Origin of the sequence: Ornatilinea apprima (assembly GCF_001306115.1) — a bacterium.
Taxonomy (GTDB): Bacteria; Chloroflexota; Anaerolineae; order Anaerolineales; family Anaerolineaceae; genus Ornatilinea; species Ornatilinea apprima.
In genome coordinates this window covers 115,343-173,013 of the sequence record NZ_LGCL01000015.1, presented here as the reverse complement: position 1 = coordinate 173,013, position 57,671 = coordinate 115,343, and the positions used below count along the sequence as shown (strand labels likewise).

Below are 57,671 nucleotides of genomic sequence, written 5' to 3'. Positions count from 1 at the left end.
AGACTTCTATGCTTGGCTGCAACGAATGCCAGGTGGGGAAGATGAGTCTGTCATACATTACATACATGACATGGCTGGGGGAAGAAATGGTCATGGTGCCAGACTTTCCGGCATGGGTGTGTGATGTGTGCGGGCGGCGGGAGTATGACCAACTGGCGATGGCGCGTTTGAGCATGCTGCTCAATTCGGAAGCGGGAAAACCGGTGAGCCGTCCGCGAACCATTCACCCGGTAAAAGGGCACAAATCAGCCCGCCCCAATGTAAGCGATTAGTCCAACAGTCATAAAGCCGAGACGCCGCAAACGCGGCGTCTTTTTGATTCGTTACAAGCGGCTGGCATCAAGAGGACGGTTACGGCTGCCAGGCGGGCTGCATATCGGCGGCGGGGTTGTTGGTGAGGTTGGTTTGCAGCAGTCCGGTGGCGGTCATAATATAGATTTCGGCGTTACCGTCGCGTTCGGAGGTGAAGGCGATCCACTGCGAGTCGCGGGACCAGGCGGGCTGCCTGTCGGCGGTGGTGTTTTGGGTAAGCAGGTTGATCTTTTCCCCGCGGGTGCGGTATTCGACCACATACACGCGCGACCGGCTGCCGTCCTGGCGGGTGTAGGCCAGGTAATTACCATCGGGCGACCAGTCAAAGTCACTTACCTGTCCCAGGCGGCCAAAAAATGAGGAGCGGTCGTAGGGTTTGGAGGTGGGCATGGGGGTAGGGTAGGGCTGCTCCTGCCAGTCGCGCAGGTGTAGATAATAGTTGCTGGAGGCGTAAATGATGTTGAGCATGGTGCTCATATCTGGCGCCCAGGCAGGGTCGTATTCGTAATATTCTCCGGAGATGCGGCGCTGCTCGCTGCCGTCGGGGTTCATCAAGACCAGTTGCAGGACGCTAGTGAAAGGGTTCTGGTTGGCAAAGGCGATCCAGCGCCCGTCGGGCGACCAGTCGGGGTAGGTGTCGTCGCCCTTGCGGCGGGTGAGGTTAACCGGCTGCGCGCCGGGCTGACTCAGGTCAAGCATCCATATGTCGAGACCATACTCCTGGGCTTCGGCAGGGTCTTCGGAGGCGGCCACATACAGCAGTTTGCTGCCGTCTGGCGACCAGGCGGGCAGAGTTTTATCGGACGCGCCGCTGGTGAGGGGCTGGGGCTCGCTGGCAAAGAGCTTTCCGGCGTTGTCCATAAATACGTCCATGCCCCAGATTTGCAGGGTCTGGTCCGCGGAACGGTCGCTGACGAAGGCCAGCTTTCTGCCGCTGCCAATCGGGCGCGGCTGGGGCGTTTCGGTGGGGGCGGAGGTGGGAACGGCGGAGGGTTCCTGGGTAACGTCGGGCAGGGCGGCGGCCTGCAGGGTGGGCGCGCCCGGCGAGGCCAGCGCGGCGGATTCGGTGGGGGGCTGGGCGGTGAGGGTAGGCAGGCTGGCGGCCGGGGTGGATTTGCCCAGAATCCGCCAGGCCAGCAGGCTGCCGCCGGTCAGCGCGAAAGCCAGAACCGCGCCAGCGATCCACACGCCGGGGTGGATTTTCTTCTGAACGGGCCGGGCAGGAGGAGCGGCCGGGCGGGCCGCTACCTGGGTGGGCTGGTAGGTAGGGTCGGTGAGGGCGTGGGTGAAGTCCTCGATGCTGGCGAAGCGCTCTTGCGGGCGCACCGACATGGCGCGCTCGATGGCGGCCTGAACGTGGGCGGGGACCTGTTTGTTGAGCAGGTTGAGGGGTGAGAGAACGGCCTGTCCCAGGGCGCGCTGCACGCTGTCAGAGGGGGTGAGACCGCTGAGCAGGGCGTAGAGGGTGGCGGCCAGGGCGTACTGGTCGGAGTAGGGACCGGTGCGCGCGCCGCCGTATTGCTCAGGGGGCGCGTAGCCGGGGGTAAAACCAGCCGCGCCGGCCTCGGTGGCCTGGGCGGCTTCGGATGCCTTGGCGATGCCAAAATCGACCAGGATCGGCTCGCCCTGGTCGTCGAGTTTGATATTGGCGGGCTTGATGTCGCGGTGGATCACCGGCGGGCGCTGGCGGTGCATGTAAGCCAGCGCCGAGCCGAGGGCTTCGGCCCAGCGCAGTACTTTTTCCACGGGCTGCGGGCCTTCTTCCTGCAGAATCTGGCCCAGGTCTTTGCCGGGGATGTAGTCCATCACCAGGTACTGGTTGTTTTCGAGCAGGAAGTAGTCGATCACGCGCGGCAGGTTGGGGTGGCGCAGATTGGCGAGCAGCTGCGCTTCGCGCAGAAACTGGGTGGAACTCTCGTCGGCCGGGCTGTGATTGCTTTTCACGGCTACGCGGCTCTCGAGGGAGGTGTCGTGGGCAAGGTAGACGGCGCCCATGCCGCCCTGGCCGAGTTTTTGAAGGATGCGGTAACGCTGGTGGAGGAGAGTTTCTGGCGCCAGTTCCATGGCAAAGCTCCTGTGAGATGGGGTTGGGTCTTGTTTTTATTATAGTGATTTCTGGGGGAAGGTGAAGAATGAACGACAGCTGCGGGCGCGAGCGGCGCTCTCGCTTAAGGGATTTGCGGATCGGGCGTGGGTTGGGGCCGGGGAGTGTAATTGACCAGAAACAGGCCGATGAAGATGACCAGCATACCGGTTACAAATACCAGGCTGATCTGTTCGCCGAGGAAGAGGACACCCAGACCGGTGGCAATGGGCGGGAGCAGGTAATTCATCTGTGAGGCAGGGCCGGCGCCGAAGGATTGGATGACGTGAAATTCAAGAATGAAAATGACAAAGGTGCCGATGGAGGCGAGGTAGATCAGGCCAAGCAGGTTGCCGCCGTGGAGCAGGGGCTGAAACTGGAAATTGCCGGTGAATATTGCCACGGCGATCAGGATGGGCGCGGCGACCACGGTGCGGATGCCGGTGGCCTGGATGGACTCCATATTGGAGAGGAAACGGCGTGAATAGACCACGCTGCCAGATCCGCTGAGGACGCCCACGGCCGCCCACAGGTAACCGCGCGGGTCGGCCTGCACCAGTCCGCCCAGGCCGGTCTCTCCGCTAAAAAGGATGATGGCTACACCGCCGAAAGCGATCAGGCTGCCGGCAATTTTCAGGAGGGTCAGGCGCTCGTCCTGCAGCAAAAAGTGCGCGAGAATCGCCACCACAACCGGGCTGAGTGTGCCAAAAAGGGAAGTAACACCCGAGGAAAAATAGGTGAGCACATGCATAAAGGCGGTCAGCGGCAGGGCGAACCCGAAAATACCCCATAGCCCGGCCTGCAGCCAGACAGAAAGATCGCGCGGCCAGCGCCAACCCGGGATGAGCGCGAAAGATATCAGGTAGATCAGCGCAGTGAGCGAGACGCGCGCGGCGTTCAACGCGTACGGGGAAACGGACTGCATGGCCGCGCGGGCGATGACGGTGTTGGAACCCAGCAGCACAGCCAGCAGAAAAACAGGGATCATGGCGGTTTTGAATCGTTTCATGGTGCGTTGCGAACTTTCAACGGCTTTGGGCTCTCCTGGCGGCGCTTGAGGGCATAGAAACGCGGGACTGCACGGTATGACTTTGCTGTGCCGCGTCCTGTTTTTGAAATATGACTCTGGAATCTGAAACTCAAATGAACATGGTGCGTATATGAAGTGTAATCGAAAAAACAATCTTGAGGAGACGATTTATGAGTTCAAAATGGAAAATTCTGGCCTCCCTGGGCGCTTTATCACTGGCTTCATTGGCTTGCGGGTTCAGCTTCAACGTGGGAGAAGCGAATGGCGAACTGGTGACGGAGGAACGCGCGGTGAGCGGTTTCGACGAGGTCAGGCTGGAAGGCTCTGGCCGGCTGCAGATCACGCAAGACGGCAGTGAAGGGCTGCGAATTGAGGCCCGGCAGGATGTGCTGGAGAAGATTGAAACGAGAGTGGACGGCGATGAACTGATCATCGGCTTCAAACCCGGGACAACACTGATTGACAGCGGTCCGATCTATTTCTATCTCTCGGTGGATGACCTGGAGCGTGTGCATGTGAGCGGTTCGGGTAATGTGGATATGGAAAGCCTGGAAACGGAAAATCTGGAGGTTGTGGTCAGCGGTTCAGGCAATATGAATCTGCGTGATTTACAGGCCAAAGAGCTGGATCTGAATATCAGCGGGTCGGGCAATTTTGAAGCAGCCGGAGAAGTGGATCAGATGCGGATTGATGTTTCAGGGTCAGGGAACTGTCGCTTAGGTGACCTGCGCAGCCAGACGGCGGTGGTCAAAGTCAGCGGTTCTGGTGATGTGGAAGCCTGGGCTGAAGAGAGCCTGGATATTAACATCTCGGGCAGCGGTGAGGTGCGCTATTATGGCCGCCCGCAGATGAATGAGCGAACGAGCGGATCGGGCCGGGTAACCAGCCTGGGCGAAAAATAGGAGGTGTGTGATGACGGATGAAATGTTGAATCCCGTCGCGGAGGAACCTGAAGCCGCCGCGAGCGGTCAGGAGATCCCCGTGGAAGCGGTGGAAGCTGTGGAAGCGGAACGGGTGGAAGTGGTAGAGGCCAGCCCGGCGGCAGAAGCGCCCAGGGCCGGCCAGGCCGCACGCGCTGGGGCAAGCGGAAAAATGGAACGCCCTGATCTGCTGACCCTTACGGCTGTGTATCACTTTTTATGCGCGCTGCCGGGGCTGTTCTTCGGCTGCCTGCTGCTGGCGCTGCCGGTGCCGGCGATCCTGGCCAGCGACGCGCGCGGAATTGGCTTGTTCGCGGCCTTGATGGGCATGGCGGTGGCCATTTTCTTCACCGGCGGCATTGGCATCATTTACGCCGTGGTGGGTTGGGGACTGCTGAAGATGAAGAGCTGGGCGCGCTGGTCGGCGATTGCTCTGGCGATCTTATTCCTGCCGGCGTTCCCAATCGGCACTGTCGCCGGGGGGCTGCTGCTGGCCTACCTGCTGCAGGATGAGACCAGAAGGTTGTTCCAGTAAACACTGGTGTTGGATGGGCTGCCCAATTTTCGGGCAGCCCTTTTTTCTTTAGAAGATCTTCCCGAAAATGTGGGTGGGTTTTTGCCGCCTAGCCGGGCTGGAGCAGCAGAACCAGGTTGACCAGCGCCAGAGCAAAGCTGTTATTGATGGCATGGATGGCAATGGGCAGCCAAATGGAGTTGTTGTTTTTCTCAAAGGCGACGGCGTTGACCATGCCCATCACAAAGCTGGCGGCAGCCACGCCCAGCGAGTCGAAATGAGCCAGGCCAAAGAGCAGGCCGCTGAGGATCACCGCTGGCCAGAAGGGCAGGCGGTCGCGGAACCAGGAATGGATCAGACCGCGAAAGTACAGTTCTTCAGCCACGGGAATGACCAGCCCTCCCATCAAGAGGGTGAAGGCGAAGTTGCCCCAGGTGAAGGCGCCGCTGGCAGTGAACGCGTCGGCGCGCAGAGAGAGGCTTTCAAAGCCGCCTTCCATCAACAAGCTGGCGACCACGCCCAGAATGCCGCGCACTGGCAGAAACACAGCGGTGAGCAGGGCGGCGGTCAGAATCCAGCCCGGTTTCCAGCGCGCGGGCCAAAAACCGATGGACTGCCAGGAGATTTTTCCGCGCCGCACGCCCAACAGGGCCACGCAGCCGATCAGCGAGAGCGCGTTGAAAATGAAACGCAGGGCGGTGTCGAGGGGGTCGCCGGGGGCGGATACCTGGCTGAGCAGCAAAGAGGCCAGAATCAGCACGCCCAACCCGCCGAGCAGGTACAGCGGCAGGTCAAACCAGCGTGTGGGTTTGAGGGAGGTGGTTAAGGAATCGGTTTGCATAGGTTGTGCCTTTCGATGAGTGCCTGGTTCAATTGTAGCGGGAATTTGCCAGGATGGGGAGAATGTCCTTTCTCGCGCATACATTTGAAACTGGAAAATCACTGCCGCCTGCCGTACAATAATGCTATTCTATTCCATCCAGAAGGGAAGCAGAACCCATGAAACCAGGGCAGACCCGCCATTCAGGAAAGACCTTATTCGCGCTTGGACTCGGATATTTGATTGATCAGGGAGAGGCGCAGGCGATGGGCGTGCTTTCGCCGATTATCCAGAGCCTGTGGGGTGTGAGCTACGGCATGCTGGGATTGATGACCACGCTGCGCAATATCGCGCAGACCGTAAGCGCACCGCTGTGGGGCTACGCGGCAGACCGCTATTCGCGCAAGAAGGTGCTGATTTTCGGCACCGGCATTTGGGGCATCTGGACAATTCTGGTAGGGTTGATGCCCAACTTCACCGGGGTGCTGATCATCCGTGCCATATCGGGGCTGGGGCTGGGCTGCCTGATGCCGGCCACCTTCTCGCTGATTGCCGATCATTTTCCGCAAGAAAGGCGCGGTTTCGCGCTGGGGGTGATTGGTTTTGTGGGATTGATGGGCACCGTAGTGGGGGTGCTGGCGCTGGGGTTTGTGGCCACACCCGAACTATGGCGCTGGGGCTTTGTGGGGTTGGGCGTTTTCAGTATTTTGTCGGGGGTGGTGATCTGGCTGTTCGTAGAAGAGCCGCCGCGCGGGGCAGCTGAGCCGGAGCTGGCCGGGCTGATTGACCATGAGAACGAGCAGCGCTACATGATCAATTGGAAAGATGTCTTTTCTACGCTGCGCATTCCCACCATTTGGGCGGCCATTTTGCAGGGGGTTACCGGCACGATGCCGTGGGTGGTGATGGGCTTCTACTTCATCAATTGGATGGTAACCGATTTAAATTTTTCGAACCAGATCAGTTTTACCGACCCGGCGGGCAGCGCTCCGCTGGTGTTCGCGGTGGTGGTTGTGGGCGCTGCAATCAGCAATTTTATGGGCGGCCTGATCGGCGATTACGCGGAAAAGATCAGTCCCAAATACGGGCGCACAGTCATTGGTCAGTTTTCGGTGCTTTCAGGGGTGCCGCTGATGTATATTCTGCTGACGCGTGCGCAAACGATGACGTTTCCGCAATTGCTTGGGCTGACGATGTTCACGGCGCTGATGATTGGCTGGCCGGGACGCGGCGCAAAGGAGCCGATGATGCAGGCGGTGGTGCCGCCGGAGATCCGTTCGAGCGCGTATTCGGTGGTAAACCTGATCGAAGGCGGGCTGTCTGCCTTCGCGGGCCTCATCGCGGGGGCGCTGGCCGACCGGATTGGGCTGACCTACGCGCTGGTCTGGACGATTCCCTTCCCGTGGCTGATCTGCGGGATCTTCTTCACCCTGTTCTATTTCACTTATCCCAAAGATGCGGCTAAAGTGAAGAATCTGATGGGCCAGCGGCGCGAGGACTTACTGAAACTGAAGCAGGAAACCGGCGCGGTTGCAGGGCTGGAAGCGGCAGAGGCGGAGTAGGACGGGAAGCCTCGCCAAACGGATGAATCAACAGAGGGCTGCGGATTGGGCAGCCCTCTGATTTTGTGAGATTTGATTAGCCAGCACGGAGTTTGTCGATGCGGCGCTGCAGGTAGGGGGAGAAATAGCCGCGGTAGCGTTCTTGCAGTTCGGGAATCTGCCAGTCTTTGCCGGTGATGGTTTTGCGGCAGCGCGGTGAGGCGCACATACATTCAAACTGGTCGTAATCGGAGCTGTCGGACATGGCGTAGTCAAAGCAAACTTCTTCGTCGGGTTGAATATCGCGTATGGCAACCAGTGAAATGGGGCTGGAAAGGCCCGCGTTGGGATCGCAGCAGTGGTTGAAATAATCGGCGGGGTCAAAATGCTCCCAGGGCTGCACCTGATAGAGAAATTCTTCCACCTGGATGGAATGGCTGACGACATCTTCTGGCAGGGTTTGCAGCTGGTCGTGGGTAACGATGCTGCCACCCCACATGCAAACCAGCTCGCCGGCTTGCACGGCTTCGCGGGCAAAAATACCATACCCGCCTTTGTTGGGGAATGCGCGGACTTCGAGTTTGGGGTTGAGGTAAGAATGACAATCGGATTCCATGCGATAAGCTCCTGTGCCTGAGAGAAGAAGGATGGTTTCCCGCGGGAGGAACGCCGTGCGATTGATGCACGATTATACCGCTGTGAGGCACAGTTAAGCGAAAAACCGCCCGGTTGGGGCGAAAAATCGGATGGTGAAATGGCTCATAGATGGGCGGGTCAGGCCGGTTGAGTGTGAACAGAGGGCTCGTCGGGGCGCGGGCAGGGGCCTTCCTGCTCGGGGCGGGGCAGGATCTGCAAGCGGGTAACCAGAACCGCCATGGACATTAAGAGCGCGGCGGCAGCGCCCACCGCCCAGGAGCCGGTGAACTGCATCAGCGCGCCCCCGATGGTTGGCATGAGGATCTGCGCCAGGCTTTGCGTGGCAGAGGCCAGCCCAAGCGTGCCGCCCACGTCTTCACGGTAGACTGATTTGGTGATCTGGCTGGTGATGACGGTATTGAGGATGCCGCCGGAGAGGGAAATGGGAGCCAGGATGATCAACAGCAGCGGAACGGAGCCAACGAAGCCCCAGATGAGGAGCGAAACCGTCATCAAGATGGAGCCGAAAAAGATCAGCGAACGCTCGTAGAAGAGCCCGGTGAGACGGCCGATGGCGAAGGCCTGCACCAAAACAGAAAGCAGACCGACATAGGCCAGAATGTAGCTGGTGGACTGGGCGGATAACCCCAGGCTGTTTTTGGCGAAGAGAGAGAAATTGGTCTGAAAGAGAATGAAAGCCAGGTTGTAAAATAACTGAACGACCAGCAGCGGCCCCACGCACGGCTTTTTGAGCTCTTCGTAGAGCTTGTTGAGGGTGAAGGCGGTGTTGGGGCTGCGGCGCATCGCCTGGCGCTCGGCAGCAGGGAGTGATTCGGGCAGCCAGATGAGCACGGCCAGCAAATTCAGGGCTGCCAGGCATGCTGCCACAAAGGCGGGGACAGCAAACCCGTACTGGCTCAAGATCCCGCCCATAGCCGGGCCGATGATAAAGCCCAGGCCGAAAGCCGCGCCGATCATGCCCAGGCTGCGCGCGCGGGTTTTGGAATCGGTGATGTCGGTGATGTAGGCGCGCGCCAAGGCGATGTTGCCGCCAAATAACCCGTCGACAATGCGGCTGATGAAGAGCATGGCCAGCGATTGGGCAAAGCCGAGCAACAGAAAGGCAACGATGGTGCCTACAATGCTGAAGATCAGCAGCGGGCGGCGTCCGTAACGGTCTGATAGGCGCCCAATTGTTGGCGCTGCAATCAATTGCGCCAGAGCGTTGACGGTTCCCAGCAGGCCCACGGTGGTGAGGCTGGCCGCGAAGGTGTCGGCATAAAAGGGCAACAGGGGCAGGATGAGGCTGTAACCGAGCAAGTCAATGAAGACAAAGCCCAGAATGAGGAGTAATCTGCGGTTGAGGATAGATTTCATAAATACACTCACTGACAAGAATTTTCTACTCACCAGTATAAACCGGAGAGTTTGAATCCACAAATGGCGCGGCGGGTTTGTATAAAGTTAATGGATGGATGGCAGCGCAATGATTTGTGATAAGATTGCAGGCGTGCGGCGCGGGCTCGCGGGGAGTTGCCAGAGCGGCGCAGCCAATTCTATTTTTGATGAGGAAGATATGCAGCCAAACCGGTTGAGTCCCGATTGGGAAACCCCCATGATTTTCGCGCGAAACCGCCTGCCGGCGCACGCGGTTTCTTTGCCGTATGGCAGCATGGAAGCGGCGCTGGCAGGGAATCTACCGCAAGACACCCGCCTGATGCTGAATGGTAACTGGCGCTTTCAATTCGGCGTGGACGCGCAAGCCGCGCTGGATGGGGCGCGGGCCGGCAGCCTGCCCGAAACCTGGGACGAAATTGTCGTGCCGGGGCATTGGATGCTGCAAGGCTATGATCGCCCGATCTACACCAATATTCAGATGCCGTTCCGCGGAGAGCCGCCTTATGTGCCACAGGAGAATCCCACCGGCGTCTACCGCCGCGAATTTGACCTGCCCGCAAGCTGGCGCGGGCGGCGGGTGATCGCCTGCTTTGAGGGCGTGGAATCGGCGTTTTACCTGTTCGTCAACGGGCAGGAAGCCGGTTACAGTCAGGATTCGCGCCTGCCGGCGGAGTTTGATATTACCGGCTGGCTGAAAGAAGGCCGCAATGAACTGACGGCGGTGGTGATGCGCTGGTCGGATGGCAGCTACCTGGAAGACCAGGATCACTGGCGGCTGGCAGGGATTCACCGCGACGTGTACCTTTACGCCGTGCCCGAAGCGCACATCGACGATGTTTTTGCGCAGCCGTGGCTGTCGGACGATTCGCGTTCGGGACGGTTATCCGTGCGCGCGCGGGTGAATGGGATCCGGGCGGCAGAGAAAGGCTGGATGGTGCGCGCGCAGTTGTATGACGCCGCGCAGCAAGCCGTGCTGTCCGGGGAGCTGGCGGCGGAGGTGGTGGTCAGCGACAGCCAGGTAACCGCGGCGCGCCTGGAATCGGCGCAGTTTGGCGTTCTTCCGTGGAGCGCGGAAACGCCAGTGCTGTACACGCTGGTGGTGTGGCTGGAAGACGCGAGCGGCCAGGTGGTGGACGTGCGGCGCGAGCGGATTGGCTTCCGGCGTGTGGAGGTGCGCGGCCGGCAGCTGCTGGTGAACGGCAAGGCCATCTATATCCAGGGGGTGAACCGGCACGAACACGACGGATACACCGGCAAGGTGATCTCGCGGGACTCGATGCTGCAGGATATTCTGCTGCTCAAACAAAACCACTTTAACGCCGTGCGCGCCAGTCACTACCCGAACTGCCGCGAATGGTATGATCTGTGCGATGAGTACGGTCTCTACCTGGTGGGAGAGGCCAACTGCGAATGCCACGCGTTTTACAACCGTCTGCCGCACCAGACGGAATGGACGGCGGCGATGATGGATCGTTTTACGCGCATGGTGGAGCGGGACAAAAATCACGCCAGTGTGATCATCTGGTCATTGGGGAATGAGAGCGGTTACGCCCCGGTGCATGACGCGATGGCGGCCTGGTCGCGCGCCTTTGACCCCTCGCGACCGGTGCATTATGAAGGGGCAGTGGCACCCGATCTGCACGGCGGGCGGGCGGCGACAGATATCGTCTGCCCGATGTACGCTTCAATTGACCAGATTGTAGCCTACGCGCGCGATCCGCGGGCCGACCGGCCGCTGATTTTGTGCGAGTACGCGCACGCCATGGGCAACGGGCCGGGCAGCCTGGCCGATTATTGGCAGGCGATTCGTTCCACGCCGGGGCTGCAGGGCGGGTTTATCTGGGACTGGGTGGATCAGGGCTTGTGGAAGGCCGACTTGCCCAACGGCGGGGGCTGGGCGTATGGCGGCGATTTTGGCGACGAGATCAACGACCGAAATTTCTGTGTGAATGGGATTGTCTTCCCCGACCGCACGCCGCACCCGGCGCTGTTCGAGTGTAAAAAACTGTTTCAGCCCTTTCAGGTTGAAGCGATTGATCTGGAACGAGGCGAGCTGTCACTGCGCAACCTGCGCGACTTCACGCGCCTGGAGGATGTAAGCGGGCGCTGGCTGGTGAGCGTGGACGGTGAGACGGTGCAGGAAGGCAAGTTTGAGATTCCCGCGCTGCTGCCGGGTGAATCATGCCTTGTCCACATGCCGTACCGCCTGCCAGTCTTGGAGGGCGGCCAGGAAGCGCACCTGATGGCGCGGGTGATCCTGAACAAAGACCTGCCCTGGGCTTCGGCCGGGTATGAGTTGGGCTGGGAGCAGTTCGCCCTGCCGGTGAGCGCGTCCGCGCCCGCGCCAGACATGGCGACGGATCTGAGAGTGCTGGCGCGTGGAGAAGAAGCGCTGGAAGTGGAGCACGGCGGGCTGGTGGTGAGGGTCAACGCACGCAGTGGCGCGCTGGAAGAAATTAGCGCGCGGCTGGCGGATGGGGGGGCAGCGGCGCTGCTGCGCCAGGCTCCGCGCCTGAATGTGTGGCGCGCCCCCACCGATAATGACGGCTTCCGCTTTGAACCGCTGATGGCAGGAAAGATGCTCAGGCGCTGGCTGGAAGCCGGTTACAACGAGATGGCGGCTGATCAGCGCCTGGAGCGGCTGGAATGGGACGGCGAGCGGCTGGCGGGTGTGGAAAGTGTCTGCGAGTGGCGAAACACCAGGGGGGCACGGCTGTTCACCGAGCGTCAGCGCGTGTGGGCCAGCGCGGATGGCGATCTGGTGCTGGACGAGCAGATCACCGCCGAGCCGGGTTTGCCGGGGCTGGCGCGCGTGGGGCTGCTGCTGGTGCTGGAAGGCGGCCTGGAGAAAGTGTCCTGGTTTGGGCGCGGGCCGCATGAGAATTACCCCGACCGCCAGGCAGGGGCGGCGCTGGGACGCTACACTGGCACGGTAGACGAGCTGGTGGTGCCTTACCTGCTGCCGCAGGAGAACGGCGCGCGCAATGAAACACGCTGGGTGGAACTGCGCGGCATATCTGGGCGCGGCTTGCGGGTGAGCGGAGACGCGCCGTTTAGCTTCAGCGCGCTGCCTTATTCCGCGGAACAGCTATGGCAGGCGCGCCACGCCTGCGAGCTACAGCGGGAGGAGAAGATTTATCTCTGCGTGGATGCGCGCCAGCGCGGGCTGGGCAGCGCAAGCTGCGGGCCGGATACCCTGCCCCAGTATGAAGTACCAGCCGGAGAGTACCGCTTCAGCGTGCGTCTGCGGGCGGTGTAGGCAGGCACAAAATGAATGTTTTCGGGGCTGCGTGGAAAAGGCGCGGCCCCGGTGCGTTTTAAGGCGGGGTGAAGGGGGGTATTTTGGCGTACAATCAAAGCATGGAAGAGCCGGAATTTGAGGTCAATGGAGATGAAGAGGCGCTGCGCGCTCAGGCGGAGCGGCGGCGGAGGGGAACGGCGTTGGTTCTGCTGCTGATTGTGCTGCTGCCGCTGGTGTTGAATCTGCTGCGCTGGTTGGAGGGGGGAATGGGCGAACCGGTTCCGACACGCGTGCCAACATGGATACCTGAACTTCCGGTGGATATTCATTTTTAATTCAGATTGTTAACGAGAATTTAATATCTTGACAAGCGGATAAAAAACTTATAAGATAATTGATATGGGAGCGCTCCCAAGCATCAATAAAAAACGCGCATTATTACCCACATTGCCGCCGATATGCGGATTTTTGTTGAGAAAAAATTGAGAGCGCTCCCAAAAGGACACCTTATGTCACTCACCCTGGAAGACATCGCCAAAATCAGTGGCTACTCCCGATCAACCGTTTCACGGGTGATTAACGGCGAGGAAAGTGTCAGCGAGCGAGCGCGCGAGCAGGTGATGAACGTGATTCAGAACCTAAATTTTCAGCCCAACCTGGCCGCGCGGGGTCTGGCAGCCGGGCGGACGGGGGTGTTGAGCCTGGTCATTCCGGTGGGGGTGGGCGCAATCTTCACCGATCCGTTCTTCCCCCAATTGATCCAAAATGTCTCTTCGGCCTGCAACGCTCTGGATTACACGGTCATGTTGTGGCTGGCTGAGCCAGAATATGAACGGCGCATGATCAGCAAAATTATGTATAACGGGCTGGTGGATGGGGTGATAGTGTCTTCAATGGTGATGGACGACCCAATTGTCAAGGCGCTGGCGCAAGGAAAGCTGCCATTTGTATTAATTGGGCGGCATCCCAACAATCCCAAAATCAGCTATATCGATGTGGACAACCGGGTGGGCGCGCGCGAAGCCGTGCTGCACCTCATCCGCATGGGCCGCAAACGCATCGCGACCATTACCGGCCCGCAGAATACCATTGTGGGGTATGACCGATATCAAGGGTATCTGGATGCCCTGCAGGAACGCGGCGTTGCGGTGGACCCCAACCTGATTATTGAAAGCGACTTTACCGCAGCGGGATCGTACGCGGCGGCCCTGCGCCTGATTGCGCAGCGCCCCGACGCAGTTTTCGCGGCCAGCGATCCGATGGCGATCAGCGCGCTGCGCGCGTTTCAGGAAGCTGGCTTTTCCGTACCGGGTGATCTGGCCATTATTGGCTTTGATGACATACCGCAGTCTGCTCAAACCAACCCTCCGTTGACCACTGTGCGGCAGCCCACCGCGCGGATGGGACGGATCGCGGTGGAGACTGTGGTGGATATGATCCACAATCCGAGCGAGGAACCACACCGGATTGTCTTACCTGCCGAGCTGGTGATCCGCTCTTCTTGCGGAACCCGAATGGACGGTTAAAGGAGGTCCTATCGAAGAAGCATAGATTATTTTCTGAAGCCCAATGTATAAGCCCAACTGTGTGTTTGATTTTTTCATCTCAATTCTGATCAAGGAGAAGATCGATGCGTAAGCCTATATTTGCTATGTTTGCTTTGATTGTTGTGTTCAGCATGCTGCTGGCGGCTTGCCAGCCCGCGGCCCCGGCTGCTGAACAACCTGCCGAAGCTGCCGCCCCCGCGGAAGCCCCGGCCGCTACCGAAGCCCCGGCTGCTGCCCCCGCCGCTGGCGATCGCGTGCAGGTGCGCTGGTTTGTTGGCCTGGGAACCGGCCAACAGCCTGAGCAGGTTGCCGCGCAAGAAGAAGTTGTGAAGAAGTTCAATGAGAGCCAGGACGAAATTGAACTGGTGATCGAGATCGTCAACTACGATGTGGCGAATGACACCCTGGCGACCCAGATTGCCGCGGGCAACGCTCCCGATATCATCGGCCCGGTGGGTGTGGCTGGCTCAAACGCTTACTCCGGCCAGTGGCTGGACCTGGACCCGCTGGTAGCCTCGATGAACTACGACCTTTCGGATTTCGACGAGAGCGCGGTTGATTTCTACCGAGTCGAAGGCGAAGGCCTGATCGGCCTGCCGTTCGCGGTCTATCCCTACTTCTTGTACTACTACAAACCCGCGTTTGACGAAGCCGGCCTGGCTTATCCTCCGCACGAGTGGGGCGCCAAGTATGAAGACGGCGACGATTGGGATATGGACAAGCTGACTGAGCTGGCCATGCAGCTGACCGTGGACGCCAATGGCAATGACGCGACCGAAGCTGGTTTTGATCCGGCGAATATTGTCCAGTTTGGTTACTACACTCAGTGGACTGACCCGCGCGGTTTGGCGACCATGTTTGGCGCCAGCAACTTTGTTGACGAAAACGGCAAAGCGATGGTGTCGGATAATTGGCGCGAAGCTTTCAACTGGTACTACGATGCCATTTGGAACAAGCATTTCTACCCCACCGACAGCTACATCAACAGCGATCTGCTGGCCGCTGGCAACGCCTTTGGCTCTGGCAATGTGGCCATGGTTGGCCTGCACCTGTGGTGCCATGCCTGCTCCGAAAGCGAAGACTGGGACATCGCGGCCATTCCTTCGTACAAGGGCGAAATTACTGCCAAACTGCACGCTGACACCTTCCGCATCATGAAATCCACCAAGAACCCCGAAGCGGCCTTCAAGGTATTGGATTACCTGACCGGCGAAGCTGCCGACGAACTGCTGCTGGTCTACGGCGGTATGCCCGCTCGCCACAGCCTGCAAGACAGCTACTTCGCGACCTTGGATGAAGCCCACCCGCAGGGTGTGGATTGGGAAGTTGCCAAAGCCGCGTTGAACTACACCGACAACCCGAGCCACGAAGCCAATATGCCGAACTTCAACAAGGCGACTGAGCGGATCGGCGCGTTCCAGACCCTCTTCCAGAGCACCGCAGATCTGGACATCAATGCTGAGATTGATAAACTGGTAGCAGACCTTCAGGTCATCTTTGATGAGGCCAAGTAACCTCGAGGCACATCTTTGATGTGATAGTTGGGCAAATCGAATGAAGATGGGGCCAGCTCGGCCGGTCTGGCCAGAAAGCTGGCCCCATTTTGTTGAGTATATCTGGAAGAGGGATAGACCCATGTCGATAACTACTGCAAATGAAATGAGCACCAGCACGGTGAAAGGAAAACAAAAAAAGAAAGGGCTGGCAAGCCAAGAGGCCCGCTTGGGGTATCTCTTTCTGACGCCCTGGATTTTGGGTTTTCTAGTGTTTACCATGATCCCAATGGTTTCCACTCTGGTGATTTCTTTTACCAATTACAGCCTTAATAATGTCAATAATCTGCAATTTGTTGGATTGCGGAATTATGCCAAGTTGTTCAGCGACCCGATCGTGCCGCACGCCATGTCTGTTACATTGCGCTTCTTTGCCATGGCGCTGCCGATTGCCATTTTTCTGCCCTTAGGCCTGGCGGCTTTGATGAATTCGAAGCACCTGTGGGGGAAACGCATTTTTCGCACATTATTCTATATGCCTTACATGATCCCTCTGGTCTCCGCAGTGCTGGCGTGGGGCGGATTTTTGAATGAGCAAACCGGCTGGATGAACCGTTTTTTGGCGCTGTTTGGCATTCCGGGTCCGGAATGGATTCGCTCGACCACCTGGATTTACCCGGCGTTGCTGCTGTTTGGCCTGTGGGGCAACGGTCAGGCGATGATCACCATGCTGGCGGGGATGCAGAACGTGCCGACCGATATGTATGAAGCGGCACGGGTGGATGGCGCGAATAACTTTACGATTTTCTGGAAAATCACCGTTCCGATGGTTTCACCCATTATTTTTTACAATTTGATTCTAGCCGTGGTGGGTTTGTTTCAATATTTCCTGGAGCCCTACGTGCTGACGCGCGGCACCGGCGACCCAGGAAACGCGACCATGTTTTATAACCTTTACATGTTCAAAAACTTTTTCCAATACCAGGATATGGCCTATGGGGCGACTCTGGCGTGGGTATTGTTCCTGGCGATTTTGACGGTGACGTTGATCATCTTCGGGACGCGCCGATTTTGGGTTTATGAAGCGGAACGATCTTAGGAGGCCAGAATGAACGAAAAACGGAACCAATCACCTTCCCTCACCAGGGCGCAAAAGCGTGCCGCAAGTATTCTGGCTGGCGCAACGGTTACATTATTCGCATTCATGCTGCTGCTGGGCTATATTTCGCCGTTTATCTACACCCTTTCCACTTCATTGAAAGATAAAGAGCAAATCTCGCTGCCCAACAGTCCGTTGTACCCGGCGCGGCCAGCCAAAATGGAATTTGAAGGCAAAGAGTACGAGGTATACCGGGTGCCCCAGCCGGACGGTTCGCTGAAAGATATGGCGATTATTGAAAAGGGACGCAAGACGAGCACCTTTATTGACGCGCATGATCCCAACGCGACCCCCTATGTGTGGGAAGGCAAGTACCGCTCCTTGGAGCCGGTATGGGACTTCTCGCCCAACTGGAGCAATTACCCGGACGTATGGAAACTGGAAGGAAAGAACTTTACCTTTGGCAAGATCATTCTTAACACCTTCTTGATCGCGGTGATCGGCATTGTGGGGACGGTGTTCTCTTGCGTGGCGGTGGCCTACGGCTTTTCGCGCTTCCGCTTCCCGCTCAAGAACACGCTCTTTTTGGTGCTGATCGCGACCATCTTCCTGCCGCGTACGGTGGTTACGGTTCCGCTTTACGCCTTCTTTGTGCGGATTGGTTGGGTGGGATCGTGGCTGCCGCTGGTGGTGCCGCATTTCTTTGCCAATGCTTATAACGTATTCTGGCTGCGGCAGTATTTTATGACCATCCCGCGCGAGATGGACGAGGCGGCGATGATCGACGGGGCGGGGCCGCTGCGTACGCTGTTCGCGGTGATTTTGCCGCAGGCCTGGCCGGCGCTGGTTACAGTAACCCTTTCGCACATGGTGTTCGCGTGGAAAGATTTCTTTGAGCCCTTGATCTACCTTTCCACCAAGCCAGAGCTGCAGCCGATTTCGGTGGCCATTCAGCAGTTCAACGCGCTCTACGGTCAGCAGCCGCAGCTCATTCAGTCAGCGGCAGTGCTGGGCCTGGTGGTTCCGGTGTTGATCTTCTTCCTGGCGCAAAGGGTCTTCATGCAGGGTATGGTCTTTACTGGAGTTGATAAATAGGTGTAATCTATGAGTATGAGAATAAGGGCCAGGCTGGTTAAGACGGCTCTTTGTAAATGAATTTAATTGGAAGAGGAATGAATTATGAAGTTTGGAACTTTTGATGACCAGAATCGGGAATATGTGATTACGCGGCCAGACACCCCACTGCCGTGGATTAATTACCTGGGCTGTGAAGCCTACTTTGGGATCATTTCCAACACGGCGGGCGGTTACTCCTTTTATCAGGATCCGCGCCTGCGCCGCATCACCCGCTACCGCTATAACAATGTGCCTATGGATATGGGCGGGCGTTATATCTACCTGCGAGACAACACCTCCGGTGAGTTCTGGTCGCCATCCTGGCAGCCAACCCGCAAGCCGCTGGACGAATATACCTGCCGGCACGGCCAGGGTTACAGCATCATTTCCTCTTCTCTGAAGGGCGTTTTCGCCTCCACACGCTATTTTGTGCCGATGGGTGAAAACCTGGAAGTGTGGCAGCTGACCGTGCGCAATGACCGCGGCGAGGCGCTGGACCTTTCGGTGTTCTCCAGCATTGAGTTCTGCCTGTGGGACGCGCTGGACGATTCTTCCAATTTCCAGCGCAATTTCAGCACCGGTCAGGTGGAAGTGGAAGACGGGGTGATTTATCACAAGACCGAATACCGCGAGCGGCGCAATCACTTTGCTTATTTTGCCTGCTCGGCAGAGGTGGCCGGTTTCGACACGCAGCGCGAGGCCTTTTTGGGCGCCTATCGCGGCTGGGATTCACCGCAGGTGGTGGAAGCCGGGCAATGCTCCAACTCCATCGCTTATGGCTGGTCGCCGGTGGGTGTTCACCAGGTGAATGTAACGCTGCAGCCGGGTGAAGAGCGCCAGGTAATTTTTCTGCTGGGCTATCACGAGAACCCGGCAGACGACAAATTCGACCCGCCCGGCTCGCAGACGATTAACAAGCGCGCGGTGAAAACCGTCATCCGGCGCTATTTGCAGGCTGAGGAAGCCGACCGGGCTTTCGCGGTGTTGAAAACCTATTGGGGCGAGCTGCTCGACCGCTTCCAGGTGGAAACCCCGGATGAGCACACCAACCGCATGGTGAACATCTGGAACGCCTACCAGAATATGATCACCTTCAATATGTCGCGCTCGGCTTCGTATTTTGAGTCGGGGATTGGGCGCGGCATGGGCTACCGCGATTCCAACCAGGACCTGCTGGGCTTTGTCCACATGGTGCCTGAGCGCGCCCGCGAGCGGATTTTGGACCTGGCCGCCACGCAGATGGCCAGCGGCGGGGCGTATCACCAGTACCAGCAGCTCACCAAACGCGGCAACGACGCGGTGGGCAGCAACTTCAATGATGATCCGCTGTGGCTGGTGCTGGCGGTTTCGGCCTACATCAAAGAGACCGGCGATTGGAGCATTTTGGACGCGATGGTGCCGTATGACAACCAGCCGGGCAGCGAAACACCGTTGTATGAGCACCTGCAGCGCTCGGTGCGCTACACCGTGGAGCGCAAAGGCCCGCACGGACTACCGCTGATTGGGCGAGCCGACTGGAATGACTGCCTGAATTTGAACTGCTTCTCTTCGGAACCGGGGCAGAGCTTCCAGACCACCACCAATAAAGAAGGCAAGGTGGCCGAGAGTGTCTTTATCGCCGGGCTGTTCGCGGTGGCCGGGCGCGAAATGGCTGAACTGGCAGCCGCGCGCGGCAACTCCGCGGAAGCCAGAGAGTTAATTAGCCAGGTGGAAGAGATGGAAGCGGTGGTCTACCAGCACGGCTGGGATGGGGCCTGGTTCCGGCGCGCGTATGACGACTTTGGCCGGCCAATTGGCTCGGCGCAGAATGAGGAAGGGCAGATCTTTATTGAGCCGCAGGGTATGTGCATTATGGGCGGCCTGGGGCTGGATGACGGTAAAGCTGAGCAGGCGCTGAAATCTGTGGGCGAGCGGCTGGCGACCATGCACGGGATTGTGCTGCAGCAGCCGGCCTACAGCCAGTATTACCTGCACCTGGGTGAAATTTCCTCGTACCCACCCGGATACAAAGAGAACGCGGGTATTTTCTGCCATACCAACCCATGGATTATGATCGCGGAAACGCTGGTGGGACACGGCGACCAGGCGCACGATTATTACTTGCGGATTAATCCGTCACGGCGCGAGGAGATCAGCGAGGTACACCGCGGTGAGCCGTATGTGTACTCGCAAATGATCGCCGGTCGGGACGCGGCCACTCACGGTGAGGCCAAGAACTCCTGGCTCACCGGCACAGCGGCGTGGAATTATGTAGCTATTACGCAGTACATTCTCGGCATTCAGCCCACCCTGAAAGGCCTGAAAGTGGCTCCGGTGATTCCAGCAGCGTGGAAAGGCTTCAAATCCACCCGGTTGTATCGCGGCGTAACCTATCAGATCGAAGTGGAACGCAAAGGCCCAGGAAATTTAACACGCTTGTGGGTGAACGGCCAGGCAGTGGAAGGCAACGTGGTTCCGCTGCCAGAGACCGGGGTTAAGGACGTTCAGGTGAAAGTGGAATTGGCATAAATGAAACCAACAGCCGCAGCCAGCATCGATTCGCTGGCTGCGGCTGGCGCACCCATCAACGGCAGGAGTTTAGAGAAGCCGCCGAATCATCTCACTGCCAGTAACGAAAACTATTCATCATTAATCACCCTCGCGCCGCATTCAAACGAGGGGTATGTATTTCGCGCTCTTAATTTTCGCAAGCAGGCTGTTTGCTGTGAGGAGGAAAAGGTGAAAAGGAATCTGAGAACCGGCATATCGCGGTTGACCTGCCTTGTAATGTTGTGCCAATTGGCGCTGGCGGCCTGCGCCGGCGGAGCGCCTGCGGCCAACCATGAGAGCCTGCCAACCTCTAGCGTAGAGCCAACGGCCCTGCTCAGCCCCACGCCAACCCGCCTGCCAGACCCCACCGCTACGCCCGCCGCGACAGCGGGGATGGTTCGGGTGGACAGCGGTCAGGTGGAGGGGGAGATCAGCCCGTTGTTGTTTGGCACCAATTATGGCCCGTGGAGTGTGGTGCCGGTTGACTTGCAAGATGAAGCCCAGGCGGGCGGCTTTATGTATCTGCGCTTTCCGGGCGGCAATTGGGGCGATGATAACGATCTGAAACATTACCATATTGACCAGTATATTAACTTGGCGCGCGCGCTCGGCGCTGAACCGGCGATCAGCGCGCGCATGCATGGCGGCAGTGTTGAAAAAGCCGCCGAACTGGTGCGCTACACCAACGTGGAGAAAGGCTACGGGGTGCGCTATTGGAGCGTGGGCAACGAACCGGAGCTGTACGGCGATGTTGATACGCTGCGCTATAACCAGGAATGGCGTGCCATGGCCGAGGCGATGCGGGCGGTGGATCCATCCATTGTGCTGGTGGGGCCGGATATTACCCAATACCGCGGTGACCCGGCGCTGGACCCGCGCGATGCCCAGGGCCGCTTGTGGATGGATGAATTTCTGAAGGCCAACGGCGATTTGGTGGATGTGGTTTCGATTCACCGCTACCCCTTCCCGACCACGCTGGGAGCGGAAGTGGTGGAAAAAGCCGATCTGTACGCCAGCGCGGAGGAATGGGACAGCATTATCCCGGCGCTGCGGGCGCAGATAAGGGCGCAGACGGGGCGCGATCTGCCGGTGGCAGTGACGGAGTTCAATTCACACTGGAACAAAGCCACCGGCGGCGAAACCACGCCCGATTCGGCGGCCAACGCGGTGTGGCTGGCAGGGGTGATCACCCGCATGGCGCGCCAGGGGGTAACGATTGGGGCGCAGTTTGCTCTGCAAAGCGCGCCGAAGACCGGCGGGTGGGGTTTGCTTTCGGGTTCGGATGTGCGCCCGGCTTATCACCTTTACCCGCTGTTTCAGCAGATGGGCAGCCAGCGCGTGCTCTCGACCTCAGGGGTGGAGCAAGTGAGCGTGCTGGCCGCGCTGCGCGGTGATGGACGACTGAGCGTGTTGCTGGTGCACAGTGGGCTGGAAGCAAAGGAAGTCCCTTTGCGGCTCGACGGCGGCTGGAACGTGGACCCGGTGGAACTGCTGCGACCGGGAGAGCCGGCGCAAGAAATCGCACTGGAAGACACGCTGGAGCTGCCCGCCGAATCGGTAACGCTGTTGATTCTTGAAAAACGCTGAGGTTTTGACAACCAGGCTTGAAGGATGGAAAACGCGCATGAAGAAGAACAAGGAGAATGACCTGATCCTTTTGGCGGCCATCTGGGCGCTGTGGTCGCTGCTGGTGATCGGTTACCAGGCCGTGGCCGACTGGCGGCTGGAGCTGAAACGCCCGGACAGTGTGTTGATGTGGACAGCCAACGAAACTGGCAAGAACAGCCAGGATGACAAAGCCTACCTGGTGGAACCTTTTTTGAACCATCAGGTGTCGTGGGATTCGGAGTTTTATCTTTCGATGGCCACGGCGGGTTACGATGATCCTCTGGTGCGGACGATCAAAGACCCACAGAATAAGGGTGAATTGTTGAGCATGAGCTACGCTTTTTTTCCGCTGTATGGCTGGGTGATGCGGGTGGCGCGCGTTCCGCTGCTGGCGCTGGGCCTGACGCCGATCGTGGCTTCCACGTTGGCGGGGGTGCTGGTATCGCTGCTGGGCACGCTGGGGGCGATGATCGCGCTGTACGATCTGGCCCAACCACTGCTGGAGCGAGAGGGCAGCCTGCGGGCGGTGTATTACATGCTTATCTTCCCCAGCGCGTTCTTTTTGGCGCAGGTGTATACCGAAGGGCTGTTTATGGGTTTGTCATTTGGTTGCATGGCGCTGGCGCGGCGCGACAAATGGCTGCCGGCCGGCCTGCTGGCGGCGGCGGCAACGCTGACGCGCCCGCTGGGCGGGCTGGTGGTGATCCCGCTGGCGTACCGCTGGTGGCAGGCGGCCCCGTGGAATGATGAAACGCGCGACCAGCCGGTGTGGGAGATGGCGGTCAAGTCTGTGGGGGTGGCCCTGCCGGTGATTGCCTTTTTGGCCTGGCGCGCCTCGGAATTGGGCCGCAATTTCTTTATCCTTGAAGACCAGTTCTTTGGGCGGCATTTCCTGGCCATCGGCGCGACCATCAGCGCGTGGGTTGGGGCATTTGAATCGGTGTTGAAAGGTAACTCGCAGGCGGCAGTGTATTACGCGCTGGAGGTGGGCAGCCTGCTGCTGGGCCTGGTCGCGTGCGGATTGTTCTTCCGGCGCGAGAAGGACCTGGCGCTGTACAGCCTGGCAGTGATTTTACTCTCGCTGTTCAGCGGGGCGGCGCAGGGTATGGCGCGCTATGTGCTGGCCGCGCCGGTGATCTTCTTGTGTCTGGGACAGTGGGGCAGAAGCCGCGTCTTCGACCGGGTGTGGACATTTGCCTCGGTGCTGTTGTTTGGCCTTTCGGCCATGTTGTTCAGTTTTGATTTCTGGGTAGGGTGAGGCAGCCAATGAAGTATGGATATTTTGACGAAGAGCGGCATGAATATGTAATTACCACCCCTAAAACGCCGGTGAAGTGGATCAACTACGTTGGCACGCTGGCGTTTGGCGGTTTTGTGGACCAGACCGGCGGCGCGCTGTTGTGCAAGGGCGACCCGGCTTTGAACCGGATTACCAAATATATACCGCAGCTTCCGGCCGCGGATTTTCGCGGAGAGACACTCTATCTGCGGGTGCGCGAAGCGGATGGTTACCGTCTGGTGACGCCGTATTTCACCCCCTGCCTTTCGCCATATACGCGCTACGAATGCCGGGTGGGGCAGGGTGTGAGCACGTTTGTGTTTGAAAACGGCGCGTTGAGGGTGGTAACGCGCGTGTTTGTGCCGCAGGGCGCGCCATGTGAGGTGCGCGATGTGGAGATTACCAACCTGGCTGGCTGGCCGCTAACGCTGGACGCCATCCCGGTGGTGGAATACTCGCATTTTGACGCGCTGAAACAGTTCACCAATGCGGATTGGGTGCCGCAGACGATGCAGAGCCGGTGGGTGCAAGACGCTGAGCGCGGGGTTTTGCTGCAATACGCGTTTATGAAGAAAGATACGGCGGTCAATTTCTTCACCGCCTCCTGGCCGTCCTCTTCGTTTGAGTCGGACCGCAAGCGGTTTTTGGGCGACAACGAGTACGGCACCTGGGCGCATCCGCTGAGCCTGGACGGGGATGAACTGTCGAATGGTGAGGCGCTGCGCGGTGATAATATCGGCGCGTTGATGCTGCACCTGGGATCACTGCAGCCCAACGAGAGCCGCCGCTTTGTAACCCTGCTGGGGCAGGTGGCGCAGGCCAGTGATGCGCTGGAGCTGCTGGGGCGCTATTCTTCGGCGGCGCAGGTGGAGGCCGCGCTCGCTGAGATCAAGGCGTTTTGGGCGGCCTATTTTGATAAACAGCAGGTGCAAACCCCCGATGCGGCCTTCAACGCCATGCTCAACACGCACAACCCGCACCAATGCTACATCACCAAGAATTGGTCGCGCGATCTGTCCCTGTACCAGTTGGGTTTTGGCGGGCGCGGAATTGGCTTCCGTGACAGCTCGCAAGACGTGATGGGCGTGCTGGCGCAGGCGCCGGGTGAGGCCAAAGCGTTGATGTGTAATCTGCTCTCGGTGCAAACCCCCGCGGGGAGCGCGATGCACCAGTTCTATGCCTCAACGATGGAAGCCAACGCGGGTGATTCGCGCGAGGTGCCCAACGCGCCGCATTATTACTCGGACGACCACCTGTGGATGGTGCTGGCTGTATGCGCCTATTTGAAGGAAACGGGCGATTTTGCGTTTCTGCGAGAAGAGCTGCCGTTTTACGAAGAAGGCCTGGCGGTGGAAAAGCGCCAGCGCGGCAGCGTGATGGAACACATCCGGCGTGGGCTGGAGTTCACCTGGCGGGATGTAGGAGCGCATGGCTTGCCGCTGCTGGGTTTCGCGGACTGGAATGACACGGTCAATTTACCCCGCGGGGCAGAGTCGCTCTTCACCGCCCATCTTTTCGGCGCGGCGCTGCGCGAGTGGATTGGGCTGCTGGGCTATTTGGGTGATGAGGATGCCGCCCGGCATTACGAAGCGTACTACCAGGAAATGCGCGCGCGGGTGGAGCAGCACGCCTGGGACGGCGCGTGGTACGTGCGCTATTTTGACGCTCAGGGCAGCCCGCTGGGTTCGGCAAAAAACCAGTACGGGCAAATCTTTCTCAACGGGCAGTCGTGGGCGGTGCTTTCCGGGTTTGCCAGCACGGAGCGGGCGGAACAGGCCCTGCAGTCGGTGCGCGAGCGCCTGAACACCCCGCGGGGCGTTAAGCTGAGCGCGCCTGGATACACCGGCTTTGATCCGCGCCTGGGTGGAGTGAGCACTTACCCGCCCGGCGCCAAGGAAAACGGGGGTATCTTCCTGCATTCCAACCCGTGGCTGGTGATCGCCGAAACCAGGCTGGGGCACGGCGACCAGGCCTATGAATATTACCGGCAGATTAACCCGGCGGCCAAAAATGACGAGCTGGATGGTTATGAATGCGAACCGTATGTATATCCGCAGAATGTGCTGGGTGATGAACACCCGCAGTTCGGGCTGGCGCGCAACACCTGGTTGTCGGGCACGGCGTCATGGATGTACCAGGCGGCAACCAAACATATTTTGGGTATTCAACCGGACTATGACGGGCTGCGGATTGACCCCTGCATTCCGGCGGAGTGGGACGGGTTCAGCGTAAGGCGTGAGTTCCGCGGCTGCCGGTACGAGATTCGGGTGAAGAATCCGCGCGGACTTCATCGCGGTGTACCGCATTTGCTGGTGGACGGCGCGCGAATCGAGGGCAATCAGGCGCCCATTTTCCAGGATTCCAATGTACACATTATCGAGGCCAGCCTGGGAGCGTAAGGCATGAATTATTATGGTTATCCTTCTGAGTTGATTCAGAACACCCATTATTGTGTTGAATACTTGAAAAATGCCGGGCCGCGAATTGTGGGGTTTCGCCTGCGGGGCAGCGACAAGAACTTGCTGGCAGAGACACCCGGCGAAGGCTGGAAAACAGCGCATGGGGAATACCGGCTGTACGGTGGCCACCGCTTGTGGTACGCGCCTGAACAGCCAGACCTGACCGGCTTTCCTGACAATGACGCGCCGCTCGTGGAGACGCTGCCGAATGGGGTTGAACTGGTGCAGGCTGTAGAAAGGATCACCGGCCTGCAGCGCGCGTTGCGGGTGGAGATGGAGCCGGACGGGCGCGAGGTGAAGCTGACCCACCGTCTGGAAAACCAATCGCCAACTGAGATGGAGATCGCGCCGTGGGCGATCACCATGCTGCCGCCGGGCGGCACGGTGATCCTGCCGCAGGCCAACGCGCCGTTGGGAAATGAGTTTCTGCCCAACCGCAACCTGGTGCTGTGGCCGTACGCGCATTGGAATGATCCGCGGGTGATCGTGAAGGAAGATCATCTGTTCGTGCGGGGAGAAGACCGCGGCCAGCTTTTGAAAATTGGGTATTATAATCCGTACGGCTGGGCCGCTTACTGGCACGCGGAGACTCTGTTCTGCAAGCGTTTCGCGGTGCTTCCGGGAGCCAATTACCCGGACCGGGGCTGCAACCTGGAGGTGTATGTCAATTCGCATTATGCCGAGCTGGAATCACTGGGCCCTTTGGAGCGGGTGCAGCCGGGGAAGTGCGTCAGTCTGGCGGAAACCTGGGAGGCGCAGCCAGCCGGCCGCATGCCGGAAGACCTGGAAGAAGCCTGGCTGGCTGCCGCGCGCCTGTGCGGTCACCTGAGCGTGGAAGGAGAAGGAATGTGATGAGCAGCGAAGTGAAGTTTCCGGACGGCTTTGTGTGGGGCGCGGCCACGGCGGCCTATCAGATTGAAGGGGGCTGGAATGAAGATGGGCGGGGCGAGTCGATTTGGGACCGCTTCAGTCACACGCCGGGCAAGGTGCTGAATGGCGACACGGGTGATGTGGCCTGCGACCATTACCACCGCTGGCGCGAGGACATCGCGCTGATGAAAGACCTGGGGATTAAAGCCTACCGCTTTTCCACAGCCTGGCCGCGCATTTTGCCGCAGGGACGCGGAAAGGTAAACCCGGCCGGCCTGGATTTTTACAGCCGCCTGGTGGACGCGCTGCTGGAAGCGGAGATCACGCCCTTTGTTACGCTGTATCACTGGGATCTGCCGCAGGCGCTGGAAGATCAGGGCGGCTGGCCGGCGCGCGAAACGGCAGCGGCGTTTGTGGAGTACGCGGGCGCGACCACCCGCGCCCTGGGTGACCGGGTGAAACATTGGATCACGCTCAATGAGCCGTTTGTGAGCGCGTTTGTTGGCTATCGCGACGGACGGCACGCGCCGGGGCGCACCAGCCTGGAAGACAGCTTCGCGGCGGCGCATCATCTGCTGCTGGCGCACGCGCACAGCCTGCCGGTGATCCGCCAGAACGCGGCGGGCGCACAGGCCGGCATCGTGCTGGATATTATTCCAGCTTACCCGGCTTCGGTGAGCGCGGAAGACCAGCAGGCGGCCTGGATGGCGCGGGCCGCGCATCACCTGTGGTTTTTAGAGCCGCTGGTCGGACGCGGTTATCCCCAGGCGGTGGCGGACTATTTCAAAATGAAGCTGGAATTCATCCAGCCGGGCGATTTGAACGCAATGGCCGCGCCGCTGGATTTCTTGGGAGTCAATTACTACACGCGGCGCATCGCGCGCTCAGCCGAGATCGCGGAAGAGGATAACCTGCCGGTGACCGTGACGGCCGCGCAGCACAAGACCGAGATGGGCTGGGAAATTTATCCGCAGGGGCTGCTGGATGTGCTGGTGTGGCTGAATGAACGCTACACCTTCCCTGCGCTGTACATCACCGAAAACGGGGGCGCCTTCCCCGATGCGCTGGACGAGAAAGGCCAGGTGCTGGACGAGGATCGAGTGGCCTATCTGCGCGAGCATTTCCGCATGTCCGCGGCGGCAATCCAAGAAGGTGTGCCGCTAAAGGGTTACTTTGCCTGGTCGTTGATGGATAATTTTGAGTGGGGATTCGGCTGCTCGAAGCGGTTTGGATTAATCTATGTGGATTATGAAAGCCTGAAGCGCACGCCGAAATTGAGTTACGCCTGGTACCGGCAGGTGATCCGGCAGAACGGATTCGCGGATTGATGCGGTCAGCGCAATGGTTTGAAGTTTTCCAGAGCCGGTGGTAAACTCAAAGCGGTTGAGGACGGGCAACCTTCTTCACCGGGTGATTGGACTGCATGATCAGTAATTTTCCAAATGCACTTCACCAGTTCAGGGTGAAGTGCATTTATTCTGATGGGAGCGTAACAACGGGTGACGATGAAGAAAAAACGCATGTTGATTGATGGACACCAGGATATCGCCTGGAATGTGATGACCTTCGGCCGTGATTACACGCGCAGTGTGGCAGAGACGCGCGCGTTGGAAGCCGGCACGCGCGTTCCGCAGGTGAATGGCGACACGGTGATCAGTTGGGGAGCGTACCAGCAGGGGCAGGTTGCGCTGGTGTTCGCCACGCTGTTTGCCACGCCTCAACAGCACCGTTGGGGCGATTGGGATGTGCACAGTTACGCCAGCGCGAAAGAGGCCAACCAGATCTATCTGCGGCAGCTGGATGTTTACCAGCAAATGGCGTTTGATCACCCGGACAAATTCCGTCTGATTGCCAGCCAGGTAGAATTGAAGGCGCATCTGGCACAGTGGGCGCGGGCAGATGAAGATCACCCCGCGCCGGTGGGTTTGCTGCTGCTGATGGAAAACGCGGAAGCGGTGCAAACGCCGGATGAATTGAAAATGTGGTGGGACCTGGGCGTGCGCCTGATTGGCCCGGCCTGGAAGACCACCCGCCTGTGTGGAGGAACCGGCAGCCCAGGACCGCTGACGGCGGAAGGATACGCGCTGTTGGAGAAGATCTCCGAGTTGGGGATGATTTTGGATCTGAGCCACATGGATGAAGAGTCGGTGCTGCAGGCGCTGGAGTTTTACCCCGGGGTGATGATCGCCAGCCATTCCAACCCGGCGGCGGTGGTGAATGACCCGGCATCCAACCGCCACCTGAGTGACCGTGTGATTCGCGAGCTGATCCGCCGCGACGGGGTGATGGGCATGGTGCCGTACAACGCCTTTCTCACCCGCGGTTGGACGCGCTCTGTGGCCCGCTCGGCGGTGCCGCTGGAACGGGTGGTGGATCATATTGACCATATCTGCGATCTGGCCGGCAACGCCTGGCATGTGGCGCTGGGTACCGATTTTGACGGGTGCGCGGGGGTGCAGGATGTGCCGGATGGCATTGACACGATTGCCGACTTGCAAAAGCTGGAAGATCTGCTGGCGAAACGAGGGTACGCGGAAGGCGAGATCGACGCGATTTTCCACGAAAACTGGCTGCGAGTGCTGTTCAAGCACCTGCCAGCGTAGCGCAAAAATCAACTTATCCAGAAGGCCGGGTATATTACCGGCCTTTTTTGCGCCGGCAGCGGGATTAAGGACGGGGGTTGTAGAGCCAGAGGGTGGACGGGTCTGTTTCGGCGGCGAGCTGGCGGATGGCGAGGTGATAGACGGGGTGAATGAAATCGGGGGCCAGGTCGGCGAGTGGAACGAGGACGAAGGAGCGCCCGCGCATGCGCGGGTGAGGAATTTCGAGGGTGGGGGAATTGTAGAGCTGGTTGTCGTAGAAAAGGATGTCGATATCGATCAAACGCGGCCCGTCTTTGATGATTTTGACGCGGCCCATCTCGTTTTCAATACTTTTTACGAGGTTGAAAAGCTGCGGGGGGGTGAGGCGGGTTTGCCCGCGCGCGACGATATTGAGAAAATTGTCCTGCTCCAGGTAGCCCCAGGGGGCGGTTTCGTAGATGGGGGAAGAATGCACGCCTTGAACCTGCGCTTCGAGAAGACGCAGGGCGGTGGCAAGGTTTTGCTGGCGGTCGCCCAGGTTGGTGCCCAGGGCGAGATAAATGGTGTGGTTCATGGAGTCCCAATCCGCGTACGGTTTGATGGGTTTATTTTACTTGATTTGGATGAGTTGGGAGTTGCAAGAGCAAGAAGACGGTGGGTTTCGGGCGGGGATGGAGACCGTTCGAGTCAGAATAGCGCGTCCGCCCTCCACGCCACCCTACCTGGTGTTGATCAATCGCAAGAGCAAGAAGATGGTGGGTTTCGGGCGGGGAGGGAGGCCATTCGAGTCAGAATAGCGCGTCCGCCCTCCACGCCACCCTACCTGGTGTTGGTCAATCGCAAGAGCAAGAACATGGTGGGTTTCGGGCGGGGATGGAGGCCGTTCGAGTCAGAATTGCGCGTCCGCCCTCCACGCCACCCTACCTGGTGTTGGTCAATCGCAAGAGCAAGAAGATGGTGGGTTTCGGGCGGGGAGGGAGGCCATTAGAGCCAGAATAGCGTGTCCGCCCTCCACGCCACCCTACCTGGTGTTGATCAATCGCAAGAGCAAGAAGATGGTGGGTTTCGGGCGGGGATTGATGCTATTCGATTCAAGGCAGATTGTCCGCCCTCCACGCCACCCTACCTGGTGTTGATCAATCGCAAGAGCAGGAAGACGGCGGAGTTACAGGCCGGTCCAGCGGGGGTAGAGTTCGTTTTCGATACCGAGGCGGGCGAGCATGCGCCCAACACTGGCGTCGATGACGTCTTGCAGGGTTTGTGGGTGGCCGTAGAAGGCGGGGACGGGTGGGAAAATGACCGCGCCGGAGCGGGCGGCCAGGTCCATCAGGCGCAGGTGACCACGATGCAGCGGGGTTTCGCGCACGGCGAGGAGCAGCGGGCGGCCTTCTTTGAGGCAAACGTCGGCGGCGCGGGCGATGAGCGTGTCGCAGGCGGAGTTGGCAACTGCGGAAAGGGTTTTGATGGAACAGGGGGCAATAAGCATGCCGTTCGCGGAAAAAGAGCCGGAGGCAATCCGCGCGCCGGTGTCGCTGTCGGAATAGGTGAAATCAGCCAGCTCCAGCACCTGCGCAACACTCCAGCTTGTTTCCTGGGGAATGGTGAGAGCCGCGGCGGCGCTGATCACCAGGTGGGTCTCCACTCTGGCGGCGCGCAGAATTTGCAGGGCGCGGATGCCGTAAACCGCGCCACTGGCACCGGTAATGGCTATGATCAGGCGTTTGTCTTTCTCGTTCAGGGGAAGCCTCTTTCCGGGTAGCTGTTACTGCTGAGTGTATCCCGAAGCGGCAGCGGCGTCAATTGGCAGGGAAGAGTAAAATTAACCAGAAAGGTTGAAGGGAGCGCAGATGGATGAGAATGTGATTTTGGTTTTGATGCCCAAAAAAGACCTGGTGAAGGCCAGCGCGGTGCTGACGCGCTGGCTGGTGAAGGATGGCGAGTGGATAGAGGCCGGGCAGGCTTTCTTTGCCTATGAAAGCGAAAAGGTGGAAAGCGAAGCGACCGCGCCGGCCAGCGGATTCGCGCGCCTGCTGGTGGAAGCGGGCAGCAAAGTGCGGATCAACGAGCCGGTGGCTGAAATTCATGGTGGTTCGCGGGAGGAATGAACCGGCTGGGGAGCGCTTGACAAAGCGGGCGCGAGCTTCAATAATGGATAATAGGTTTGTACACTATTCAACGGAGGCAAGAACATGGATAAATGGGAATGCACCAGCTGCGGTTATATTTACGATCCGGCATACGGCGACCCGGACGGCGGCATCGCGCCGGGGACGCCTTTTGAAGATATTCCAGACGATTGGGTATGCCCCGACTGTGGGGTGAGTAAAAGTATGTTCGTCAAAGTGGGAGCGTAAGCGAGTATGCGTTATGTGATTGTGGGCGGGGGATTGGCAGGGGCCACGGCGGCACAGGCGCTGCGGCGGCTGGACGCGCAAGGAGAGGTTCACCTGTACGCGGCGGAACCCTATCCATATTATTTTCGGCCGCGGCTGTGGGAGCTGATTGCCGGAAGCGCGAAGGAAGAAGAAGTGTTCTTCCGGCCGGCGGAGTGGTACGCTGATCAGGGTATTCATCTGCACCTGGGGCAAGCGGTTGGTGAAATTCTGCCCGAGGCACACGAAATTGAGCTGGCCGGCGGTGAGCGGATTGGCTATGACCGGCTGCTGCTGGCAACCGGCGGCCGGCCGTATGTGCCGCCGTTCCTGGGCAGCGATTTGCCGCGGGTGGTAACGCTGCGCACGTTGGAAGACGCCCACAATCTGATCGAAATTTCCAAAAAAGCCGAGGAGATGGTGGTGATCGGCGGGGGGCTGCTGGGGCTGGAAACGGCCTATTCGCTGATGCAGCGCGGGGTGAACGTGACCGTGCTGGAGGTCTTTCCACGCTTGCTGCCGCGCCAGTTGGATGAGCCGGGGGCGGCGCTGCTGCAATCGAGCCTGGAGGGGATGGGATTCCGCTTTGTGCTGGGCAGCGAGCCGCAGGAAATTACCCTGGCGGGCGATGTGCTGGCTGTGGAAACGCGGGATGGGCGCTGCCTGGAAGGCGAGGCGGTGCTGATCTCGGCGGGTGTACGCTCGAACACGGACCTGGCCAAAGCGGCCGGGCTGGCGGTCAATTATGGAGTTGTGGTGAACGAATTCCTGCAGTCGAGCGCCGCGGATGTGTACGCTGCGGGAGACGCGGCGGAATTTGAGAATAAGGTTTATGGGATCATCCCGGCAGCTTCGGAACAGGCCAGCGCGGCGGCGGCCAATATGGTGAACCCCGGCAGCCAGGCCTATACCGGCACGCTGCCCAGCACGCGCCTGAAAGTGGTGGGGGTGCAGCTTGCATCGCTGGGTGAAGCCACGGCCGAAGACGCGGATTGCGAAATTTTGCGCCGTGTGGATGAGGCCAGCGGGCGGTATACGCGCCTGACGCTGCGCGGCCAGCGCCTGACGGGAGCGATTTTAATGGGAGATACTTCGGCGTTTATGCCGATCAAACGGTTGATTGACCGCAAGAAGGACGTTTCTGCGGTGAAAGAGCGACTGCTCGATGACAACTTTGATTTGAAGGCATTCTCGATGGAATAGGAATCAGGAGGAAATGATGGAAATGCAGGTGCGGATGCCCGCCTTTGGGCCGAAAACCGAGAAGGGTACCCTGACCGAATGGTTGGTGAAAGAGGGCCAACAGGTGCGCGCCGGAGACGCTCTGGCGGAGCTGGAAGCCGATAAGCAGGCCCATACGCTGTCCGCGCCGCTGGACGGGGTGATCGCAGAATTGACGGTGGAAGATGTGCCCTGCGAAGTGGCCGTGGGCGCGGTGTTGTGTGTGATCCGCGTGGGGGAGTAGGGCGAACGATCAGAAGAGGTGAATCAGCCCCATGCCGCCGAAGGCAAAAACAAGGCTGCCAAAGGCGGTGGTAAGCAGCGTTGTCCACAGGTAGCGCAGCGGGTTGACTTTGTACATACCGGCCATGAGGCTGACCATTTTTGAGCCAAAGCCGGGAATGAAACGCCCGAAAATGAGCAGCAGGGGTGAATGGATGGGGAGCTTTCCCAATCCCCAGGGAAGGCTCTCTTTTTTGTGTTCAAAGCTGGCCAGATCGCTGACTTTGGTGCCCATGAAGTATTCGATATAGGCGGCGATGGTGTTGCCGATAGTGGCGGCCAGTGCCGCTGTAAAAGGCCCAAAGAGGGCGCTGTTCAATACGGTTATAGGTTCGGAAGGGATGATAGTGGCGCCAAGGATGGCGTAAAGGGGAATGGAAATCGCCCAACCGGCCGGCCCAATCTGCTGGATGAAGGTTTTTACCTGCGGCCAATCTTGCTGCAGGTACAGCCCCAGGGCGGTGAAAAGGCCAAGACTGAGCAGAATGGTCAGAAGGGTGCGCAGGCGGCTGGTCTGGGTTAGTTTTTTTGGGTAGGTCATCGGTTTGCTTTCCGGTAGTTACGGTGAATCCAACAGCGGGAAATCATAACACAAGATTAGGCCACTCGCGGGAGAGTTAGGTTTCGGGGTGAGTTAACCAATTGTGAAGAGCGCGGAACCCACCCCCGGCATTCAATGTCAGATTTTGGGCGGCCAGAATGAATGGGTCTCCAGGGATGTTGAATCGCCCTCAATCTGACCGACAAGAATTGTTCGTGGGGGCTTTATTTCTTTTTGGGCGGGCGGCTCCCACTGCGGGAAGCAGGCCGGGCGGCTGGCCGGGCGGTTGATTTGGAGGAAGGTCCGGATGCAGTCCTGGTCGCGGGGCTGGTTTCCGGCCGGGCGGTTGGTTTGGAGGCCTGGCGGGGCGGCTGCTGGCGCAGTTCTTCACCGGTGACGATACTTTTCTGCTTGAGTTTGCCGGCGAGGGTTTTCTCCACGTAAAGATGTTCACCGGTGAAGGGATCTGTTTCGGTGTAGTACATCAGCGAAGAATAGGTGGAGGGAGTGGGGGTGAAAATTTGCACCTGTTCGGGGTGGAGTTTCAATTCACGGGCGGCATAATCCTTAACGGCATACATATCTCGATCGCTGCAGCCGGGGTGGGCGGCGATGAAATAATAGGTGAGGAACTGTTCTTTGCCGGCGTTGCGCGAGGCACGGTCGAAGCGCTGCTTGAATTCTCCCAGGCTGGAGACGCCCGGTTTGCCCATTTTCTTGAGGACTTTGAAACTGACGTGCTCAGGGGCAACTTTGAGCTGCCCGGAGACGTGATGCCCGGCAAGCTCTTTGATGTACTCATCGCGGCTGCGGGTGTCGGCCAGGAGCAGGTCGTAGCGCAAGCCGGAAGCGACGAACACTTTTTTAACGCCGGGTAAGGCGCGCAGCTTTTTAAGCAGCTCAACCTGCGGGGTGTGGTCGGGTTTGAGAGCCGAGCAAACTTCGGGATAGAGGCAGCGTTTATCCGGGCAGGGGCCCAGTTTTAGCTTGCGTTGGCACTCGAAGCCGTACATGTTGGCGGTGGGGCCACCCACGTCTTGAATGTAGCCTTTGAAATCGGGGTGCCGGGTGAGGAGTTCGGCCTCACGCAGGATGGACTGCTGGCTGCGCCAGCGCACGGTGCGGCCTTCGTGCACGGCAATGGCGCAGAAATTACACTCGCCATAGCAGCCGCGGTGGGTGGTGAGCGAAAAGCGAATGGTGTCGAGAGCGCGCACCGCGCCCTGCTGTTCGTAGTAAGGGTGCTGGGCGCGTTCATAGTCGAGGGAGTAGACGTTGTCCAACTCGGCCTGAGTGAGATGAGGCGCGGGCGGGTTCTGAATGAGCCAGCGCTGACCGTGCTGCTGGCACAACCCGCGAGCGGTGATGGGATCGTTGTTCTGGTAGAAGAGATGGAACATCTCGATAAAGGTCTGTTTGTCGGCGCTAACGGCTTCCAGCGAGGGGAGCTGCAGGTAGTCTTCAACGGGCTGGCTGCTGGCGTAGCACAGACCGGGCAGGTCGTGGGCGCCACGGCCGGCGCGCAGGGCGTTGGCCAGGCTGACCACCGTAGATTCCCCCATGCCGTAGATCAGAAAGTCGGCTTTGGCGTCGAGGAGCACCGAGCCGCGAATGCGGTCGCTCCAGTAGTCGTAATGCGCCACGCGGCGCAGGCTGGCCTCAATACCGCCCAAGACGATGGGAGCAGTTTGCTTAAAATGACGGCGGATGAGATTGGAATAGACAATGGTGGCGCGGTCGGGGCGGCGGGTGTTCTGGCCGCCGGGAGTGTAATCGTCGCTGCGGCGTTTTTTCAGCGCGGCGGTGTGATTGGCGAGCATGGAGTCGATGCTGCCGGCGGTAACGCCCCAAAAGAGAGTGGGTTCGCCGAGACGGGTGATGTCGGCGGGGGTGTCTGTGGCAGGTTGGGCAATGATGCCCACGCGAAAACCGGCTTGCATCAGAACTTTGCCAATGACAGCGGCGCCGATGAAGGGACTGTCGATATAGCTGTCGCCTGAGACGAGAATGACGTCGAGTTTGTGCCAGCCGAGTTGTTTGACTTCTTGTAAAGTTGTGGGGATAAACACGCGATCTCCGGGGGTAAGTTCCAATAATGGCTTGATTATAACAAATTCGGCAGAATGTGTCGGAATTGGTGTGTATTCGCGCTGGGGAAGGGAAAAGGCGGATCAGGCCGGGTGATTGGGCAGAATGGCGTTGAGCAGGCGGTCGGGCGGGTCGGCTTTGCTGACGAAGCGGTTGGCCCCGGCGGCCAGCGCGCGCGGCTGCAGCTCGGCTTTGCCGCTCATGGCGACGATACACAGCCAGGGGTAGGCCTCGCGCAAGTGATGGAGAACGGTTTCAAAAGGCTGGTCAGCGATGGCGGGGTCAATCAGAAGCAGTTCTGGCTGGCAGACCTGGATGAGGTGGTGCAAGTTCTCGTAAGCGGCCGTGTCTGCCACAACCTGGATGCCGGATTGGTGGGAAAGAAGAGTTTTTAGCGCGGCGCGGACGCGCCGTTGGGGGTCAGCAATTAATACGCGCAAAGCCGTTCCTTGAAGCGCAAAGCGAAAGCTGCCTGGTGAGTTGGAAATCACGAAGGGCATAAGTCCAAAGTCGTCCTGCTCTACAAATGGCGGGGCTGATTGTGATTAAGCATACGAAAAAAAACTTCCCCCGACATCCGCCGGGGGATTGGATTTCGCCTGTCTTTTTAACGGGTTTTTTCCTGGTCAATCGACCAGGTGGTTGTGCAGGGCAAACGAGACGACCTCGGTGCGGGTATTGAGGTTCATTTTGGCAAGGATGCTGCTGACGTGAAATTTGACCGTGGAGCGGCTGATGCTCAGTTTCTCGGCGATCTGAGGGTTGCTGAAGCCGTTGGCCATGAGTTTCAGCACTTCCATTTCGCGGGCAGTCAGGTTGAGATCGGGCAGGCGCGGCTGGGTGGCACTGTTGATGAGCGCTTTGGTGGCCTCGGGGGATAAGGTGGGCTGCCCGCTGCGGGCGGCGCGAATGGATTGGGCCAGTTCGTCGGCGCTGACGTTTTTGAGCAGATAGCCAATGGCGCCGGCGTTGAGCAGTTTTTGCACCAACCGGTCGCCCTTAAAGCTGGTGAGGGCAATAATTTGCACCTGCGGGAAGCGCTGGCGGATGATGGCGGTGGCGGTCTCGCCGTCCATGCGCGGCATCATCAAGTCCATCAAGATCACATCGGGCTGGAGCTTTTCGCAAAATTGAACGGCTTCGTCGCCGTCGCTGGCTTCGCCGACCAGTTCAAGGTCGTCATAGGCTTGCAGGAAAGACCGCAGGCCTTTGCGCACAACGGCGTGGTCATCCACAATCAAAACTTTAATGGCGTTGGTTTCTGACTTCATTCTGAATCCTCTGGATGATCATGAGTCCATGTCAGGTGAATATGCGTGCCCTGACCGGGGGTGCTGGCAAGCAGCCATTGAGCGTTGATTTGGGCGGCGCGCTCTTTCATTATTTTAAGCCCAAAATGGTTTGGCGGCACGTGATTGCTGTCAAAGCCGATGCCGTTGTCGCGAATATCCAGCTCAGCCGATTGCGAATTGCAGCGTAGAGTAAGATCAATGCGGGAGGCGCGGGCATGCCGGGCAATGTTGTTGAGTGATTCTTGAGCGACGCGGAAGAAGGTCTCTTGCACGGCGGCGGGGAGTTTGCCATTACCCTGGATGTCTGTTTGAATGGGAATGTCGGCGCGGCCGCGGAACGCGTCGGCCAATTGCTGAATCAGTTCCGCCAGCTCCATCTCTTCCAGAATGGAGGGGCGCAGCTCAACCAGCAGGGTGCGCATTTCGGCCAGCGCGCCGCGGGTAAGCTGGCGCAGGTCTTCAAGCATGCGCGTGCCTTCGCCGTGGTCGCGGTCCCAAATGCGCGGCAGCACCTCGGCGATGAGGCTGGCAGAGAAGAGCGTCTGGGTGACGGCGTCGTGCAAGTCACGGGCCAGACGGTTGCGCTCTGCAGCCGCGGCGCTCAGCTCGGCCTGGGCGCGCAGGTTGGCATTTTCAATGGCAAGGTTGGTATGGTCGGCAAAGGTGCTGGCGAGGGCAATGCGCTCGCTGGAAAACACCTGTGGATCGCGGTAGTAAAATGTGAGTCGCCCGTACAGCTCTTCACGAATGAGCAGAGGCACAGACAGGTAGGCCGAAAAGTCCTGCAGCATGCGGCTCTGCCAGGCCTGCCACTGCTGGTTGTTGAGCAGCTCAAGCCGCCCCTGGGTGGGAATGCCGCCGCGCGCGTTGGACACAACGATGGGCTGGCGGTTGAGGAGCAGTTCCACGTCTTCCACTGAATGGAGTTGGAACTCGGCGCAATCCTGCAGCTCAGCCGGCAGCCCGGTGGCCGAGCGAACGCAGGCGGCCTGTTGTTTCAGGTTGACTTCATGGATCACGCAGGCACCCGCGCCAAGAATTTCGGCGGCCTGGTGGGTGATGGCCTGCAATATGGTTTCGAGGGACGATTCGCGGTTGATGACTGCCAGAATGTCGCGCAGCCCTTCGGCGACCTCTTTGCGCTGTTCGATGACGCTGGTGCGCTCTCGAACCATCTGGCGCAGCTGCTCATTGTGGCGCTGAATGCTTTTGACGCGAACCATGTAACTGCCGGCAACGATGCCCACGACAAGCAGAATACCCAGCCCGCGGAACCAGAGTCGTTGGTAGATGGGCGGCAGAACGGTGATACGCACCGAGGCGCCAGTCTCATTCCACGCGCCGTCGCTGTTGGAGCCTTTGACGCGGAAGACGTAGTCGCCGGGTTTGAGGTTGGAATAGCTGACGTAGCGGCGCGCTTCGGTGTAAGACCAATCGCGGTATACCCCTTCCAGCAGGTCTTCTTTGGCGTACACGCGGCCGGGTCTGATGGTCGTCCACTCTTCATCGAGGCCTTCGAGAAGAAAGGCGTAGGCGTTCTTTTCTGGCGCGGAATAATCGAGGGCGGCAAATTCGAAGGAGATGAACGACTCTCCCGGCTGGAGGGTGAAATGCTGGTCTGGCAGCAGGTTGCGGGCAACGGTCTGGTTGAGGACGTTGAAGGAAGTGATTACCACCGGAGGAATGTTGGGGTTGTCGCGCACCTGCCAGGGGAAGAAGCTGTTCAGCCCCCGAGCGCCGCCAAAGAACATTTCTCCATCGCTGCTCTGGTGGGCTGCATTGATGTTGAATTCGGCATCTTGCAAGCCGTCGCGGGCGTCGTAATTGCGAATGGTATTCTCGAATGGATTAAGGTGGGAGATGCCCCGGCTGGTGCTGATCCACAAGGAGCCGTCTTGGGCGGCCAGAATAGCGTAGACAACATTGCTGGCGAGCCCATCGCGGTCGGTGATGGCGCTCAGGCTGCCCAAAGTGGGATCAAAGCGGTTGAGGCCGCCCCCGTTGGAGCCAATCCACATGATGCCGAGCGAGTCTTGCTGGAAAGAGAGCACCGAATCACCGCTAAGGCTTTGAGAGTCACCGGCCTGGTTGGATATGTGGCGCATTTCGCCGGTGGCAGGGTTAAGAATGGAAACGCCCTTCCAGGAACCAATCCATATGGAACCGGAGCGGTCCTGGTAAAGCGAAAGAATGTGATCATCGGCAATCGAGCGCGGGTCATCCGGGTTGTGGCGGTAGCGGGTAACGGAGGCACTGGCAGGGTCCAGCTGGTTAAGACCGCGATCGTATGTGCCCACCCAGATGCTGCCGTCCGCGCTTTTCAGAAGAGCGGTAATCTGGTCGCTGCTGAGCGAATTTGCCAGGCCGGGCTGATTGCGGTAATGGGTAAACAGACCGGTTTGTGGATCAAAATAATCGAGGCCGTTGAAGGCGGTGCCCACCCACATACCGCCGTCGGAATCTGGCTGCAAGGCTCGGATTTCGTCGCCGGCGATGCTGTTGGGATCGTTATCGTCGTGCTGGAAGATGGTGTTGATGCCCGTCTCGCGGTGGATGCGATTGAGACCGCCGCCAAAGGTGCCCACCCACAGGCTGCGGTCGCTGGCTTCGGTGATGGCATAGACGTTGTTGCTGCTGATGGAATTGGGGTTGATAGCTGAATGCTGGTAAAGATCGAACTTGCCGGCGTGCGGATTGTATTGGTAAACCCCGTTATTGTTGGTGGCCATCCAGACAATGCCAGTCGGGTCTTCATAAACGTCGTTGATTGACTCGCTGCCCATGGGTTGGGTTTCAGCCAGGGTGGGTTGGAAGCGGGAGAACTGATTTTGCGTGGTTTGCAGCCGGTCTACACCGGCGGCGGTTCCAATCCACAGGCGGCCGCTCTGGCTGACTTCAATAGCGTGGATCTCATTGGACGAGAGGGAGTATGTGTTTTCGGGGTTGGCGCGAAAGCGTTGAAAGGTTTGCGTCTGCGGATTGAATTTGCCCAGACCGTCGGCGCTGGTCCCCACCCAAATTTGGTTTGAGAGGTCTTCATTGATGGCGACAATCGCGCCAAAGGGAATGGTTTTGGAATCGAGCGGGTTGTGGCGGAAGTGCTCAAAGCGCTGATTGGCGCGGTCGAAGCGGTCTAACCCGGCGGCTGTGCCCAGCCAAAGAGAGCGGCTTCCGTCTTCGAAGAGGGTGTACACGGTATCGTTGGATAGGCTGGTGTCGTCGCTGCGCAGGTGGGTAAAGCGGGTGAACTGGCCGGTCTGGCGGTCCATCGAATAAAGACCGCCGTCGAGGGTGGCAACCCAGAAGACGCCGGTGTGATCTTCGAGAATGGAACTGATGACCAGACCGTTGATGCTGGCAGGGTCGCTGGCCGAGGGCATAAAGCGGGTGAAGGTATTGGTCTGGCGGTTATAGCGGTTGAGGCCGTAGGCGGTTCCCACCCAGAGCGTGCCGCGGCTGTCTTCATAGAGGCAGAGAATATTGTTGTTGGAAAGCGTGGAAGGGTCGGCCGGGTCGGACTGGTAGATGGTAAACTCATAGCCGTTATAGAGGTTGAGACCTTCCACGGTGCCAAACCACATGAAGCCGGTGCTGTCTTGCAGAATCACCTGAACCTGGTTGCTGGAAAGACCGTCTTCGGTGGTGAGGCGGGAGAGCTGGTAACCACCGGAAGCGGGGAGGAGAGACTGCGCCTGAACGGTTTGGGTAAAAATTAACGGTAAAGAGAGCAGCAGCCCGGCCAACAGGCGCAAAACAAACAAGGGCAGGCGCTCAAAAGCCGGCGATGTGGGGCTGGCGGGGCGCTGGTGGTGAGAATGAAAAACTGGATTCATGAGAGAAGATCGCGTCATTTCTAGTCTGCATGGATTATAACCGTCATGGGCAGCCTGGGCAGGGCGTTCTACGGTCTCTTTACAAGTATAATGGTTAAAGGTATCATAATCGTGCTTATTTGTTCGATCTAGAGCGGATACAAATTGAGTAGATCGCGGCCGCGTGTATCCGCTGAAATGGAGTATGAAGGATTATGCCGAGAATTGGTTTGACTGAGTTGGTTGTTGTGCTGGTGATTATTGTGCTGCTGATGGGGGTGGGCCGCATTGAGAAGATCGCCGGAGAATTGGGGGCGGGGATTAAAGCGTTCAAAAAGGGCTTATCAGAAGAGCAGTCTGATGAGGGCAAAAAGGACGCTCAATAATCTCATTTTTCAATTGTTTGGAGTGGGTCTTGTGCCAGAAGCGGACTTCAGAAGGCAAGCAGCGCGATGCAACTATTTAATATTGGTTTCTTGGAGATCATCTTCATTCTGCTGCTGGCGGTGGTTGTGCTTGGGCCTAAAGACCTGGCCAAAACTGGCCGCGAGTTGGGAAAGTTTATTCGCCGCGTAACGCGCTCTGATCTGTGGAACTCGCTGCAAGATACATATTACGAAGTGGAAAATTTGCCCCGAAAACTGGCCGAAGAGGCCGGTGCGGATGAAATGCGCCGCGAAGTGGAAAAGATTAAACAGCAGGCAGAGGGGCTTTTCAAAGAAGACGAGAGCCCGCCAGCGGCAGACCAGCCTTAACGGCTACCGCGCAAACATGCCTGGCAGTATTCAAAGCAGCCTGATCACATTGGCTGCTTTTTTATTTGTTTTTTAAACCAATTTGAAGCCTTGCCTCTGTATAATCTCATTAATGAAATTGCAAGGTTCACCGCATGGCCGAACATTTCAGCTACAATGAAATTGTTACTGTTGTTCAGACATTTTTTGTTAGTCCATTAACGGATATGGAAATTTCTTCAACTTCTGGCGGCAAGGTTTCAATGGAGGGCGGTCGCCCTGGCTACACTGATACACCGGTGTGGTTTGGCCGGTTTGCGCCAGATGGGACCTGGCTGGAAGGGGAGGGTGCGCTGCAAGAGCGGCTTGACAGGCTGCTCACGCCTGAGGACCAACTGAATTTGCTCGAAATTGGAAGGCGGATCAGCCCCGAAAATCCAGAGGATAAGGCTTACTTCTTGACGCCCGCTGATCCGCCTGAGTTGGTGCACTGGCGCTTCAGCGGGGAATTTTTGGAGAACGGGCAGCCAGCCAGCATTCTGGCTTTCCATGACCAGGGAACCGCGCAAAACGCCCAGCTCAATTTAATGTGGAAATTCATCAACCTCAACAATACCCCTTCCGGTCTGCTGGACGGCCAGGGGAAAATTATTCTTCTCAATACGGCCGCGGCTGAATGGTTGGGAAAAACCAGCCGGGAGCTGACCGGCTGTTTCTTTTTTGATCTGCTTTCCCCGGGATTGGGGCACGAAGAGCTCACAGAGATGATTGAACAGGTTTTGCGCGGTGAGCCAGTTACGTTCAGTCTGGAGGGGGAAGACTCACTGTTGGAGTACTCCATCGCGCCGATCCGCGACGCACATGGCGCCATAACCCATTTTGGTCTCTTCTCGAAAGATATTCATTTGCAGCGCGCTTACCAACAGGAGTTGGAAGAAAGCCGCCTGCGCCTTGATCTGGCGATTAAAGGCACACAAGACGGTTTGTGGGACTGGCTTGACCCGGATCAAGATTTTACTTGGTGGTCACCACGTCTTTATGAACTGTTTGGTTACCAGCCTGGAGAATTTACCCCGACCGTTGTGAGATTTTTTGAAATGGTTCACCCAGATGACCGGCAGCGGTTGAGAGCCTCGCTGCAGGAACATCTGGACTATGGGGGAGCCTACGATATCACGGTGCGGGTGAAAACAAAGGGCGGTGAATACCGCTGGTTCCGAACGCGCGGGACGTCCATCCGCGACGAACACGGCAAGCCATTGCGCATGGCGGGTTCGATGCAAGACATTTCGCGTGAAATGCGGGCGATTGACGAATTGGGACGGCGTAATGATGAGATTCGCATGCTGTATGACGGCGCGCGGCATCTGGGAGAATCGCTGGAGGTGGCAGACATCTTTCACTCGCTGCATGCCACCGTTCAGAAAATGATGCCCTGTGACAGCCTGTTTGTTTCCACTTATGACGCCGAAACACAAATGATCCGCTGCAAGTACGCGAAACATGAGGGTAAGCTGCTGGAAGCGGAAGCCCTTCCGAACATTCTGTTGCAATCAGAGGGACAAGATCCGCAAAGTCAGGTGATTCACTCGCGCCAGCCCTTACTGATAGACAATTACCAGGAATTATTCGGTAAGCTCCCCCTCTGTATTGAGAAACAGGACCGCGATCTAAAAAATTCCGCGAGTGCCCCCAAGGAAAATGTTGTGCAGTCGGCCCTGATTGTGCCCATGCTGCATAAGAACCGGGTGGTGGGAACGATTCAGGTCTTCAGCTATCAAGAGCAAGCGTATTCCATTGAAAATCTGCATTTTTTGGAAAGCATTTCTGTGCAGATGGCCATCGCGCTGAATAACGCGCATTTGTTTGAACGGGCACAGCAGGAGATTAAAGAACGGCTGAATGCTGAGAGCGCGCTGCGCGAAAGTGAAGAGAAATTCCGCAGCGTGATTGAACAGGCCGCGGATGGCGTGATGATCACCGACACGGAGGGGCGGATTGTTACCTGGAATCAGGCGCAAACCCAGATCACTGGTGTTGAGGAAGCAGACGCGGTGGGCAAGCTGGTGTGGGACGTGTTGAACAACCTGGTGCAAGATGTGATCTTGGACAAGCTGAGCCAGAATGAGGTTCGCCAGGCGATGATCACTCTTTTGGAAGATGAGGAAGATGAAAGCCTGAGCGGTCAAATTTATGAGAGAGAAATCATTCGGGAGGACGGCCACACGCGGCAGGTGCTCTCGTCCGTTTTTCGGATTGGAGCGCGGAAAGGCGAGTACCGCATTGTGGTTCTGACCAGGGACGTAACCCAGATTGCACGGCGGCACAAGGAACTGGAAGTGATCGCGCGAGTGAATAAGTCGCTGCGCAGCGTAACCAGCCTGCAAGAGGTGCTGCAAGTGGTGATGGACGAAACCACCGATCTGCTGGGCGCGGTGGGAACGGCAGTGGCCTTGTACGATTCGCAGCGCCATGTGATTACCATTGAAATGGCCACCGGCGAATGGAAGAAGAATTTAGGGAAAGAGCTTCCACCGGAGGAAGGGCTTTCGTATCAAGTGATCAGCACCGGGCAGCCTTATTTGGAGAATGATATCCACGCCCGACCGGCGCCTTCCATTTCCCGCCTGCCGTCTTTTGACCAGATGAACGCGGTTGCCTGCTACCCGCTGGAGGCTGACCAACGCATTGGTGGGGTGATCTGGGTGGGAAGGGTGCTGCCGTTTGATGAAATGGATTTGCGCATTTTGGAATTGATCAGCGATATCGCGGCCAGCGCGATTGACCGGGCGCGCATGACGGAAAGCCGCCTGAAACAGATTCAACGCATGTTGGCGCTGCGCAAAATTGACCGGGCGATTTCCACCGGCTTTGACCTGGGCATGAACCTGAATCTGTTTCTGCAGGAGGCGCAGGCTCAACTCAATGCGGACGCAGCGGTTATCCTGCTCTATAATCCTTATCTGCAGGTGCTGGAAGTAACCCAGACAGTAGGATTAGATACCCATGCGCTGCAAGGCGGCTATGTGCGGGTGGGAAGCGGGACGGCCGGGCAGGTGGTTTTAGACCGGAAAATGCTGCTGGTTGAAGACCTGATTGCCAACCCGGTTCTCTACGCGTTTTACGCGCGAAAAGATAAATCTCTGTTAGAAGACGCCGATTACCGCTCTTACGTGGCGGTGCCTCTGATTGTGAAAGGCCAGGTTAAGGGCGTGCTGGAACTGTATTTTTGCACGCGAATCAAACCATCACCCGACTGGCTGGATTTCTTGGACATGTTGGCTGGTCAGGCGGCCATTATGATTGATAATGCTGAGATGTTCCTGGATTTGCAAAAGTCAAACCTGGACCTGCAGATGGCGTATCAGAGCACGCTGGAAGGTTGGGTGAAGGCGCTGGATATGCGCGACAAGGAAACTGAAGGGTATACCCAGCGGGTAACCGAAATGGCGGTGCAATTTGCCCGTCAACTGGGGCTCTCGGATGAGCAACTTACGCATATGCGCCGGGGGGCGCTGCTACATGATATTGGAAAAATGGCTGTTCCAGATGAGATTCTCAATAAAAAGGGTGAATTGAGCAAAGAGGAGAGGGCCGTCCTGCGCCAGCATCCCCTCTATGCTTATCAGTGGCTGCAATCGATCCCGTATCTGAAGGAAGCGATGGATATTCCCTACTGCCACCACGAACGCTGGGATGGCAGCGGTTACCCGCGCGGGTTGAAAGGTGCGGAAATTCCGATGAGCGCGCGCATATTTTCCATTGTGAATGTGTGGAACGCGCTGCGCTCGAACCGGCTTTACCGCAATGCGCTCACCGTGGAAGAGGCGTTGAAAGAGATTCGCGCCCAGGCGGGCAAGCAGTTTGATCCTGATCTGGTTGACGCGTTTGAGCAGTTTCTGCGCTTGGGCGGGGTGGAGCTTTTCTAGAGACCGGGTTCTTTAGAATAATGCATAACGAATATTGACGATCATACTCAGCTACGCTGGCTGGCAGGGTAATTTTTTTGGTATGATAGGGTGTATTGTTCAGGAGACTAAATTGTGGAAGAAAATCGGATCAAAGAATTATTGGAAAGTGTTCGATCTGGCAAGGTGGAAGTTGATGAGGCGCTGGACAGCCTGGTGCGGCTGCCATACGAGCAGGTGGGTGATTTTGCCCAACTGGACATGCATCGTGGTTTGCGGCGCGGGTTTCCTGAAGTTGTTTTTGGACAAGGAAAGACGGCTGAGCAGATCACCCAGATTGTCAATCGGTTGAGTGAGCGCAATGAGCGTGTGCTGGTTACGCGCCTTTCCGCGGAGGTTTACGCGCAAATTAGAGAAGAATTACCTGATGATGCAGTTTATCATCAGAGGCCGCGCGCACTGGTGATCAACCGGGCGAATCTGGTTTGTCGGCCGGGCATTCTGGTGGCATGCGCCGGCACGGCAGACACGCCAGTCGCTGAAGAAGCGGCGCTCACCGCGGAGCTGATGGGCAATCAGGTAGAGCGGTTGTATGACGTGGGCGTGGCTGGCCTGCACCGCCTGTTGGATAAGCTGCCAATGCTGCGCCAGGCGCGAGTTATTGTTGTTGCGGCGGGCATGGAAGGCGCGCTGGCCAGCGTGGTGAGCGGGTTGGTGGATGCACCCGTGATTGCAGTGCCGACCAGCGTTGGCTACGGAGCGAGCTTTCACGGCCTGTCTGCCCTGCTGGCCATGCTCAACAGCTGTTCAAGTGGTATCGCGGTGGTGAATATTGATAACGGTTTTGGGGCGGGCGCGATGGCCGCGATGATCAATCGCCTGGACGAACGATAATGGACGAGGCGCTGCGAGCCAAGTGGGACGCGCTGCAACGATGGTTGGGCGGTTTTGCCCGGCCGCTGGTGGCCTTCTCTGGGGGGGTAGACAGCGCCCTGCTGGCATTCGCGGCCAGGCAAGCTCACGGGGATCAGATGCTGGCAGTAACGGTCAAGTCGCCGTTGCATACCAGCCAAGAAATACAACGCGCTACTGCTTTTGCCGTGGCGTATGGTATTCCGCAGCGCCTGATTGAATTGAATGAAATGGAGCGCGAAGATTTTACCCACAATGCGGCAGACCGGTGCTACCAGTGTAAGGCCCTACGTTTTACCGAAATTGTCAAGTTGGCAGCATCTGAGGGTTTTGATGTGGTGTTGGAAGGGTCGAACGCGGACGACGCTTTCGATTATCGGCCAGGCGCGCGGGCCGCAAAAGAACTGGACGTGCGAAGTCCGCTGGCCGAGCTGAACTTTACAAAGGCCGAAATCCGCGCGGCAGCGCAGACGTTCAACCTGCCTGTTTGGAACCTGCCCAGCTCGCCCTGCCTGGCGACGCGTTTTGCGTATGGCTTCCCCATTACTCCAGAAGGATTGATCCGTGTAGAGAAGGCTGAAAGTTTCCTGCGTGAGTTGGGATTGGATAACTTGCGCGCGCGGGTCTTGAATCAACAAAGCTTAAAAATTGAAACCGCTCCAGACCAATTCCTGACGGTGCTGCAGAAGCGTGAGCAAATTCTGGCTTACTTTGACAGCCTGGGTTTCGCGAACGTTTCTCTGGACTTGAAAGGCTATCGGAGGGGCAGCATGAATGAGGATTTCGATGACCAGAATTGCTTACCTTGATTGTTTTTCGGGAATCGCCGGAGATATGCTGCTGGCGGCTATGGTGGACGCAGGTCTTCCGCAAGATTATTTGACGGATCAAATTGGCACACTGGCTATCCATGAGCCATATAAGCTGCGCTTTGAAGAGACTCGCAAAGGCTCACTGCGCGCGCTGCGTTTTTTTGTGGAAGAACACAAGCATGAACACATTCACGGACATGAACACGCTCATGAAGACGACCACGTGCACGGCCATGCAGATACAGCGCATGCGCCCGGGCAGCACCGGCACCTAAGTGAGATTGAGATGCTGATTGACAACAGCGGCCTGACGGCGCGAGCCAAATCCATTGCGCGGCTGGTGTTTTTGAAACTGGCCGAAGCGGAAGCGAAGGTACATGGGAGCCGTGTGGAAGAGGTTCACTTCCATGAGGTCGGCGCGCTGGATTCGATTATTGATGTGGTGGGGGCGGCGGTTGGCCTGGATTACTTCGGTATTGAGCGGCTGTACGCCTCAGACCTGCCCTTCACCAGCGGGCATGTTCACAGCCAACACGGCATTATTCCGGTGCCGGCCCCGGCTGTGCTGGCGCTGCTCGAGGCGGTCAATGCGCCGCTGCAACCCGTGGCGGCTCGCATGGAACTGGTGACGCCTACAGGCGCGGCGATTGTGGCGGCTCTGGCGGCATTCGAGCGTCCGGCGATGCGCTTGGAGAAGGTGGGGGTTGGCGCGGGCAAGAAAGATCTGGAGTGGCCGAACATTCTGCGTTTGATGATCGGCAGCCCGGCAGAAGAAAAACGGCCGCTGATTTTAATGGAAACCAATATTGATGATATGAACCCAGAGCTGTACGCGCCGGTGATGGACGCGCTGTTCCAGGCGGGGGCGTTGGACGTGTTTTTATCGCCGATTTATATGAAGAAAAACCGCCCGGCAGTCAAACTGAGCGTGATCGCCCGCAAAGAAAATGAGGCCGCTCTGGCGGGTATGATTTTGCGGCAGACCAGTACGTTTGGCTTGCGGGTGCTGGCGATTGAGCGCCACGAGGCCGAGCGGGAAATCCGGCAAGTATCCACAGTGTTTGGTGAGGTGGGCGTGAAGGTGAAATTTATGGATGGAAAAGCCTGCCAGGTTTCGCCGGAATACGAAGACTGCGCGCGGCTGTCGAAAGAACGCGGTGTGGCCGCCCAGGATGTGTACCTGGCGGCGCTGCGCGCGGCGGATAGTTTGTTAAGGGGCTGACCGGCGCGGGGGCGTGGTAGAGAGGGAAGCAAAGCGGGCGCCATTTGTTATGCGCCCGCTTATTTTCTTGCCTTGAGGCCTGCTGTGCCAAAAACGGCTACACATCAGGAACGCAAGAACTGTTGGAACCAGCGGGCCGAGTCTTTGGGGGTGCGCTGCTGGGTGTCAAAATCCACATAGACAATGCCGTAGCGGCCGTGATAGCCCAATGCCCATTCAAAATTATCGAGCAATGACCAGAGGTAGTAGCCGCGCAGGTCAATGCCGGCCTGAATTGCGCGCAGCGCTTGGTCGAGGTGCGCTTCGAGATACTGCTGGCGCTGCGGGTCGCGCACGCGGCCGTCTGGGGCGATCTGGTCGGGAAAGTTGGCGCCGTTCTCGGTGATGTAAATGGGCGACAGCTTTGGGTAATCGCGCTGGATGCGTTGGAGCAGCTCAAAGAGACCTTCGGGATAGACTTCGCGGTCGGCGGTGTGCGGACGGGCGGGGTCGGTGTGCCGGCGGGTCTGCGGGGGCAGGTTGGCAGGAGCGTCTTGCACCCATTCGCGCTCGTAGTAATTGATACCCAAGAAATCGCAAGGCTCGGCGATGATGTCCAGATCGCCGGGTTGGATTTCGGGCGCGTCATCGGCGTAGTAGGCCAGCATGTCGGCGGGGTAGCCCTGGCCGGCGAGGGGGTCTAAAAACCAGCGGTTGAAATAGCCGTCAAAACGGCGGGCGGCGTCCACGTCCGCGGGGTCATTGGTGTAGGGGTAGGCCGGGTTGTGATTGAGGGCGGCACCGACTTCAACCGGGCGGGAGCAGGCGGCGCGGATTTCCTTCACAGCCAGGCCGTGTGAGAGCAGCAAATGATGGGAGACCTGCAGGGCGGCTTTGAGGTTTTGATATCCGGGCGCGAACAAGCCAATCTGATACCCAAGGAAAGCCGAGCACCAGGGTTCGTTGTGCGTGATCCAGGATTCCACCCGGTCTCCGAAGCGGCTGGCGGCCAGGCTGGCATAGCGGGCAAAGTCGAAGGCAGTCTGGCGGTTTTCCCAACCGCCGCGTTCCTGCAGGGTTTGCGGCAGGTCCCAATGGTAAAGGGTGAGGAAGGGCTGGATGCCAGCTTCGAGCAGAGAGTCGATCAGCCGGTCGTAGAAGTCTACACCCTGGGGGTTGAGGGGGCCGTCGCCGGTGGGAATGAGGCGCGGCCAGGAGAGACTGAAGCGGTAGGTGTTAACACCCAGGTCGCGCATGAGTTGGACGTCTTCGCGGTAGCGGTGGTAGTGGTCACAGGCAATATCTCCGGTGTGACCGTCGCGGGTTTTGCCAGGGGTGTGAGAAAAACGATCCCAGATGCTCTCGCCGCGCCCGTCTTCACGGGCCGCGCCTTCGATCTGATAGGCGGAGGTGGAAACACCCCACAAGAAGTCTTTGGGAAAGTCGCTGCGTTTGGGCATGGCGCGTACTCCAATTAAACAATGTGATTGGACTAATTGTACAAGAGGAAGGAAAAGAGCGCGAGGGCTTTTCAGAACGCGGCGCGCTTTCTCTGTCTGTAGAAGGACAAAGCCTTGACAGCTCTATGAAGCTGGTTATAATCAACCTTATTGAAAATTATTATCAATAAGGTTGGTTGTGATGAAAACTCGATGGTTAATACTGACAGTGGCAGTGTTGATAAGCCTGGCTGGCTGCGCTCCGGCTCCGGATTCCGCGCCCGCGCCGCTCGAATCCAATACGCTGCAGGTGACGGTGAGCATTCCGCCGCAGAAATATTTTGTGGAGCGCATTGGCGGGGAGCGGGTGACGGTCAATGTGATGGTAGAGCCAGGCAGCGACCCGCATACCTATGAGCCCAGCCCAGCGCAGATGAAACTGCTGGCCAATTCACAGGTGTATTTCGCGGTGGGGGTGGACTTTGAACAAAGCTGGCTGGAACGCTTCCAGGGGGCCAACCCGCAGATGCGGGTGGTGAACACCATCGAAGGGTTGGATCTGATGGAAATGGCTACCCACGCGCACGAGGGTGAAGAGCACGAGGAAGAAGACGAGGCGCACGCGTCCGAGCTGGACACGCATACCTGGACGTCTCCAGAGATGGTTTTGCGCCAGGCGGAGAAGATTTACCAGACGCTGGCCGAAGCCGACAGCGCGCACGCGTCCGAATATCAGGCGAATTACGAGGCATTTAGTATTGAGATTTCCGCGCTGCAAGACGAGATCCGCCAAACGCTGGAAGGGGTCAGCTCGCGCAAGTTTTTGGTGTTTCACCCGGCGTGGGGATACTTTGCGCGGGAGTTCGGTTTGGAGCAGATCGCGGTGGAAGCAGGCGGGCAGGAGCCGAGCGCGCAGGAGCTGGCGGCAATTGTCAACGAGGCCAAGGCTGAGAATATCCGCGTGGTGTTTGCCCAGCCGGAATTGAGCACCCGTTCCGCGGAAGTCATCGCGGCGGAAATTGGGGGTGAGGTGCTGCTCATTTCTCCGTTGGAGGAAAACTGGATGGAGAACATGCGCAAGGTGGCCGGGGTGTTTGAGGAAGTCTTGAAATAAAACAGAAGTGGAAACCGGGAGGAGCGCCGATTGCCAGGCGCTCCTCTTTTTATTTCAGGCGATGATATTCAGGTGCGAGAGCAGGATGCGCAGACCGATGAGAGTGAGGAGGATGCCGCCGGCGATCACCATGCGCTTGCCAAAGCGCACCCCCAGCCCGCTGCCGGCGAGGATGCCAATCACAGAAAGAAGCAGTGAGGCCAGTCCGATGACAAGGCTGGCGGGAGCGATGGGGGTGTTGGTGAGAGACAGGGTCAGGCCGATGGCGAGTGCGTCGAGGCTGGTGGCAAGGCAAAGCACAATCAGGGTGCCGCCGCGCGTGCGGTCGGCCTGGCAGTCGGAAAGTTCAGGATTTATGCCCTCACGCACCATGCGCACGCCCACCCAGGCCAGCAAGATGAAGGCGATCCAATGGTCAAAGCTGGAGATGAACTGAACGATGGTGGAACCGGCCAGCCAGCCCAAAAAGGCCATGCCGCCCTGAAAAAGCCCAAAGTGAAATGAAACCCGAAAAATGGAACGGGCTGTCTGGCGATTTCCAGACGAACCAATCCCCAGCGAGACGGCAAAGCAGTCCATAGCGAGGCCAACGGCGATGACAACGACAGCGGCGAGTTCCATTGAGCGGTCCTTATTCTTTGCAGAGATAGGATTATTTTAACGCATTCTGGCTGCAAAATTAGGAGAAATCCGGAGACGCTGGTCTGATTTAGGCGCGCATTTGTTGTGAATGCTTTCTTAAAGGGCCATTTCGGTCTGTTCAGCAGGCAGCAAAACCCAGGCAGATGACTCGTCCGGTTCGGTTTTTGGCGAGATCTTCAGAATCTCTTTCAGGCGCAACAGGCTGGTGCTGGTGGGCAGCCCCTGGGCGTGCCAGTGCTCGCGGCAGGCGGGATAGTCCAGCAGCAGGCCCTGAGCCGACAGGCCGAGTTTCTGGGCCTCCCATCCGGCCAGCCAATTGGTGGGTGCGCAGCTAAGACCCAAAACCCCCAGTCCGCTGCCGGCCTGACCGGATGCGCGGCAGAGAAATTTGAGCTGGTCATCAGGTATGTCGGCGACGTGAATGCCGAGCGGACGGCAGATCTGGCTGATCTGGTTGACCTGGCAGTGCGGGGTGCAGCCAGTGCAGCGGGTTCCCAGGCGGGCGGGGGCGGCTTTGCACAGGCCCTGCGGGCGGGCGCGCAGGCAGCGCGGGACGATGACCAGTTTCTCGCTGGCCTGCAGAAAAGCCGTGCGGAACTCACGGTTGAGAATTTCGGTGCCAAGCAAGCCCAGGTGGTATTCGGCGCGGGCGCGGCCGCGCAGGGCGGCGTCGTAGCGCAGGCAGGCATCGCGGCGGGCGCTTTGGCGGAAGGCCTCGGCTCCGCGGGTATATCCTCCGAGCACTTCGCTGCTGAAGGCGGTAAACTGGGCTGCGATCAGCAGGCAATCGTTCAGCGCGGCCTGGCACTGCTGGCGTCCGCGGCGGCCAAAGCAGCGCGCCCAGGGCTGGAAGTGCTCAGCCAATGCAGACTGGCCTTGCGCGCGCAGCCAGCGCAGCAAGCGGTTAAGGGTCGCCGGATCCAGGTCGGGGGTATCGCTTGGGCTGGCGGATTTGCGGGTGGAAAGGTATTGAACGCGGCTGCGCAGGGCCTTGATGGAGCGCTCAAACCAGGGCAGGCGGTCTTGCAGATTGACCAGGGCGGTGAGCGCGGCCGCGCCCAGGCCGGAGAAGACCCGTGCTTCGGCGCTGTGCTCCTGCAGGTAGACGCAGAAGGCGGTCAGTTCCAGGGCAGATTCAGCAAAGCTCAGCGCGGGCAGCCCGCTGGATTGGCGGAATTGCCGGTACTCTTCCAGCAGGCCGGTGTGAGCAGCGTGCAGGTAGCCGAGCCAGCGGTCGGTGAAAACGGAAATCTGCTGGTGGGCAGGCAGCGAGTCTTGCTGGTTGATTCGGAGGTCGTAAGCAAAGTTATTGTTCATAGTGGGTTAAACCTTCGTCTGTATATACGCGGTTCACGCTGATAAGTTCCAGGCCAATATTCTGTATCAGGCACAGCACGCCGTGTAAAGCGGCCTGGTCGGGCAGCACACCGGTGAGCAGGGTCTCCTGGTCGGACAAGGGGCAGATGAGCAGGCCGTCAAAATAATCCGCCCACCGCTCGCTCAACCGGCCTTTAATTTTGATTTCATAACGGTTCATCATCACTTGTTGTCTCCGGGTTAATCGATGCAAAGAAAAGCTCCAGATGGTTAGAGTGTATCCATCGGGAGCCTGTTTTTCAGTGGGCGAAAGTGGAATTTTTAGGGAGGAAGGCGGTAGCCTTAAGGAGTATTTATGGGATCAACCCCAGGCGGCGGGCGGCCTGGATGGCCTGGGTGCGGCTGGCCACGCCCAATTTGCCAAACAGGTTGCTGACATGCTTCTTGACCGTGCTGAGCTGCACATAGAGACGGCTGGCAATTTCCTGGTTGGAAAGCCCCTCGGCCAGCAGCCGGAGCACTTCCAGTTCACGCTCGCTCAACGGCTCGGGAAGGTCCGCGGTGGGCGCAGCGGCTGGGGTCGCCTCCGTGAGTGTTGGCTCTGGCAGCGCCTGCAGAATACCAGCGAGGAGAGCCGCGGATGGAGCGGACTGCCATTCGGGGTCTTTTTGCATCTGGCGCAACAGAGGGAGAATTTCCGCGCCGGCTTCCACGAAGGGCAGCAGGAATCCCTGGGGAGCGGCCAGCCGGACGGCTTGCGTAAGAGCGGCCAGGGCTGGGGCGCTGCCGCCCATCCGCTGGTGGGCGGCAGCCAGCCAGACGAGCAGTTCGGCCTGGTAACCGGCGCGCCCGGCGGCCTGCTCGGCGGCGAGGTGGGCTTCCAATAAGGATTGGGCGTCCCGCGGCTGGCCAGACGCCAGCCACAATCTGGCGCGCACAACGGCTTCCCACTGGCTGGCGGCGGGGTCCATGGCGGGTTTGCCGCGCTGTTCCAGGCTGGCAGCCCAGGCCTGGGCGGCGATCAGATCCCCGGATAAGACGTCCAGCAAGGCCTGAGTCGCGGCGGCCTCTTGCAAGGGTCCTGGGAAGGCTTGCTGGCGAAGAATGGGCTGGATGTTTTGCAGGGTTTCTTGCGCGGCGGTGAGCTGGCCGCTGGCGAGCAGGGAGCGGGCGGCGCGCAGCTCGGTAAGGTAAACGATGGTGGGGTAACCGCCCATTTCACCCCGCTGGCGGGCTTCAGCCAGGGCCGCCTCTGCGGCTGGCAGTTGGGCGCGCAGCAGGTGCAAAAGACCTTGAGCGGCGTATAGAAAACCAAAGGCGGGCAGGTTGGGAAAGGCGTGGCCGGCAGCGAAGGCCAGGGCGTTTTGCACAGCGGCGGCAGCCTGCGGCAGACTACCCAGCGCGCCATGCAGAATCACCAGATAGTAGTGCGAAGCCGAATAGCCAACCATGTTGCCCCCGGCGCTGAGGTGCGGCAGGGTCCGGTAGAGAATCTCCAGGGCGGGCTGGAACTGCCCTAGAACGAAGAGGGTGGTGCCCTGGTTATAGCCGGCGACACCGCGCAGCAGGTGTTCCTGTGGACCAGCGGTGTCCAACGCCTGTTGGGTGAGCTGAACGGAGGCGGGCAGGTTGCCGCGGGCGCGCTCGAGAATGGCCTGCAGGACGTTGATATCTCCGCGCAGGGGGTGAATGGGGTTGGGATTGCGCGATTCCCACTCTTCCAGGCTGGCGCGAGCGATTTGCAGGTGGGGATCGATCTGCTCAACGCAGCCTTTCAACCACAGCGACCAGCAGTACAGTACGGTCAGCTCAGTGTCGGCGTGAAGGAACTCGGCCGGGAGGGCCTCCAGCCAGCGCAAGGCGGTGCTGATCTCGCCGCGATGCGAGATCTCGGCCCAATGCAGGCGAATGATGCTGGCCGCCAAAGGGTAATCACCGGCAGCCAGGGCATGGTGAACCGCGTCTTCGATATAACCGTTTTGGTTGAACCATTGGGCGGCTTTGCGGTGGAGCGGAACGGCTTGGACGGCGGGCGTTTGTTTCAAGCGGGCCTGAAGCAGACCGGCGAAGAGATGATGATAGCGAAACCACTGGTGCGTTTCATCCAGGGGGATCAGAAAGAGATTGGCGCGCTGCAGACGGTCGAGCATTTCGTGGCTGCCGCTGCGCTCCAGAACGGCGTCGCAAAAGGGAGCGCTGAGCCGTGAGAAGAGCGCGGTGCTGAGCAGAAACGTCTGCAGGTCGGGTTCGAGGCGCGAAAGGACTTCTTCGGTGAGGTATTCCAGAATGAAATGGTGGCTGCCCTCAAAGTCTTGAATAAAGGCAGCCGGATCGGGATGCTCCTGGATGGAAAGCGCGGCCAACTGCAGGCCCACCACCCAGCCCTCGGTGCGGCGAGTGAGGGCGGCGACCTGGTCGGGAGTGAGGGTGAGACCCGCGGATTGGTCAAAAAACCGGGCGGCTTCGCCAGTGTTGAAATTGAGATCAGCGGCGCGCAGCTCGGTGAGCTGGCGGCGGGCGCGGAGGCGCGTGATGGGCAGGGGCGGGTTGGCGCGCGTGCAGAGCAGCAGGTGAAAATTGACCGGCAAATGGTCGAGCAGGTATTCCAGGCGCTGGTGAATCTCCGGGTTGGTGATGAGATGATAGTCATCCAGAACAAGAAGAATCTCATCGGGCTGAGCGGCGGCGTCATTGAGCAGGGAATGGATGATCACCTGAAGATCACCAACCTGGCCGGAGGCAAGCATTTCGAGCGCGGCCTGCCCAATCGCAGCGGGTGTGCTGTGGAGGGCGGCGGAAAAATACGTCCAGAAGCGCTGTGGGTCATTGTCATTCTCGTCCAGCGACAGCCAGGCGGCATGGCGGCCGGGGTGGGCGCGCCAGTCTTGCAGCCAGGCGCTGACCAGGCTGGTTTTACCCGAACCGGCCTGGGCGGAGACCAGAAAGAGACGGTGCGCCTGTGCCATACCCGCGTCCAGACGCTGCGCAAGCTGCGGGCGCGGAATGTGATAGGGGGCGGGGGCGGGAAGATAGAGTTTGGTTTGCAAGAGGGGGGTGGACGACATAGAAGGATTCCGCCTGGAAATGGGAAAGATATTGTGCATATCATAGCATAAACCGCAAGCAGTGCCAGACGGTTATTTACAACTTCAAGCCGGTCAGCGGCGTATATAGATTATGAATTAAACAGAAATGGAGATTAAAATGGCGAAAAACGTTGATCAAATGCTGGCAAGCAAATTTGTTTGTGAAAAATGCCATCACCAGGGAGCAACTGTGGAACGGCTGGCGATGTCGGGGACGGGCCTCTCACGCATGCTGGAAATCCAGGCGCACCGCTACGCGTTTGTGTCTTGTAATAACTGCGGGCACACCGAGGTGTACAATCTGCGCACGCTGGAAGGCAGCGACGACCTGGGCCACCTGCTCGAGATTCTGTTCATGGATTAAGCGGGAAATTCTCCCTCGGCTGAGGAAAAATCCAGAGGAGCGGGCGTGCAATCAATCTGATGGCATCGCAGCGCGCCCGCCCCCGTTGGAAAAGGTGTATCCTATAAATACCCTGGGTTCGCAGGCAGGCATGAACGAATGAGTATTATTTTGCTGTGATTCTGAATGTTGGATACGGATTTATCTGGCGGGAGGATTATGAATTTCCCTGGTTATCAAGCGTTTTCTATGCGTTCTTATTTTTCAAAACAGCCCGGCCAACCAGCCCGCTGTTTGCATTGCGGTGGGCCCTTATCGGTTTCGCCAGTGGAACCATCAGCATGGGTTCAGGATGAATTAGACGATCCATTCTTGATTGGGACGCACAATTTTTCCTTGTTGTTTCGGTGCAAGGCCTGCCAATGGTGGTGCATTCGCGAATCTTGGGATTTGAATGAAATCGGCCTTGATCTTGATTGCTTGATTGTGGGCGTGCCATCTCCAGCGGCCAGTGCCGCGCAAGGGAGCGAACAACCGTGGCAGAAGGCTCTGGCTGATCCTTCCATTTATCGAAATTCAGAGGATATTCCAGAAACAATAGCTGCCCTATTTCCTCCAGGCAAGAGCTGAAGAACCGAAAACCAGGTGAGAAATTGATGGTCAGGCATCGATATCCATTTTGCTGCTGAAAGAATTCTGAAAGCAAAGCAGTGAGAAATTGTCTTATAATATGAGTAGATCCGTATGGGCTTACGGGTCGAATCTTCTCCGCCGTGGAATTTCCATCCGCGGAAGCCATCTCCCTCGAACACACAGGAGGGAGATGGTGCTTTAAGCCGGTATCGCATAGAAGCTGGAAAACAGGGAAAAGGTTATACAATTGATCACAACTCAGGGTTGATTTCTGTCAAAAAGTGCTATACAATAATGTTAGCTCCTCTACCGGTTGCCCCCCTCAACCGGTGGGGGAGTTCTCTTTAAGCCTGCGGCACGCTTTGGTGGTTGTTCTGGCGAATCAGGCGCGCTGAATTGGCCAGGATGCCCAGATCGGGCAGCGATTGGGCGGCGGCGGCCAGCACGGGGGGCAGAATTCCAAAGGCGGCCAGGGAAAGGCCAACCAAATTGTAGAGGGCTGTAAAGGCAATATTGCCGCGAATGACGCGCATGGTGCGCCGAGCGGTGACCAGCGCTTGGGGAACCAGATCCCAATCTTCGCGCATCAGTACCAGCGGCGCGGTTTCGATGGCGACATCGCTGCCGCCGAGGCCCATCGCCACGCCAACATCGGCCTGGGCGAGGGCGGGAGCGTCGTTGACGCCGTCGCCCACCACCATCACTACGCGGCCCTGCCGCTGATATTCACGCACAATCTCAATTTTCTCTTCGGGCAGCAGACCGGCGCGAAAAGGGATGCCGAGCTGGTCGGCCAGGTGCTGCGCGGAGGCGGCATGGTCGCCGGTGAGCAGCTCGATCTGGCG

General features: G+C 58.6%; 48 protein-coding genes (1 of these 48 cut by a window edge). 30 read left to right on the top strand and 18 right to left on the bottom strand.

The window, feature by feature from the left end:
- Positions 1-8: 8 nt before the first annotated feature.
- Positions 9-272 (top strand): YgiT-type zinc finger protein, encoded by a 264-nt coding sequence (locus ADN00_RS04000; protein WP_075061664.1) that lies wholly within the window; start codon positions 9-11, stop codon positions 270-272.
- 79 nt (positions 273-351) lie between these two features.
- Here ADN00_RS04000 and ADN00_RS03995 read toward each other — a convergent pair whose 3' ends face one another.
- On the bottom strand, positions 352-2,376 hold the full coding sequence (locus ADN00_RS03995; protein WP_075061663.1) for a protein kinase domain-containing protein: 2,025 nt from the start codon (positions 2,374-2,376) through the stop codon (positions 352-354).
- 104 nt (positions 2,377-2,480) lie between these two features.
- Positions 2,481-3,404: a DMT family transporter gene (locus tag ADN00_RS03990; protein WP_075061662.1), complete on the bottom strand. Its 924-nt coding sequence runs from the start codon at positions 3,402-3,404 to the stop codon at positions 2,481-2,483.
- A 191-nt stretch (positions 3,405-3,595) separates the two neighbouring features.
- Here ADN00_RS03990 and ADN00_RS03985 point away from each other — a divergent pair, with 191 nt between their 5' ends.
- Together ADN00_RS03985 and ADN00_RS03980 are read left to right on the top strand one after the other, a co-directional pair.
- Positions 3,596-4,327, top strand: a complete 732-nt coding sequence (locus ADN00_RS03985; protein ID WP_075061661.1) for a head GIN domain-containing protein — start codon at positions 3,596-3,598, stop codon at positions 4,325-4,327.
- A gap of 10 nt (positions 4,328-4,337) precedes the next feature.
- On the top strand, positions 4,338-4,880 hold the full coding sequence (locus ADN00_RS03980; protein ID WP_075061660.1) for a hypothetical protein: 543 nt from the start codon (positions 4,338-4,340) through the stop codon (positions 4,878-4,880).
- Positions 4,881-4,968: 88 nt separating this feature from the next.
- On the opposite strand, the gene ADN00_RS03975 is transcribed toward ADN00_RS03980, so the two are convergent.
- Positions 4,969-5,700 (bottom strand): CPBP family intramembrane glutamic endopeptidase, encoded by a 732-nt coding sequence (locus tag ADN00_RS03975; RefSeq protein ID WP_075061659.1) that lies wholly within the window; start codon positions 5,698-5,700, stop codon positions 4,969-4,971.
- A 158-nt stretch (positions 5,701-5,858) separates the two neighbouring features.
- Here ADN00_RS03975 and ADN00_RS03970 point away from each other — a divergent pair, with 158 nt between their 5' ends.
- On the top strand, positions 5,859-7,241 hold the full coding sequence (locus ADN00_RS03970) for an MFS transporter (RefSeq protein ID WP_075061658.1): 1,383 nt from the start codon (positions 5,859-5,861) through the stop codon (positions 7,239-7,241).
- Positions 7,242-7,317: 76 nt separating this feature from the next.
- Here the strand turns inward: ADN00_RS03970 and ADN00_RS03965 are convergent, their stop codons facing one another.
- Both ADN00_RS03965 and ADN00_RS03960 read right to left on the bottom strand, forming a co-directional pair.
- On the bottom strand, positions 7,318-7,836 hold the full coding sequence (locus ADN00_RS03965) for an SET domain-containing protein (protein ID WP_075061657.1): 519 nt from the start codon (positions 7,834-7,836) through the stop codon (positions 7,318-7,320).
- Between the two features lie 158 nt (positions 7,837-7,994).
- Positions 7,995-9,233 (bottom strand): MFS transporter, encoded by a 1,239-nt coding sequence (locus tag ADN00_RS03960; protein WP_082389867.1) that lies wholly within the window; start codon positions 9,231-9,233, stop codon positions 7,995-7,997.
- 238 nt (positions 9,234-9,471) lie between these two features.
- On the opposite strand from ADN00_RS03960, the gene ADN00_RS03955 reads away from it, so the two are divergent.
- From ADN00_RS03955 to ADN00_RS03895, 13 genes are all read left to right on the top strand, one after another.
- Entirely contained in the window at positions 9,472-12,513 is a 3,042-nt protein-coding gene (locus ADN00_RS03955) for a glycoside hydrolase family 2 TIM barrel-domain containing protein (protein WP_160317458.1), read from the top strand.
- A gap of 83 nt (positions 12,514-12,596) precedes the next feature.
- Positions 12,597-12,830, top strand: coding sequence for a hypothetical protein (locus ADN00_RS03950; protein ID WP_152966249.1), 234 nt, complete (start codon positions 12,597-12,599; stop codon positions 12,828-12,830).
- A gap of 174 nt (positions 12,831-13,004) precedes the next feature.
- Positions 13,005-14,021 carry a LacI family DNA-binding transcriptional regulator gene (locus ADN00_RS03945; protein WP_075061654.1) on the top strand — a complete coding sequence of 339 codons (1,017 nt, stop codon included), beginning with the start codon at positions 13,005-13,007 and terminating at the stop codon, positions 14,019-14,021.
- A gap of 104 nt (positions 14,022-14,125) precedes the next feature.
- A complete protein-coding gene (locus ADN00_RS03940; RefSeq protein WP_075061653.1) occupies positions 14,126-15,556 on the top strand; it encodes an extracellular solute-binding protein in 1,431 nt (476 codons plus the stop codon).
- Positions 15,557-15,677: 121 nt separating this feature from the next.
- Positions 15,678-16,634 (top strand): carbohydrate ABC transporter permease, encoded by a 957-nt coding sequence (locus tag ADN00_RS03935; RefSeq protein WP_075061652.1) that lies wholly within the window; start codon positions 15,678-15,680, stop codon positions 16,632-16,634.
- 9 nt (positions 16,635-16,643) lie between these two features.
- Positions 16,644-17,729: a carbohydrate ABC transporter permease gene (locus tag ADN00_RS03930; protein WP_082389864.1), complete on the top strand. Its 1,086-nt coding sequence runs from the start codon at positions 16,644-16,646 to the stop codon at positions 17,727-17,729.
- An 84-nt stretch (positions 17,730-17,813) separates the two neighbouring features.
- The gene (locus ADN00_RS03925) at positions 17,814-20,258 is read left to right on the top strand and encodes a GH36-type glycosyl hydrolase domain-containing protein (RefSeq protein ID WP_075061651.1); all 2,445 of its coding nucleotides are present in this window, start codon (positions 17,814-17,816) and stop codon (positions 20,256-20,258) included.
- Positions 20,259-21,866: a hypothetical protein gene (locus ADN00_RS03920; protein WP_075061650.1), complete on the top strand. Its 1,608-nt coding sequence runs from the start codon at positions 20,259-20,261 to the stop codon at positions 21,864-21,866.
- Between the two features lie 37 nt (positions 21,867-21,903).
- On the top strand, positions 21,904-23,145 hold the full coding sequence (locus ADN00_RS03915; protein WP_075061649.1) for a mannosyltransferase family protein: 1,242 nt from the start codon (positions 21,904-21,906) through the stop codon (positions 23,143-23,145).
- Between the two features lie 8 nt (positions 23,146-23,153).
- Entirely contained in the window at positions 23,154-25,565 is a 2,412-nt protein-coding gene (locus ADN00_RS03910; protein ID WP_075061648.1) for a GH36-type glycosyl hydrolase domain-containing protein, read from the top strand.
- 3 nt (positions 25,566-25,568) lie between these two features.
- Positions 25,569-26,477 carry a hypothetical protein gene (locus ADN00_RS03905; RefSeq protein ID WP_075061647.1) on the top strand — a complete coding sequence of 303 codons (909 nt, stop codon included), beginning with the start codon at positions 25,569-25,571 and terminating at the stop codon, positions 26,475-26,477.
- A complete protein-coding gene (locus ADN00_RS03900; RefSeq protein ID WP_075061646.1) occupies positions 26,477-27,823 on the top strand; it encodes a GH1 family beta-glucosidase in 1,347 nt (448 codons plus the stop codon). Before ADN00_RS03905 ends, ADN00_RS03900 begins: the two co-directional genes overlap by 1 nt.
- A gap of 177 nt (positions 27,824-28,000) precedes the next feature.
- Positions 28,001-29,098, top strand: a complete 1,098-nt coding sequence (locus ADN00_RS03895) for a dipeptidase (protein WP_082389863.1) — start codon at positions 28,001-28,003, stop codon at positions 29,096-29,098.
- 64 nt (positions 29,099-29,162) lie between these two features.
- Here ADN00_RS03895 and folK read toward each other — a convergent pair whose 3' ends face one another.
- Together folK and ADN00_RS03880 are read right to left on the bottom strand one after the other, a co-directional pair.
- The gene (gene folK / locus ADN00_RS03890; protein WP_075061644.1) at positions 29,163-29,651 is read right to left on the bottom strand and encodes a 2-amino-4-hydroxy-6-hydroxymethyldihydropteridine diphosphokinase; all 489 of its coding nucleotides are present in this window, start codon (positions 29,649-29,651) and stop codon (positions 29,163-29,165) included.
- Positions 29,652-30,242: 591 nt separating this feature from the next.
- Positions 30,243-30,788, bottom strand: coding sequence for a UbiX family flavin prenyltransferase (locus tag ADN00_RS03880; RefSeq protein ID WP_330218343.1), 546 nt, complete (start codon positions 30,786-30,788; stop codon positions 30,243-30,245).
- A 136-nt stretch (positions 30,789-30,924) separates the two neighbouring features.
- On the opposite strand from ADN00_RS03880, the gene ADN00_RS03875 reads away from it, so the two are divergent.
- The 4 genes from ADN00_RS03875 to ADN00_RS03860 all read left to right on the top strand — a co-directional run bounded on the left by ADN00_RS03875 (position 30,925) and on the right by ADN00_RS03860 (position 32,914).
- Positions 30,925-31,182, top strand: coding sequence for a biotin/lipoyl-containing protein (locus tag ADN00_RS03875; protein WP_075061641.1), 258 nt, complete (start codon positions 30,925-30,927; stop codon positions 31,180-31,182).
- 84 nt (positions 31,183-31,266) lie between these two features.
- A complete protein-coding gene (gene rd / locus ADN00_RS03870) occupies positions 31,267-31,431 on the top strand; it encodes a rubredoxin (protein WP_075061640.1) in 165 nt (54 codons plus the stop codon).
- A 6-nt stretch (positions 31,432-31,437) separates the two neighbouring features.
- Positions 31,438-32,652 (top strand): NAD(P)/FAD-dependent oxidoreductase, encoded by a 1,215-nt coding sequence (locus ADN00_RS03865; RefSeq protein ID WP_075061639.1) that lies wholly within the window; start codon positions 31,438-31,440, stop codon positions 32,650-32,652.
- A gap of 16 nt (positions 32,653-32,668) precedes the next feature.
- Positions 32,669-32,914, top strand: coding sequence for a lipoyl domain-containing protein (locus ADN00_RS03860; protein WP_075061638.1), 246 nt, complete (start codon positions 32,669-32,671; stop codon positions 32,912-32,914).
- 9 nt (positions 32,915-32,923) lie between these two features.
- On the opposite strand, the gene ADN00_RS03855 is transcribed toward ADN00_RS03860, so the two are convergent.
- From ADN00_RS03855 to ADN00_RS03835, 5 genes are all read right to left on the bottom strand, one after another.
- On the bottom strand, positions 32,924-33,493 hold the full coding sequence (locus tag ADN00_RS03855) for a TVP38/TMEM64 family protein (RefSeq protein ID WP_075061637.1): 570 nt from the start codon (positions 33,491-33,493) through the stop codon (positions 32,924-32,926).
- A gap of 224 nt (positions 33,494-33,717) precedes the next feature.
- Complete coding sequence (locus tag ADN00_RS03850; RefSeq protein WP_075061636.1) at positions 33,718-35,562, bottom strand: YgiQ family radical SAM protein; 1,845 nt, start codon at positions 35,560-35,562, stop codon at positions 33,718-33,720.
- Positions 35,563-35,664: 102 nt separating this feature from the next.
- Entirely contained in the window at positions 35,665-36,081 is a 417-nt protein-coding gene (locus ADN00_RS03845; protein ID WP_075061635.1) for a response regulator, read from the bottom strand.
- Positions 36,082-36,207: 126 nt separating this feature from the next.
- Complete coding sequence (locus tag ADN00_RS03840; protein WP_075061634.1) at positions 36,208-36,852, bottom strand: response regulator; 645 nt, start codon at positions 36,850-36,852, stop codon at positions 36,208-36,210.
- The gene (locus ADN00_RS03835; RefSeq protein ID WP_082389861.1) at positions 36,849-40,724 is read right to left on the bottom strand and encodes a two-component regulator propeller domain-containing protein; all 3,876 of its coding nucleotides are present in this window, start codon (positions 40,722-40,724) and stop codon (positions 36,849-36,851) included. Before ADN00_RS03835 ends, ADN00_RS03840 begins: the two co-directional genes overlap by 4 nt.
- A gap of 176 nt (positions 40,725-40,900) precedes the next feature.
- On the opposite strand from ADN00_RS03835, the gene ADN00_RS03830 reads away from it, so the two are divergent.
- From ADN00_RS03830 to larC, 6 genes are all read left to right on the top strand, one after another.
- Positions 40,901-41,071, top strand: a complete 171-nt coding sequence (locus ADN00_RS03830) for a twin-arginine translocase TatA/TatE family subunit (protein WP_075061632.1) — start codon at positions 40,901-40,903, stop codon at positions 41,069-41,071.
- 66 nt (positions 41,072-41,137) lie between these two features.
- Entirely contained in the window at positions 41,138-41,440 is a 303-nt protein-coding gene (locus ADN00_RS03825; RefSeq protein ID WP_075061631.1) for a twin-arginine translocase TatA/TatE family subunit, read from the top strand.
- 134 nt (positions 41,441-41,574) lie between these two features.
- Positions 41,575-45,348, top strand: a complete 3,774-nt coding sequence (locus ADN00_RS03820) for an HD domain-containing phosphohydrolase (RefSeq protein ID WP_075061630.1) — start codon at positions 41,575-41,577, stop codon at positions 45,346-45,348.
- Between the two features lie 114 nt (positions 45,349-45,462).
- Positions 45,463-46,221 (top strand): nickel pincer cofactor biosynthesis protein LarB, encoded by a 759-nt coding sequence (gene larB, locus ADN00_RS03815; RefSeq protein WP_075061629.1) that lies wholly within the window; start codon positions 45,463-45,465, stop codon positions 46,219-46,221.
- The gene (gene larE, locus ADN00_RS03810) at positions 46,221-47,048 is read left to right on the top strand and encodes an ATP-dependent sacrificial sulfur transferase LarE (RefSeq protein WP_075061628.1); all 828 of its coding nucleotides are present in this window, start codon (positions 46,221-46,223) and stop codon (positions 47,046-47,048) included. Before larB ends, larE begins: the two co-directional genes overlap by 1 nt.
- The gene (gene larC, locus ADN00_RS03805; RefSeq protein WP_075061627.1) at positions 47,026-48,273 is read left to right on the top strand and encodes a nickel pincer cofactor biosynthesis protein LarC; all 1,248 of its coding nucleotides are present in this window, start codon (positions 47,026-47,028) and stop codon (positions 48,271-48,273) included. The genes larE and larC overlap by 23 nt, the downstream gene beginning before the upstream one ends.
- A 104-nt stretch (positions 48,274-48,377) precedes the next feature.
- Here the strand turns inward: larC and ADN00_RS03800 are convergent, their stop codons facing one another.
- The gene (locus ADN00_RS03800; RefSeq protein ID WP_075061626.1) at positions 48,378-49,712 is read right to left on the bottom strand and encodes a GH1 family beta-glucosidase; all 1,335 of its coding nucleotides are present in this window, start codon (positions 49,710-49,712) and stop codon (positions 48,378-48,380) included.
- 181 nt (positions 49,713-49,893) lie between these two features.
- Here ADN00_RS03800 and ADN00_RS03795 point away from each other — a divergent pair, with 181 nt between their 5' ends.
- Complete coding sequence (locus ADN00_RS03795) at positions 49,894-50,805, top strand: metal ABC transporter solute-binding protein, Zn/Mn family (RefSeq protein WP_075061625.1); 912 nt, start codon at positions 49,894-49,896, stop codon at positions 50,803-50,805.
- 54 nt (positions 50,806-50,859) lie between these two features.
- Here ADN00_RS03795 and ADN00_RS03790 read toward each other — a convergent pair whose 3' ends face one another.
- The 4 genes from ADN00_RS03790 to ADN00_RS03775 form a co-directional block, all read right to left on the bottom strand.
- Positions 50,860-51,426, bottom strand: coding sequence for a manganese efflux pump MntP (locus ADN00_RS03790; protein ID WP_075061624.1), 567 nt, complete (start codon positions 51,424-51,426; stop codon positions 50,860-50,862).
- A 117-nt stretch (positions 51,427-51,543) separates the two neighbouring features.
- Positions 51,544-52,764, bottom strand: a complete 1,221-nt coding sequence (locus tag ADN00_RS03785; RefSeq protein WP_075061623.1) for a DUF116 domain-containing protein — start codon at positions 52,762-52,764, stop codon at positions 51,544-51,546.
- Positions 52,754-52,987: a hypothetical protein gene (locus tag ADN00_RS03780; RefSeq protein WP_201781136.1), complete on the bottom strand. Its 234-nt coding sequence runs from the start codon at positions 52,985-52,987 to the stop codon at positions 52,754-52,756. Before ADN00_RS03780 ends, ADN00_RS03785 begins: the two co-directional genes overlap by 11 nt.
- Before the next feature lie 130 nt (positions 52,988-53,117).
- Positions 53,118-55,829: a LuxR C-terminal-related transcriptional regulator gene (locus ADN00_RS03775; protein WP_075061622.1), complete on the bottom strand. Its 2,712-nt coding sequence runs from the start codon at positions 55,827-55,829 to the stop codon at positions 53,118-53,120.
- A gap of 139 nt (positions 55,830-55,968) precedes the next feature.
- Between ADN00_RS03775 and ADN00_RS03770 the strand changes: the two genes are divergently transcribed.
- Both ADN00_RS03770 and ADN00_RS19680 read left to right on the top strand, forming a co-directional pair.
- Positions 55,969-56,214, top strand: coding sequence for a zinc ribbon domain-containing protein (locus ADN00_RS03770; RefSeq protein WP_075061621.1), 246 nt, complete (start codon positions 55,969-55,971; stop codon positions 56,212-56,214).
- A gap of 198 nt (positions 56,215-56,412) precedes the next feature.
- Positions 56,413-56,823 carry a hypothetical protein gene (locus tag ADN00_RS19680; RefSeq protein WP_152966247.1) on the top strand — a complete coding sequence of 137 codons (411 nt, stop codon included), beginning with the start codon at positions 56,413-56,415 and terminating at the stop codon, positions 56,821-56,823.
- A gap of 347 nt (positions 56,824-57,170) precedes the next feature.
- On the opposite strand, the gene ADN00_RS03760 is transcribed toward ADN00_RS19680, so the two are convergent.
- A protein-coding gene (locus tag ADN00_RS03760) for a heavy metal translocating P-type ATPase (RefSeq protein ID WP_075061619.1) crosses the window boundary here: on the bottom strand, positions 57,171-57,671 show its end. Its footprint extends 1,614 nt past the window's final position; 501 of the gene's 2,115 nt are visible here — the last part of the coding sequence; the start codon falls outside the window, past its right edge; its stop codon occupies positions 57,171-57,173.

Excerpts from the sequence above, each read along its gene's own strand:
- ADN00_RS04000 (WP_075061664.1), top strand. The coding sequence starts at position 9 with ATGCTTGGCTGCAACGAATGCCAGGTGGGGAAGATGAGTCTGTCATAC.
- ADN00_RS03995 (WP_075061663.1), bottom strand. The coding sequence starts at position 2,376 with ATGGAACTGGCGCCAGAAACTCTCCTCCACCAGCGTTACCGCATCCTT.
- ADN00_RS03990 (WP_075061662.1), bottom strand. The coding sequence starts at position 3,404 with ATGAAACGATTCAAAACCGCCATGATCCCTGTTTTTCTGCTGGCTGTG.
- ADN00_RS03985 (WP_075061661.1), top strand. The coding sequence starts at position 3,596 with ATGAGTTCAAAATGGAAAATTCTGGCCTCCCTGGGCGCTTTATCACTG.
- ADN00_RS03980 (WP_075061660.1), top strand. The coding sequence starts at position 4,338 with ATGACGGATGAAATGTTGAATCCCGTCGCGGAGGAACCTGAAGCCGCC.
- ADN00_RS03975 (WP_075061659.1), bottom strand. The coding sequence starts at position 5,700 with ATGCAAACCGATTCCTTAACCACCTCCCTCAAACCCACACGCTGGTTT.
- ADN00_RS03970 (WP_075061658.1), top strand. The coding sequence starts at position 5,859 with ATGAAACCAGGGCAGACCCGCCATTCAGGAAAGACCTTATTCGCGCTT.
- ADN00_RS03965 (WP_075061657.1), bottom strand. The coding sequence starts at position 7,836 with ATGGAATCCGATTGTCATTCTTACCTCAACCCCAAACTCGAAGTCCGC.
- ADN00_RS03960 (WP_082389867.1), bottom strand. The coding sequence starts at position 9,233 with ATGAAATCTATCCTCAACCGCAGATTACTCCTCATTCTGGGCTTTGTC.
- ADN00_RS03955 (WP_160317458.1), top strand. The coding sequence starts at position 9,472 with ATGATTTTCGCGCGAAACCGCCTGCCGGCGCACGCGGTTTCTTTGCCG.
- ADN00_RS03945 (WP_075061654.1), top strand. The coding sequence starts at position 13,005 with ATGTCACTCACCCTGGAAGACATCGCCAAAATCAGTGGCTACTCCCGA.
- ADN00_RS03940 (WP_075061653.1), top strand. The coding sequence starts at position 14,126 with ATGCGTAAGCCTATATTTGCTATGTTTGCTTTGATTGTTGTGTTCAGC.
- ADN00_RS03935 (WP_075061652.1), top strand. The coding sequence starts at position 15,678 with ATGTCGATAACTACTGCAAATGAAATGAGCACCAGCACGGTGAAAGGA.
- ADN00_RS03930 (WP_082389864.1), top strand. The coding sequence starts at position 16,644 with ATGAACGAAAAACGGAACCAATCACCTTCCCTCACCAGGGCGCAAAAG.
- ADN00_RS03925 (WP_075061651.1), top strand. The coding sequence starts at position 17,814 with ATGAAGTTTGGAACTTTTGATGACCAGAATCGGGAATATGTGATTACG.
- ADN00_RS03920 (WP_075061650.1), top strand. The coding sequence starts at position 20,259 with ATGAAACCAACAGCCGCAGCCAGCATCGATTCGCTGGCTGCGGCTGGC.
- ADN00_RS03915 (WP_075061649.1), top strand. The coding sequence starts at position 21,904 with ATGAAGAAGAACAAGGAGAATGACCTGATCCTTTTGGCGGCCATCTGG.
- ADN00_RS03910 (WP_075061648.1), top strand. The coding sequence starts at position 23,154 with ATGAAGTATGGATATTTTGACGAAGAGCGGCATGAATATGTAATTACC.
- ADN00_RS03905 (WP_075061647.1), top strand. The coding sequence starts at position 25,569 with ATGAATTATTATGGTTATCCTTCTGAGTTGATTCAGAACACCCATTAT.
- ADN00_RS03900 (WP_075061646.1), top strand. The coding sequence starts at position 26,477 with ATGAGCAGCGAAGTGAAGTTTCCGGACGGCTTTGTGTGGGGCGCGGCC.
- ADN00_RS03895 (WP_082389863.1), top strand. The coding sequence starts at position 28,001 with ATGAAGAAAAAACGCATGTTGATTGATGGACACCAGGATATCGCCTGG.
- folK (WP_075061644.1), bottom strand. The coding sequence starts at position 29,651 with ATGAACCACACCATTTATCTCGCCCTGGGCACCAACCTGGGCGACCGC.
- ADN00_RS03875 (WP_075061641.1), top strand. The coding sequence starts at position 30,925 with ATGGATGAGAATGTGATTTTGGTTTTGATGCCCAAAAAAGACCTGGTG.
- rd (WP_075061640.1), top strand. The coding sequence starts at position 31,267 with ATGGATAAATGGGAATGCACCAGCTGCGGTTATATTTACGATCCGGCA.
- ADN00_RS03865 (WP_075061639.1), top strand. The coding sequence starts at position 31,438 with ATGCGTTATGTGATTGTGGGCGGGGGATTGGCAGGGGCCACGGCGGCA.
- ADN00_RS03860 (WP_075061638.1), top strand. The coding sequence starts at position 32,669 with ATGGAAATGCAGGTGCGGATGCCCGCCTTTGGGCCGAAAACCGAGAAG.
- ADN00_RS03855 (WP_075061637.1), bottom strand. The coding sequence starts at position 33,493 with ATGACCTACCCAAAAAAACTAACCCAGACCAGCCGCCTGCGCACCCTT.
- ADN00_RS03845 (WP_075061635.1), bottom strand. The coding sequence starts at position 36,081 with ATGCCCTTCGTGATTTCCAACTCACCAGGCAGCTTTCGCTTTGCGCTT.
- ADN00_RS03840 (WP_075061634.1), bottom strand. The coding sequence starts at position 36,852 with ATGAAGTCAGAAACCAACGCCATTAAAGTTTTGATTGTGGATGACCAC.
- ADN00_RS03835 (WP_082389861.1), bottom strand. The coding sequence starts at position 40,724 with ATGACGCGATCTTCTCTCATGAATCCAGTTTTTCATTCTCACCACCAG.
- ADN00_RS03830 (WP_075061632.1), top strand. The coding sequence starts at position 40,901 with ATGCCGAGAATTGGTTTGACTGAGTTGGTTGTTGTGCTGGTGATTATT.
- ADN00_RS03825 (WP_075061631.1), top strand. The coding sequence starts at position 41,138 with ATGCAACTATTTAATATTGGTTTCTTGGAGATCATCTTCATTCTGCTG.
- ADN00_RS03820 (WP_075061630.1), top strand. The coding sequence starts at position 41,575 with ATGGCCGAACATTTCAGCTACAATGAAATTGTTACTGTTGTTCAGACA.
- larE (WP_075061628.1), top strand. The coding sequence starts at position 46,221 with ATGGACGAGGCGCTGCGAGCCAAGTGGGACGCGCTGCAACGATGGTTG.
- larC (WP_075061627.1), top strand. The coding sequence starts at position 47,026 with ATGACCAGAATTGCTTACCTTGATTGTTTTTCGGGAATCGCCGGAGAT.
- ADN00_RS03800 (WP_075061626.1), bottom strand. The coding sequence starts at position 49,712 with ATGCCCAAACGCAGCGACTTTCCCAAAGACTTCTTGTGGGGTGTTTCC.
- ADN00_RS03795 (WP_075061625.1), top strand. The coding sequence starts at position 49,894 with ATGAAAACTCGATGGTTAATACTGACAGTGGCAGTGTTGATAAGCCTG.
- ADN00_RS03790 (WP_075061624.1), bottom strand. The coding sequence starts at position 51,426 with ATGGAACTCGCCGCTGTCGTTGTCATCGCCGTTGGCCTCGCTATGGAC.
- ADN00_RS03785 (WP_075061623.1), bottom strand. The coding sequence starts at position 52,764 with ATGAACAATAACTTTGCTTACGACCTCCGAATCAACCAGCAAGACTCG.
- ADN00_RS03780 (WP_201781136.1), bottom strand. The coding sequence starts at position 52,987 with ATGATGAACCGTTATGAAATCAAAATTAAAGGCCGGTTGAGCGAGCGG.
- ADN00_RS03775 (WP_075061622.1), bottom strand. The coding sequence starts at position 55,829 with ATGTCGTCCACCCCCCTCTTGCAAACCAAACTCTATCTTCCCGCCCCC.
- ADN00_RS03770 (WP_075061621.1), top strand. The coding sequence starts at position 55,969 with ATGGCGAAAAACGTTGATCAAATGCTGGCAAGCAAATTTGTTTGTGAA.
- ADN00_RS19680 (WP_152966247.1), top strand. The coding sequence starts at position 56,413 with ATGAATTTCCCTGGTTATCAAGCGTTTTCTATGCGTTCTTATTTTTCA.